This window comes from Indolivaga macrotermitis (assembly GCF_900128985.1).
Lineage (GTDB): Bacteria > Bacteroidota > Bacteroidia > Bacteroidales > Dysgonomonadaceae > Dysgonomonas_A > Dysgonomonas_A macrotermitis.
In genome coordinates, this window is record NZ_FQUC01000002.1 from 346029 (window position 1) to 403699 (window position 57671).

A 57671-nucleotide genomic window follows, 5' to 3' on the forward strand; every position below is an offset into this window, starting at 1 on the left:
ATATTGCATGAATATCACGGTAGCCGATACTCAGGGAAATATTGTCTCCGACAAAAGCACTATGTTTGGATACCGCAATATTGAAGTTCAGGGTAAAGATGTATTACTGAACGGGAAGAAAGTAATGTTCCGCACCGAAAACATAGCATTTGTGAGGGCTCTGAACCGTTGGCAGGATGTAATGTTCGATGAAACCTGGATACGTAAATTCTTACGCATGGCTGTTCAGGATTATAATTTCAATTATCTGCGCATCCACTTAGGGCATGCATATAGCAAGTGGTACGAGATTGCTGATCAGGAAGGTATAATGCTTCAGGACGAATGGCGGTATATGCATGATGATGAGCCTGTAGGGAAGGATCGTGAAGAAGTGGAAATAGAGTTTCGCCGTTGGATAAAGCAGAATGTAAATCATCCGTCAATTGTCACATGGGATCAGGAAAATGAAGGGCATGTAAGGCTCGAAGACCTGAAAACTGAACTCAGAAAATACGACCCTACCCGTCTGTGGGGAGAAGATGACTTCTATGCGAAACATGTCTATGATTATTCGGAGCAAGTTGTACCGGCTCCATACTTCCAACAAGCAACAGATCGTCCTTCGACAATATTAGAGTCGTGTCGCTTATGGACCAATGAATTTGGATTACTTGAACCTCGCGAAGATTATAAAACAAGCCGCACATCAACCGGCTGGGGAGTATTTTATTATGATACCAATATAATAGGTCAGTTACTAGCCGATTTGCATGCCGATATAGGTACCTATTATCGTAAAACCCGTCTTCAGGCTTGGGCTCCATTTGCATTACTCAGTGGATGGGTTAACGGGCAGAATTTTCTGCTGGGAAATATTGCGGATTCTTTGACAGTGCAGCAAAACCTGCAACTATCATTAATCAGGTTAAATGAACCGATAGGAGTATCGGTGGATATGCTTCAGTGTCAGGAATGGTATAACCAGAAAACAATCTATAAGCTGGGAACCAGCTATACAAAAGATGTGGTAGCATGGAACGATTTTGATACAGATGCAGAAGTTCAGGTTATCCTGAAGATTAAATCTCTTGACGGAAAAGTGGTTAGCAGCCAGCAGTCGGCATTATTGATACCAAAATACGAATCTTCGGGTATTCAGATAAAGTTTACAACACCTAATATCAGTGGCTGCTACATATTAGAACCATCCCTTATTCTCGAAGATGGTTCGACTATAACAGGACCTCAACGCAGATTACTGATTTCTAAAAGCTATGATAAAAAACTGGAAGGTTATATGGCTTTCGGAGGCAGGCGTACTCCGATAGAGGGAGGAGAGTCTTGCATCAGGAATTTCCTCAAATACGATCCTCCGGCTAAGGTCGCAGAAACAATCATAAAGGCTGCCGAAGGTAATTTACTCGACAGGCTATCATTTGCTGATAATATATATACTATGCAGTCTACTTCTTATAAAAATATAAATGAATTCACAATCACAACAACTAAAATAGACAATACCGGCAAAATACTTTCTACAGAAAAAGCAAATGCTATGAATTATGTCGATTTGCCAAAGGGAACCCGTGATATTATTGCAGAACTAATAGGCGCAGTACCTGTAGACGAATCCAGAATAATTGTAAGGAAAAATGATGGATACACCAACTATGATGTACGCTTAAATGAAAGCGCAATACGTTGCAAACTCTCTATAAATGATGACGGAACTGTCAGGGATAAAAAAGTAATCAAACAATAGTTCTCTGAACAGGAGCAAAAATAAATTGTCATTTTTTTTTAAAATACAGTATCAACGAAACCTATATTAATCTAATTTTAAAGCACATGAAAATTCTATTAAAAACTGGTGTAATTATAGTAATGTTATTACTTTGCACAACGACTTTCGGATATTCACAGGGTAAAGGTATCCTCACAGGTAAAGTTATAGACAATAACGGTGAGGTGCTTCCCGGAGCCAGTGTGGTGGTCAAAGGAACTACCATCGGTACGGCATCCGATCTCAACGGCTACTATATGGTCAATGGACTTGAGAGCGGGAAGATCACGATTGTTGTAAAATATCTGGGCTTTGACGATGTTGAGCAAACAATCGAAGTAAAAGCAAAAGGAACCGTAAATAAAGACTTTGTAATGATGGAAAATGCAAAGGCTTTGGGAGAAGTTGTGGTTTCGGGAATGGTGGCAGGCCAGCAACGGGCACTCAATCAACAGAAAGCGGCAGATAATATGATGCAGGTAGTATCATCTGACGAAATGGGCCGTTTTCCCGACCTGAATGTTGCTGAAGCTCTGCAACGCCTGAGCGGGGTAACCATCAGCCGTTCGAGAGGGGAAGGATCTGGTGTACAACTACGTGGCACACCAGCCAATTTCGTAAATATACAGGTAAATGGTGAACAGATGATGGGATCGACGGAAGATGGTAGCCGGAATACAACATTAGATGTTATTCCGTCCGATATTTTATCTTCTATGGAAGTGCAGAAGACATTACTGCCTTCAAATGATGGGGATGCTATTGCCGGAGTTATCAATATGCGTACGGGAACAGCCCGCAGCTTGAAGCCGAGAACATCAATCGATCTTAGTTCCGGTTATAACGTTTTGCGCGAAAAGATGCCAGTAAATGTAAAGGCTGGTTTTCAGAAAAGATTTTTTCCTTCGGATAAAAATCCGGACGGCCTTTTTGGTATAGCAGTTAATGCCAGTTATTACAAAACAAATAACGGATACGACCGCCTAGAGGCTGATCGCTGGAGAGCCAATACTCTGTTGGACGAAAAAGGTAATAAGATAGAAGGTACAGAAGGAACATATGTACCTACCGATTTTCGCTACCGTTATCAGGAAGGATCGAGAACCCGTACAGGTGGTACGATCACTCTGGACTATGCTCCGGATGTGAAATCTAAAATTGTATTGAGTTTTATGTATAACAGACGCGACGACAATGATACACGTTACCGCCGCCGTATACGCTATCGTGGAAGCTTCTTTGATATGGGAGACGGAAAGATAGGGACAGATCGCATAACTACAGTAATGCAGGTAACAGATCAGCGAATCAAGCTTGACAACTATAATATAAATCTTGATGGAGAAACAACTCAGGGGAATTGGAAATTAGACGCAGGTACATTCCTGAATATATCCAGAAGGAAAGGAGTAAATCCTCAATTCAACTTCGAAACTCCGGATTGGCGTGCAAACGGTAAAGATATAAAAGGAACAGATGACGGGAATGGTAAGCCAATACAGATCAAGAAGAATACAGTATTGGCACAACTGCCATCTTTTGCGACTAAATATTTAGCTTCCGAAAACTTATATACTCCGGCTGTTGGCGGAGCTATGGACGACCCTTCCCGTTTTTCATTGAAGAATATTGAGAACAATGATAACCAGTTGAACGGACGCAATATAACAGTACGCGGAAACGCAGCTTTAAGCTACCTTATTAATGACGATTTTGCTTCGACTTTCTCTTTTGGAGCAAAAGGTAAATTTATGTTTAATGAAAGATACAGGTTAGCTTCATCCACCGAGTTGACACCTAATGGAGATCCATTATACTTTAGTGACTTTTTATACAAAAACGAGGTTAGCTCAAACTTTCTGAATGGCAATTTGAATTTTGGACCAGCACCGAGCCTAAGCAAGGTGAAAGACTTTTTGAATCAAAATCCTGACAGATTTAATCTGAATGAACATAAAACCAATTACAGAAGGGATGCTCATTTTTATGAAGGAGTCGAAAATGTTGTAGCCGGTTATGTAATGAACAAGAGCCAATTTAACAAACTTATGGTTATTGTTGGTGTCCGTCTCGAAAGCACACATGTGGACTATAAAGCAAACAGAGTATTTCAATATGATGCAAATGCAGATCCTAATGTAAATGGAGGACAGCTACCAGGATCCGATCCGGAAAATTACCAATACACTGCATATACCTCTACTCCGGCCGATTCATCTATGAATTATACAATGGTTTTGCCTAACATCCAGTTCAAATATGATCTGGCTAAGAATACAATCTTACGTTTGGCATGGACAACGGGGTATTCGCGTCCTAACCTTCCTGAGATTGTTCCGTCTATAGACATCAATGATGAAACAAGAAAATTGTTGATGGGTAATCCTGCCTTGAAACCTGCATATGCTCATAATTTAGATTTACTATTTGAACATTACCTGCAGAAAGTAGGCTTGTTGTCCGGGGGTGTATTTTATAAACATATAGACAAATTCCTGTATCGCAGCGAGGGGTTATTGACAGATATCTCTAATCCGTATTACAAGCACGGAGCAGAAGCTGATAACCAGTATATACTGACTCAACCTCAAAACGGAAAAAATGCTTATGTATATGGAGCGGAGTTGACTTTCAATTCAACACTTTATTTTTTACCGGGTTTTCTTAAAAATTTAGTTTTCACAAGTAACTATACATATACGAACTCGAAAGCCACAACAGATGCAAGCCGTGGCAAACTAAGGCTTCCCGGGCAGGCAGAGCATACAGGAAATATTGCATTGAGCTATTCCACCGAAAAACTAACACTGCAAGCATCGGCAAATTATAACGGCGAGTTTACATATGCTTTGGGTAGCAATAGCGAAGAAGATCTTTGGGTTGACAAGCGCTGGCAATTAGATCTGAATGGTTCGTACAGGATAACAAAAGGTCTGACTGTGTATGCAGAAGCAACAAATATACTGAATGCCCCTGCTTTTATATATATGGGTAATAAGTCGCGGGTATACGATTTGGAATATACCGGTGTATTCCTGAGAACAGGATTTTCATATAGATTCTAAGGCTAGTAATAATTTAAGGTACTCTATTTAGTATTACTTTAAAAGAACGGGGTTATTCGTGAAAAAGAATAGCCCTGCTCTTATAAGATGCTTATAGTATGCAAAATGACCGAGGTAGCTCTTTCTTATCTTACACAGACTGATGCACTATGCACCAAAGCTTTGACTAAAAAAAACAATGAAACACAAACATTGTTTGCATTATTTTTAAACACCCGGATAAGTGAACAGATTAAGGATTATACAAATAGTAATGATTTAAGTTATATAACTTTTTACAAAGAAAAATAACTTCGGGATAGGACTAAACTTTAATTATTTTAATTATGAAAAAACATATTGCCTGGGCGTTTTTTTGCCTTATCACAATCGTCTCTTGCAGTGAAGATACTACAAGAAATAAGGAAATAGATTTAATTAATAAAGTAGCAGAATGGCAGATAGTTCATTTTCCCGATACGATGGCACCTGAAGCCGGATGGGTACATGCAGCCTTATACCGTGGACTTATCGAATGGGGCGAATATCAGGAATCCAAGGAAATAGACAGTTTCTTAATCCAAGTAGGAGAAGACCTCAACTGGGGAATGTTAGACCGCGTATATGATGCCGACGATCTGTGTATAGGGCAAACATATATCAGACTATATAAAAGATATAACAGGCCGGAAATGATAAATAAAGTAGTCGATAGGGTTAACTTCATAATGGCCAATCCTATGGATGGATCACTCAGAACAGTTAAAAATAAGCCAAACCGGGACAGATGGGGATGGTGTGATGCTTTATTTATGGCGCCGCCGGTTTATGCCCAATTATATAAACTGAAGTTATATGAAAAATATCTGGATTTTTGTTTCTCCGAATTTCAGGTTACCTGTGATTCATTGTACGATAAGCAGAAACACTTATTTATCCGGGATCTTCGCTTTACGGATGCCAAAGAGGCTAATGGAGAAAAAGTATTTTGGAGTAGAGGAAACGGATGGGTCTATTCGGGTCTGACATTTATGCTGAACGATGTACCGGCATGGCATGTAAGTTATAATTATTACCTTAACCTTTATAAGGAAATGACAGATGCTATTATAGCTTGTCAGGATAAAAATGGTTCATGGCACACCAGCATGTCCGATTTGGAAGCATATCCGCATCCCGAAAACAGTGCATCCGGATTTTTTGTTCATGGTCTTGCATGGGGAATTAATAAAGGCATACTGGACAAGGATAAATATATGCCTTCCGTAGAAAAAGGTTGGTGTGCTTTGAAAAGCTATGTCAAAGAAGATGGTAAATTAGGTTATGTACAACCTATCGGGCATGCTCCTCGAACGATAGATGATGAAATGACTGCCCCTTATGGGGTAGGTGCATTCCTATTGGCAGCTACTGAAGTTATGAAACTTAACCGATAGTTATATTTAATTAATACTTCTGCTTCCGGTATTCTAAGAAATGAAGAATACCGGAAGTTTTTATATATTTCAATCTTCACAAAAAGGCTAAATACAATAGACCTTACATTCAGGTCACAAATCAAATCAATCATTAAAATCCGCTTTGCCTAAAGAAATGATGAATTTTACGGATATTAATTCATATATTCTAGTATTAGAAAATCACATAAACCCGACTTCTCCCGTTGGCAGCTTTAACAACTTGGATTTGAGTAGTAATTCTTTCTTTCATTTCTTCGACATGAGAAATGGCCCCAATCTTTATTCCTTGAGATTGATAATTATCTAGAGCATCCATTGCAACGCATAATGTATCAATATCTAATGCCGCAAAGCCTTCATCTATAAATAGAGATTCTACTTTCATTCGATTAGAAGATAAAGAGGATAATCCTAAAGCTATAGCTAAAAAGACTAAAAAGAATTCTCCATCAGGAAAGAAAATGACCCGTTCGGACTTCACTAAGCATCTCATTATCTATAACCTGTAAACACAATTATTTATTGAGTGATAAATAGCTTTCATTTATACTATACAGGCACTTCGAACTATCAATTTTACTAATTAAATTAAGTTATATGAAAAATTAATAATACACCTCATAATATAAAAAAGCTCCCTTGGTCAAAAGAAAGCTTTTTAGTATTGAGAAATTTAATTTTATCTTAATTATTTTTTATTTAAGATATTCTACAATATAATTATAAGTACCTGAAGGATATACTACGGAAATGCTAGGAGATCCTGTTATTAATGTACCCGTAGCATCTAAAGAATATACCGTATTAGTATATAGATTATATGTTGTATTATAAATTGTTACTTTATATATACCAGTTACTCCTAAAGGAAAATTAGACAAAGGATATTCCGTTTTAATACCGTCAGAATTAAAAGAACCTTTGAAACTATATATTGGCTTACCATTTATAGTTATATTAGTTATGTTTTCTGTATTATCCATAATATTTATAGTAGAACCGCTTCCGGTTTCTAAAGTTTTCCATACCCCAGCTTTTGCATCGTAATAATAAAATCCTTCACCTTTTATATTTACTGTCTTTGCTGTAGTAGTACCTGTAATATCATTTACATAAACGAGCGTTCCATTTTGGTTATTACCATAAGCATTATCTTTGATTTTCAAAATACTTAAGCTGATCCTTGGTATTAAAACACCTTCTGCTATTGTAGCATTTCCCGAAGTACTGCTATTTACAACTACGTCTAATGTTACTGCTGGAGCTTCAGTATTAATTCCTACCTGAGCATTAGCTAAACCGAATATTCCAATCATCATGACTAAAATCATTCCCCTTTTCTTCATAATTTTCATTTTTTACAAATAGAGTTTATTATTAATTATTTTTTTAACGTGAAATGTATATACTTATCAGGTCTGAAGTTTTTATCAGGTAACTTAGGTATAATGAGCTAAATAAACCTGCATTTTTTATTGCAAAACTATTGTATTGCCTTGACAATATGCTTTTTAATTTGCAAAACGATGAGTACACCAGACGCAATCATATATATATCAGTATTTAATTTTTTATAAAGAATAATCCGAATAAATACCTATTCGGATTACTGATTTAAATTGTTGAAAAAGTAGTAATTTAATCAGTCTTCGTTACTTGTATGATTGCCTCTTTAACCATAAACGATGCTGAAGAAGACACAGCGCACTGCACTACTTCTCCCCCTGTAAAAACAGCAGAGTAAGTAACAGATCCTGTCAGATAATTAGCTGTACCTGCAACAAAAGAGGTCATAGCCTTAGAGCTGACAGAAGCGCTGCCTACCATCACCATAATATCTCCTGTACCGGCAGATGAAAGGTTTAAGGTGGAACTGCAGCTAATATTATAAATCCCGCCACCGGAAGGTATGGTATATGAGTTTCCGCTTAAGGTAAGCCCATTACCGATTACAAAGTTTATAGGAAGGATATAAGAAGAAGATGCAACATTATATGAAGTCTGCGGAGAGGAAAGCTTGGCACTTCCTATATAGGAAATACCTTTTTCTGAAAGCTTTGTTTTCAGTACACTTTCGGTAAGCAAAGTATGCCATTGGTTTCCGTACCATATGTTGTATCCATAATAGTCGTTGTTGTCCGGAGAAAAAACGATCAGATATTCTGCAGGAGTAACTCCGTTAACCACCGATGGAGTTGTTGCTCCGCTGATACTGATGTTAGGAAATGATACGCCCAGTTTGTTATTCTCTGCAAAATCCATATCAAGCATTGCTGACGGATGGGCGGGTGAGCCTGTTCCCCCTGCCTTTATGATAGCAACCTGTGCATGTGACAGGGAGCAGGTAAAAAAGAACAGGAAAAAGTACATATATATTTTCATTTTATTCATATTTTATTTGAAGTTTATTTAGCTTCTTCAAACCTCCTTACAATAAGTTCTTCATAGGTTTGTCTATAGCTGTAACCTATAGTAGAGGCAAGCCTTAATCCGGCTGTCAAGTCTCCATTGTACCTCAATCGTCCTTTCCAGGTAATTTTTAGACTTACTTTATTATCCGAAGGATAAGTGATAGTTATCCTTAGTGGGGTCCAAGGCCTCGTTACCGTACCATTAGCGTAGCCAATAACAGCGGTAACCGGCTGATTATGTGAAACAGTACCTTCCCATTTATAGGTAATTTCATATACGTAAGCCAGATTGTTGAGGACTATTATCCTGAAAGGCTCACCTCTTCTTGTAGAACTATAATGAAAAGGTTGAAAAAAATCCCGATTGAATACCTTGATATAGCCACTAGCCCAATTAACCTCCTGGCTATCATTTATTTTCACCGACAATTCCGGCATTTTATTAAGAATAGAGAGTACATCGTTTTGATCGCTACTTGTGGCTGCGGACGAAAAAACCGTAGAATCTGTTCTAACGTAATGAATCAATAAACCAGACATCTCCTGTCCTCCACCTGATAAATGACGAATGTTCAACTGATCTGCATTCCGAATCATCTTCCATTGGTCTCCATCCCAGTACGTAAGTCCACGGGTATCAACAGTACTTTGTGCCGGAATCGACCGGTTATAGCTGTTAACCGTTATCAGATCAGTTTTAGGATCGTTTACCGGGTTAGCCAGAAAAAGGTTGGGTATACCAAATCTGGGAAGCAAAGCCCCCCGGGTATTATTCCCGTCAATATCGAGTAACAGGGATGGCCGGGGAGATGGCGTTCCGATTCCTATCTGTGCTGTTATATCCACAGGTAGAAGAAAATAAACAATGATATAGGTTAGATATATTAACTTTTTCATTTTATTATAAGAATATCTTTATTTAAAATTTTTATCTGATGTAATTGGCATAGAAGTATGTATTTTGTGTTGTGAAATTCCGTCCGGAATCCTGTGTGATATAGCATCTTATTTGTTGGCCTGCATTTAAAGGGCCTATATAAGTATATTCAAGATCTGAATTGAAATCTCTTACAATTTGTATATCTGCACGCGAAGCATCGGTAACTCCATCAATCGTCATATACAAAGCTATAGTTCCCGAACCGCCTGAGGACTGATAAGCCCCGTAAACCCCACAGGTTATTTGGTAATTAGCCGTAGTAGGGGCTATAAAAGTGCCTGTGCCAATATTCATATAAGGTGAGTTGGTGTCACTGGGAAAAGTCTGCCAGTTGGCCATATTGATGCCTCCCGGAGCTTTATTCGAATAGGTTACATAGGTGGGAGAGGCGGATGGTACAGTTATGTTAAATTTACTGTTAGCAGCAATAGTCTCTCTCGGATATCCGGAATTTATAACCACTATATAATTATATTTAACAATACTGTCATTTTCCATATAAGAAATGTCTATATCAGTATTACTGTCCAGTAAACGTTCCCATTGCCCTCCGGCTCCCTGATATGTATTCCAGAAATATATTCCGGTAGCCATACCATTTGTGGTAGATGTATTAAAAACAGTGGTTCCGTCAACCGGATAAGGAACAGTTGTTTTATCCACTGTATCTATCAGGGCAACATGAGGAAACGTAATCCCTTTAGTATCAGAACTCACCTCCAATATAGCTGTTGTATTTGGGCTTGTTGTTCCTATTCCCACCTGAGATAGAAGCTTTAATGATACCATAAAGAAGATCAAAAGAATTGCTCTTGAAATTTTCATATTTATAATAATTGAGATTATGATTAAAAAAAGTGATTACATATATTTAAATATTTCTTATATATATTCTAAACAGAAAAAGCTAAAGATGATTTTTTATGTAAGAATATATATCAGGACCCCGTAGTGCATTTAAGCAATATGTGCTTCTAGATTGTTAATATTTTTGTTATACAATTGATAAATAAATTGTATAACCGTAAGTGCCATCGTCTTAGATAGCATTCAGTTTTTGAATCCATCAAAAGACTTAGCATAGTTTCTGCGAATCATAAATTGATCGCATAGTTAGGTGAACAAAGTTTCAATGCGTTTTATTGATTTACGAAAGATAAATGCCTGAGGCTTATAATCCTTCTGATTTTCACGCATGGGAACCTCCAATCTGATTTGATTAGGTGTGAATAAATTTCTTTGATAACCTTCTTTGTAAATATTACTTCGGGGAACTTCTGCTCAATTTACATACTTCGAATGGCATACTATCCACAATGTAATAATTACCGGAAGGTATATGCTCGGCCAACTTGTTACGTAATAATCCTCTATAATAAAATAGTTTTCTCTTTCTTATATTATAGACGCTACGTTCTATTCTGGCAGATAATTCATAGGGAAGAATTCTAAATAACTGATATTCCGAATCAATATTTATACATTTAGGCACTAAATCAATAATAATCAACCCAATATCTGACAACCTAGGTTTTCGTATTTGATTCAAATAATTCATTTTGCTCTCAACTTTCTGTTATGTTTCTAATTTTTTTTTGTAATCCACATTGAAGTTTATCATGTACCTAACTGACACACAAAGCATTGGACACAATCATTCAACTAATAACTAACAACCTATTTCGTATTTATCTAAATGCACTGCAGGTAATAGGAAATAGCAACTTTAAATAATTACTCTGCAAAAGTATTACGTTACTCTGACAAGTTGATTCTCATCTTGCAAAACCTATAGTATACCAGTTGCAATTACCAGATTTGCAAAATTTTATATTTTTGTAGATTTAAAAAAAAGAGATAAAAACCTATTCCAAAAGATAGATTTTGTATGATAAAAAACAGAATTTTAAGTAGTTTATTTGTTTTTTTATAAATATCCGGTTATTTATCGGTCATTTTTTGTAATATATGATTTCTGAAATCCTGAGGTGTCAATGTATACTTTTGCTTAAATAACCGGTAAAATGTGCTTTTATTAGTAAAGCCGGAAAGTTCATAAATTTTCTGTACAGGAATATTGGTATTATAAGAAAGAAGATGGCGGGCGTGTTCTAACCTTAAGTCATAAATATATTCCATAAATGACTTTTGTACATTATTTTTTATGGCTTTAGTAAGATACTCCCTGTTGGTTTCCAGTTCAGACGATAGAATTTCTCTGGATAATGTAGGGTCAAGAAATTTTTGTGTAGAATAAAGATAGGATTCTATTTTTTCAAAAAGGGAAGTAGTGGGATCTTCTTCTAGAATATTCTTAGAAGGTGTTTGTTCCAGTACCTTTTTCCTGTACTCATCTATTTCATTATATTGACTAAGTATCTGTGAATTTTTTCTCCGTATTTTAATATAATTAATTGTAAATATAATTCCGACATTTATCAAGAGAACAACTACTGTAAGCATAAGTACAATAATGAACAAATTATTTTTTAGTTGATGATTAGACTCTTTTTTTAGTTGATGATTTTTTTCTACTTCATAATTATTATATAAATTATTTAATTCCTGTATTGAGTTTTCCCTGTATAAAGAGTCTTTATAAGAATCTATTGCATTTCTCAATTCATAGGCAGATTTATTCTCTTTCATAGCTTCAAGAATCGCAATCTTTTTCATGAGTGCCTGTTTGTAGTAAAATCTGTATTTTGTTTCTTTAAACTCCTCAATGGATACATTTATGGCGTTTAATGCTTCATCATATTCTTTGCGTTTTAAATAGTAATCTGTAAATACAAACCGGATATAACGGGCAAATTTGTCGTGAGAAATAAAGGCTGGGGTTGAATATTTTTCAATTATCTCATCAGCCTTGTCCATTTGATCTAAATTTACGTAATCAGACAGCCTGATAATATCAACCAAAGTAGTTAGAGTAGCATTATTATTATCAGGATATTTTTTTAAATAATATTTTGCTGAATCACAATATCTGAGGGAAAGATTATATTCACCTGCATTCATAGCTGTTTCAGCCACTTTATGGAATATAAACTTAGACGAGACCCCCAAATCCATATTATGTTTTGCTTTCAATTCTAACATTTTGTTAAAATTCTCCATGGCTTTATAGGGATTATCCAGAATAATATAAATATAAGCTTGCAATCTATGTATTTGAAAATCACTCAGATTGCTATTATGAAATTCTTTGAAAAGGTTATTTACTTCCTCTACTGCTATTTGGGTATTACCGAAATTTGCTTCCCATCGAATTACTTCTATTTTTGCTTCTAATAACAAATCTGGTTCTTTTGCTTTTGAAAAATATTTTATTGCTTCTAATCCATTGTATAAGGCACTGTCTTGATCATTATCATTCAAATAATAAGTAGATAAATAATGGTATGCATATCCGGTATATAAATCATTATTTTGTTCTTTTGCCAGATCTCTTAATAATTGCATTTGTTTTAAACCGGCAGGAGAAAAGAAATCAGAAGAACTAAGTTTTCTGAGAGCTTCTAATTTTTCTATATTATCAGAGGCAGAATTCCGGTTGTTCTTTTTACAAGATATAATTATAAAAGAGCTAATCAATAGCAAAATATTAAAGGAATATAGTATATATACATTTTTTTTCATTCCGCAATTACATTTAATCAGTTTCAATCTCAGATTCTGCTGCTATATCCCTTAGTTCTTTAGGAGTTAAGTTATATTTGTTTTCGAATAGATGAAAATATTTTTTTTTACTGCTAAAACCACACAAGATGTAAATATCATCAATGGACAAGTCTTTAGAGTAGCTTAAAAGATGGCGTGAATATTCCAGTCTCTTGTCATTTATATACTCTTTAAATGTTTTTCCTGTGTATTTGTGTATGGTCTTAATTAAATATTCCCGGTTTGTTCCTAATTCCAGGGCAAGCGCCTCTCTAGTAATTTCCGGATTAAGGAATAATTTGGAAGATTGCAGATACGTTTCTATCTTTTCAAAAAGGATCTGATCGGTACTATTAAGATTCTGGCTGTCATAATTATGCTCAACATCATGAAGTGTTGCTGTATATTTATCTAAATTTTTATACTGTCTGAAAATCTGCTTGTTTTTTGATTTTAATTCTTTAAGGTTGCGATTTATTATATAAAAAGTAAGTAATAGTAATATACCAATAATCGATAAAAGACTTATTATAAAATTAGTATAGTATAATTTCTCTTTGTTATTTTGATTTTCAATAATTAGTTTTTCTATATTTTCTATATTTCTTAAATTATTTATTTGGTCTATAAAATTTATTTTATTTATGGAATCCAAATATTGGTTAAGCTCTTTTTTTGTGGATGTAGCTGCAGCATAATTATTTTGTGCAGCATAAGTATCGGCTTTTAACTCGTAAATATTGATATAATCAACTATATTTAATTGTTTGAACAGATTGTCTGATAAACTGAAATCTAAATATTCCAGGGTTTTGGAATATTTACGAAGTTTAAAATAATATTTGGCATTTAAGAAATTCCAATTGGTTAAATTAATTTCTTTAAGGGCTGGGTATTTATCCTGATATATTTTTAATTGATTGATTAAAATAATCGCGTGATTTAACTTCTCTGTTTCTATCAGATTAATTATCTTTAATTCATCCAGAATGTATTGATAATAAATAACCTGATTGGGATTGGAAGAAATATTTTTTTGAAAAAAACCTTGTAAGGTATCACAATAAGAAAGAGATTTATTATATTCTTTCTTATAGTACAAACTGGAGCCCTTTTCAAAAACTAATTCAAATAAATCAGCATTATATGCATTATAATCAGGTGCTTTTTTCAGAGCTTTATATCCTTCGTCAGCTCTTCGGTAGGCTTCATCCGGATTATTTAATAAAAGATAAATTTTTGATAAAAGTTTATTGATCTGTATTATCATAACCGAATCATTAGAATCTTCAGCACTTTTCAATAACGGCTTTATTAGATTCAGAGTCAATCCTAAATTTCCTTCCCATGTATATATCTTAGCCATCTGATAGTCTGACATCATTTCTCCTTTTTTATCTCCGGCTTTCTTAGAATATTGTTTAGCAAGTAAGAAATAATAAAGAGTACTGTCCTTATTGGCTATATATTCCGGGTAAGTGAATGATAAATCAAGTCCCATATAGTAATAGGAAAGTCCTGTATATTTATCATTTTTTTGTTTTAGAGCTTCATCTCTTAAGTTATAGGCAAGAACTTTGCCTTTTTCAGTAAAACGATCCTTTTGATAAATTTCGTTTAAATTTTCCAGCTTTTTTATCTTAGTATCACTGGTTCCTTCTTTTCTTTTGCCACAGGATAAAAAACAAATAATAATCAGCAGATAATATTTATTTATTATCAATGTATATCCATTTATTTTAATCAACTTCTTCATAGTATATATATTCATAGTATATATGAAAAATAAACTTTAATCCGGCGAAATCTAGTTTTCAGGTTAATTTGTTCTGTCAATTTAGTGTTTTTTTTTACTAAGTTGACAACTTTTTCACTCTTATTAATTATAATTAAACTTGGTAACCTATTGGAGATTAATCTATCATTCAGTATTGTAATTTTGAAATATATTAAAAAAATAAATCGAAAAACAACAGACATTACTTATTGGTAAATCCTATTAAATATCTCTCGCGTTTAGCGGAATCAAAATTAGATTTTGAGGCGGCTCTGGCTCTGAGTGAATTGGAGTTACAATCACTGTTGCAGGACAAGCCGGAGGTTCCGGTAAGTACCAAACAAGAGATTTTAGAGCGTTTGCTTCCCATCTGGATATTCCGATAAAATAGCCCCCCATATTTCTGTTCAAAATGGCCCCCTTTTAATCAGATTTAAGGGGTCACTTTCAGAAGGAATCCCTGACCTATTTAAACCGGCACAAAGGGGGCAGTTTTAGTGGTATTTTTCATATTAGGTAGCATTTGACTATAAAATCAGCTATTTATATACCAAAAATACAGACATAAAAAAGTAGCCACAAATTAGCTGCATATAACCAAATTAGCTGACTATATTTATCAGTTCTAGATTGATGTACAAATATCTTTCATAAAGAAACAAGTAAAATAAAATTCATGAAAATTCATCTCATCCACTTATATAATAATCATTTAACTATTAATAACTTGTAGAAAATGACAAAATAAAGCAATTTACTATTAGTGCTTGAAAATAATTCTACCTTTACACTACACCAGCTTTTTACTGTAAAAGATCACCCTTCTCGACAGTTTTTGAGAAAAAGAACGGATCAGTAGTAGAAAGCTTTAATTAATTATAATACAATGTCAATTACAAATATTCGATTAGAAGTCATGCACTTCTTAGAAAAGAATGTAGATAATTTTATTACTCAGTTTCTGGTTCCAGTTGAAAAAATATGGCAACCTACTGATTATCTTCCTGACTCAGAGAAAGAAACTTTCTTCGAAGATGTAAAAGAATTACGCGAACTGGCCAAAGAGCTTCCTTACGATTTCTGGGTCGTATTGGTCGGGGACACCATCACAGAAGAGGCTTTACCCACTTATGAATCGTGGTTAATGGGCGTAGAAGGTATAGACAATGTAGACGACGAAAAGCGTAACGGTTGGTCAAAATGGATCAGACATTGGACAGGTGAGGAAAACCGTCACGGCGATTTATTAAACAAATATCTTTATTTATCCGGCAGAGTGAATATGAGAGAGATTGAGCAAACTACACAACATCTCATCAATGACGGTTTTGATATTGGTACAGGAAGAGATCCGTACAAAAACTTTGTATACACCAGCTTTCAGGAGTTGGCGACCTTCATTTCACACAATCGTGTAGCAGAAATAGCTAAAAAAATGAGCAACGAAAAATTGTCAAGGATGTGTAAACGTATTGCAAGTGACGAAATGCGGCATCACCATGCTTACAGTGAATTTGTAAGGCGCATATTTGAGGTAGACCCCAGTGAAATGATGCTAGCATTCCAATATATGATGAAACAAAAAATAGTTATGCCCGCTCACTTCCTAAGAGAATCGAAAGAGAAAATAAGCACAGCCTTCGAACAATTTTCAAATGCTGCACAGCGTATAGGGGTATATACCGCGACTGATTATGTGGATATTATGCAAAAACTGATAGACAAATGGCAGATAGATAAAATTACGGGATTAACAGACGAAGCAGAACGTGCCCGTGATTTTTTGATGAAGCTTCCTGTACGTATGACTAAAATATCAGAACGATTGATTATTCCAGTCGATTCTTATATTTTCAAATGGGTACAACCTGCTGTAAAATAATACCATTGACCTCAGTATAATCCATTCTATTAAATATAACTTAATCAATGATATAAATGGAAGGTTGAAGTATTGTCATTATTCATGGCAATACGGATAAAATATAAACTCTTATTTAGCAAGTCATTACAGAAAGTAGAGTTTAAGTTTAATGAATAGAATATGCTAATAGACTAATGTCCTTTCGTGATATATAGCCTGTTTTTCATTTTCTTACTCAATTAACTATTTTATATAATTCGCTACCTTACTTTTATGCTATAAATATTTATAGTATAAAAGTAAAAATAATATAGCCTCAAAGAAAGTACCTATAGTTTACAGGCCGTATCTTCTTAAGATAAAAGATAGAATTGAAACCCAGAAGAGAGAATCTCCTTATATAATTTTCTCCATTATTCAAACAAGAAAGGTTTTGTATCAATAAGTTTATAACGGTCGTCTTCAAAGAAGAATTTTTCTTCACCGAATGCAGGTTTATGCTGATTGAACCAAGTTGCTTTGGGAGCATATTCAGCAAAAAAGGGAATATCTATCCACTTTGGATTACGTCCCTGAATAAAACGAAGTTTAAATATCTTTTCTCGCTTGATTTCCTGCACTCCCAATACCTGTATCTTCCCAGCATGATCACTCATACTCGGCCCTCTTACTGTTTGGTATAGACCACTCGCCTGCAGATATGCCCTTCGAAAGATATTCCAGCATTTCTCCAACGGAAGTTCAAAGTATTGCTTTGAGCCGGTATCCCGTTCGATCAGATAAAATATATTGACTAATCATATCCGGAACAAACACAGGTATAGGTAAAAGGATGCTATTGCGTTTGTATAAATGATTCCGAATTGTAATATTCGGAAAATAATCGGGGTACCAATTGTAAAAATAGAAAACGGGTAAGAAAAGTCTCCTACCCGTTAACTATACTATTTGATTAATAGCGGTTTCTATTATGTCCACCGTTTCCGCCTCGGTTATCGTATCCGCCGCCGCTTCTATCTGTTTTAGGGCGGGCAACATTTACACTGATCGTTTTTCCTTCAAAATCTGTCTCGTTCAATTCAGAGATAGCATTTTGCCCTTCGGTGTCATTTGGCATTTCAACGAAACCGAATCCGCGAGATCTACTGCTTTCCCGGTCTGTGATAATCTTTGCAGATTCAACTTCACCATACGCTGCAAATAATTCCTGTAAACTCTCGCTTGTTGTGCTAAAGTTTAGATTTGATACATAAATGTTCATTCTTTTTCTTAATTAATTATTATTGATTAGTGGCCGTCCTTATTGGCAAGAGTAATCCTTACGGCATTCATGCCTTTTTGACCACGTTCCAACTCGAATGTTACCATATTTCCTTCTGTAATGGAAGCTGGAGCACTACTAACATGGAAAAAATATTTATCCGTACTTCCTGTATGCTTTATGAAACCATATCCCTTATCGGGGTTAAAGTATTCTACACGCCCCTCCAATATAGGATCTTCCATATCTTCTTTTCTCGGTGTAGAAACAGCTATATTCTCTTTCTTTATTTTTCGTTTATTAGTGAGATCGGGAGGAGTACTGGTTATAACACCGTTTTCATCCACATAAGCAATCATATCCTCAAAAGAATCGGCTGGATTATTTTTTCTTTCTTCCCGTTTTTGCTGTTTCTCTTTTCTCTTTTGTTGCTTCTTTTTTTCTATTTCTTTTTTATTAAATGTACTCGCCATATTTATTTTTAAAATCTTTATTTTGAATTAAAGAGTATGTTTATTTTACTTGTCATTCTAAGATTTGGAAAATCAAACCAATTACGAATTCATCGTTTTCCTGGCTTGACCGTATGCATCCTTCAAATATTCAGGACAGATCTATATCTTCGATTTATGCAATTTTATATATTTCTCCACACGGGCATCTATCTCTTCCTGTGATAAATGAGCCGGAAGTTCAATAGTAGTCCTGTCGCTAATTACGACATGGATAACATCTCCGGCACGTTCTTTTGCATTTTTCAACACTGATTCGGCTTGTTGTGTTGCCGATGTTTTTTCAGAACGGGTTATTTCACCTTCTTTTTTATTTGCTGAAGAATTCTGTTTTGCTGCCATATTATTGTGTTTTAGAGAATGTTTATTATTGGCTCGATACTGTTAGACGCTTTCCTGTAAGTTTCTGAATATCCTTGAGCAGACCTTGTTCATCTTGAGCACAGAATGTTAAGGCCATTCCTGTATTCCCAGCTCTACCTGTACGACCGATGCGGTGTACGTAAGTTTCGGCAACGTCCGGCAAGTCATAATTAATGACTAATTCCAGATTACTTATATCAATGCCTCTGGCTGCAATATCCGTTGCGATAAGGGTTTGTATCTTATGAGATTTGAAATCAGATAAGGCTCGTTGCCTTGCATTCTGGGACTTGTTCCCATGAATAGCTGCACTGCCTATTCCCGCTTTATCGAGTATACGTGCAATCTTGTCTGCCCCATGTTTAGTTCGGGAAAATATCAGGGCTGACCTTTTTCTGTCTTTTCTCAACAAGGTTATGAGCAGGTCTTTTTTCTCTTGTTTTTCTACAAAATAAATATATTGGTCTATGGTATCAACAACAGATGATACAGGAGTAACTTCGACTTTCACCGGATTATGTAAGATAGAGCGTGAAAGAGCTGCTATAGAGGAAGGCATAGTAGCCGAAAAGAAAAGTGTTTGCTTTTCTTTAGGAAGCTTAGGTAGTAAACGTTTAATATCATGAATGAATCCCATATCCAGCATGCGGTCAGCTTCATCCAATACAAAATGGCGAATAGAATTTAAGCTGATAATGTTTTGATTCATTAAATCGAGTAGACGCCCCGGAGTCGCAACTAATATATCTATTCCTTCTTTCAGTTGACTCACCTGAACATTTTGTTTCACCCCTCCGTATATCACACAGTGGCGTATACCGGTATAAGAGGTATAGTCATTCAGGCTCTCATTAATTTGAATTGCCAGTTCACGGGTAGGGGTTAATATCAGTGCCCTTATATCCCTTTTTTTGCCATGTACTTTGTTCTGATACAGCTGCTGTATGATGGGTAATGAGAATGCTGCGGTTTTACCTGTTCCTGTTTGTGCCAAGCCCAGTATATCGCGATTATCCAGTGCAGGAGCTATAGCTTGCTGTTGTATCGGAGTCGGATTTATATATCCTTTTTCGTTCAGAGCCTTCAAAACGGGCTCAATAATATTTAATTCTTTAAATGTCATGTTTTTTTCTGCGTTAAAAGCAGCTTTTAATTAATAATGTGTAACTCATCTTTAAAATATGAATTACGTTTATAAAAGGTTACTTCCTATTGCTCAGAGAACATATCCTTATATATTTTAGCAATCCGAAGTAACCGTGATGGCCGGTCATTCTCCGTTATAGCCGGATAATCTTTGAGTATAGTGACAGCCTTCTTTCTAAGTAGTACCAACAACAATAGATCAGAAGAATTTTGATCTATTGTTATGTTTATATTTTTACTTGCTATATATTTCGTAAGTTTGTCATATTCATATTTTGCGACACCAATCAGCGTTTCATCTTTATCGAGAAGTTCTGAAATAATTATTTCTGGAGAATCTAATTTTAGATTTAAAAACTCATCATATAACAGCCCCGCATTATTCGCAAATAATTCTCCTAAATTCAGGAGTTCTCCCATCCTCACTGCAAAATCATGTACATCAACAAACTCTCCTTCCTGAAGTTTCAATCTTTCATTTGTAGCTTCCAATAATCGTTGAATAGTTATATCTCCCGATCTCGTGATGAGTCCTAGCTGATCGATCAAAATTTTTTCATCTTTTGATAAATTCCCTTTCCGGGGCTTATATTGTAAGTCATGTTCTATCTCATTATATACATGCGACAATAAACTGCAAACCTGAATTTCGCATGTTGTATTTCTTAAATTGAAATTGTCTGTCAGATACTCGGAAGGTAAAGCTACCTGACAGTGAGTCGCCTTATAATATTTACCATCATTTCCATTTCTATCTTTAACTTCAATCCTGATTTTATCATTACCCTTTCCTATGAAAATACGTAGGATTTCCTCTACCACTTTTGGTCTGTCTGCTTCCTGATAAGTTATAATACGAACACCAGCAAGGTCACTAATTCCTTCAAAAACACTATTTACTGATTCGTATTTTATGCTTTTCCTTAGTTTTTCGGCTAGGCTTGTCGGACTTTTTACCCGATGTTGAACTGTTGCCCTGACAGTCAGATTCTTTTGAACAATACTCTGACATATACCGGAAACTATATCAGTCAATTTTTTATAACGGTCATATTCCCGGATATATCTTCTTATTGTTTCTTCGATCAGAGTGTCATTCATGTGACAGCCCTATTGTTAATAATGGTCTTTTTTCCGCTAGGGTAAATTCTTCTTTCAGCCTACATACAACTTCTTTTACACTGCTTATTTTCTGTGCCAGATGTGCATTTACTCCGGCAAAAGCATACCCTTTTCTCATATCACCTTTCGCTGCATTAAATAATGCTTTCATAATACAGTAAGGGCTCTTCGTATAGTCACAAGTCTTTATACAATGTACAGGACAGGTTTTAGGTATTTCCAACCCTTCGGAAACACGTTTTAGAAACTCTCCTTTAATAGCACGTCCAGGCATCCCTACAGGGCTGTTAATTATCATTAAGTCGTCTTCTTTAGCTGTAAGATAAACCTGTTTGAAGGTTTCTGAAGCATCGCATTCGTCTGTAGTAACAAATATTGTTCCCATCTGTACAGCTGATGCTCCCATTTCGATAAAACGATATATATCTCCTCCTGAAGATATTCCACCTGCGGCAATAACTGATATCGTTTTTATTTCTTTATATAATGCGACTGTTTCTATAACCTCGGGAATTATCTGTTCAAGAGAATACAGGTTATCATCAATTTGCTCTTTTTTGAATCCTAAATGCCCTCCTGCTTTCGGGCCTTCTACAACGATCGCATCAGGTAGGTAACCGTAATTATTATACCATTTCTCACAAATTATTTTTGAGGCTCGGGCGGAAGAAACGATCGGAACTAACTTGGTTTTACTATCCACAGTTCGATAAGATGGTAGATCCAACGGTAGTCCTGCTCCGGCAAATATGACATCCGCTTTTTCTTCGATGGCTGTACGTGCCATATCGGCAAAATTGGATAAAGCAACCATTATATTGACTCCAATTATACCAGTTGTTTTTTCTCTGGCTAAACGCAACTCTTCTTTTAGCCCCCAAATACTGCTCTTAATAAAATTTCCGTGTCCTTTATGGATAAGTCCCAAACCGGCACACGATATAACTCCTATCCCTCCTTCATTAGCTACTGCTGATGCTAAACCGGACAAAGATACACCTACCCCCATTCCACCTTGGATAACCGGAAGTTTGACTTCCAGACTCCCTATAAAAAATGATTTCATCTTATTTACAAAAATGCGTTACGACAAAAGCATTACACATTCTCGTAACTGATTAATACCAAAAACAAGAAAGTTGATTTTGTTGTCGATTTTGACGATGGGAAGATCCGCTAACCAGCGCGGAGCAAAACATTGAGAAGATAGATACAATAAAAACTAGATTGCTCAAGTTCTAAAGATACGAAAGAAAAACGACTTATTTATTGTTTTACAATATTTTATAATAAAGACATTATAATATTTCTTTATTTAATGTCTCATGAGGATATTGCATCGAGGCAAACAAAACTTTTATAACAACTACATATCTTCCAGAGAAAGCCCCTTCAATTGAACGTTGTATTTTGAAAGTTCTTTTTTTATAGAATCAACCTTTGCCTGAAGATGATTCAAATCAATTTTCTTCGGATTACGTTTTACTTCGGCAATAATAGCTGTTTTATCCAAATCATTCAAAGCTATCAGATCAATTTCATTCAATCCTTTATTGTCCCAATAGCTGCCAATCATGGTAACCCTCTCCTCCTCTACTGTTTTCGCCTGGAAATATTTCTCCAAGATCAGTCCGCTGTATTGCTCGTAATTCTTATCAATATACTCTCGAAGCAATTCGTTCTTTCCCATTTCAATTAACGATTGGTTCGGGAAAATAAATCTGAACCAAAAACGAAGATAATTATCATTCAGACTCCAACGGTTTTTACGGCTCTCCGGTTTCGAAAACATAGGTTTGTTTCTTATAATAAGAGAATACTCCTTCTCAAGATTTACCAGATAGGCGCCTGTATTTTTTTCAATAATAGAATCAATTTCACTTTGGGTAGTCTTTCCTGAAGCTATTAACTGCATAATGGAAAAGTATGTACCATATTCCTTTCCAAATTCAGAGACCAGTAAATCTTTACCTTCACCAAGAAAAGGTGAGTCCGGACTTGTGACCATATCCAGCATCTTATCTTTCGTAACCGCTCCGGCTTCCATTAATAAATCAAGATATTTGGGAACTCCTCCGGTAAGCATATACAGGCACAGAAGATCCTCTGCTGTGTATTTAGGATTATAATCTTTTAATATCTCCTTGATGACACTTACGGCAAAAGGTTTCAATATCATCTTTGATGTAAGACGGCCAAATAAAGGCTCTTTTCTATTCTCAAAAATCTTCATCATCATTGAATAGATAGAACCGGAAGCTATAAAATTGATTTTAGTCTTGTCTTTATACTGATCCCAAAGATTCTGAACATCACTAAATATAGATGAATTTATATTATCAAATTCCTGAAACTCATCAATTATCAGCGTATAATGTTCTTTTGTAGCAAAAATAAGTAATTGCTCAAAGAGGTCTTTAAATTGGGTAATACTTCCGAATATTTGTATGCCCAAAGCTCTTGTTGCATCTTTTTGAAACTGTTCACAAAGAAGCGGCTCACTTTTTCGGGAAACAAACAGATATAGATATTTTTGACCTTTTACAGATTCGAGAAGAAGAGATGTTTTACCGATACGGCGACGTCCCACCATAACCGTAAAACACGAACTTTTTTGAGATTGCTCCAGCATACGGGCTAAAACCTCTAACTCCTGTATTCTATTATAAAATTTCATCTTAAGCAATCATTTAATGGTTGTTATTTTAATGGCCATTACAAAAATAGAATATTTTATTTAATTCCCCATCGACCGACAGAATTATTTTAATGATCATTATCTTAATATATATTACATAAAAGACAAATAGACCTCAGTCAGCCTCCTCGTTTCCACTGATTTCAAATACTGCAACGGTCTCTTGATATTAAAATACAACACTGCAAAAAATAAATTCATAGAAATAGGGTAATACCCTTGCGAAACAAGTTCATCAAGCCAAACTCTTTTAAAATGAAGTTTCTTTAATTTTAGGATATCAGTTTTGTATAATATAATTATTAATTTAGCTTTTTTCCTACACCGATAAACAAAGGCAGAAAAAAGAACAGAGCAATAAAAGATAAAATAAGACCACCGATTGTCCCTGCTGCCAGAGGAAACCAGAATGCCTCTTTATAGTCTCCAATCATAAAAGGGATAAAGCCTAGTATTGTAGAAACAATAGTAAGAAATATAGGCCTAATTTTTCTATCCCAAGCCTGTATATATGCTTTTATGGGAGTGACTCCTGGCCATTTTTTTCTGATATTATTATATTCGTCTAGTATATATATATTTGCATTGACAGATATCCCGGATAAAAGAATAAAGGCAGCAAATCCTCCTTGATCAAAGTTTAATTCAAATAAGTAAAATACTAAGAATACGCCAACAAATGAAATAGGTATAATGAAAATAATAATTAATGGTTGGCTCAATGAATTGAACAAAATACTAGTTGTAAAAAATATAATAGCAATTAATAATAACAATAACCAATATTGACTATTACCTTCTTCATTCCACCAATATCCGAGTAAATCACTTTCGGCTTGATAGCCTAAAGGAACAACCTTATTAAAAGTCGAGATTGTTTTTTCCATAACATATCTGGATTGTTGTGGACTACCAATATATTCATATTGCAGACACAGACGGTATTGCTGATTTTCTTTTGCTATATCTTGTGGTACTTGGCCTTTTTCTATATCTGCTATATCAGTTAACTTATACTCAGTGTTCCTCATTTTTCCCGGGTAATTCTCCATATTCCAAATGTCCAGTTCATCCACTTGTTTCGAATAAAGAAAAATAGGTTCAATCTTCTCATTATTTATCCAATCTCCGACATATATGTTTCTATCAAACATTGGCGTTAAAGAATGGTATAACTCTAGTGGTAAAATATTTCCCTGAGAGAGCCTCTCTTTATTCAAATCAAACGAAAATTCCTCATAGTCATTTTTATACCAGCTAAACCTAGAATCTATTGAAACTTCCTTTATTCGTTGATGTTGAAGTAACGAGTCTTTCATCACTAAAGCCAAAGCATTAAGATCATCGTAACTATATCCTAAAAGTTTAATTCGGCTTGTTCCAGCTTGCTCCTTTACATCATTGTTAAAACCATCACCTAATCCATATACATTCCAGCTTCCTCCTCCTAATTCCAGAGCTTTACTTATAAGTTCTTGTTTTAATATATGGGGAAATTGTCCTCTCTGATATTCTTTTGTAAAAAAAATCCGAATACTAGCTCTTTTACCATTCTCTACAAAGGTCTCGAATTGTTTCACTTCTGGATATCCTATTATATAATTTTCCATCTTTTCTATTAAAGAATTCATTTGGAATATAGTCGAACCATTGGGTAAAGATGCGGTCACATTTAAAGATGTTTCCTCCCTACCTTCTGATAAGTATGACCCATTCTGTACCTTTTGCACGAATAAGCGCATTGTACCTCCCAGAATGATATCAGACACAGGCTTTATTATTTCCTTATAAAATATCGAGCCAAATGTATCATTGTATAAATCGGACCAAAAACCTATTGTTTGTTTCTGTTCGAATTCCTGAGTGATTTTATTTTCCTTCATCTCAATTTTTTCAGGTAAAAGAAAAACGGGTAATCCAAAGGCCAATACAATAATTGAAATGAACCATATTCTTTTGCGATACATAAATAGAATAACGCTTTTATAAACACGGTGAAACGCTATTAATGATTTTTTACCCTTAATGAAACTCGTCAATTTACAATACTCCTCGTTTTGACTTCGTTTTTTTTTGCTAATAATATTTAGTTGTTCTATAAGGGCTGGCACTAAAAGGATTGCAATAAATAATGAAATTATTAGATTTATAATAATAATCCATGCAAAATCTAATAATTTCCCACGAATAGATGCATCCATGAAGAATATAATAACAAGGGCTCCTATTGTTGTTATTGTAGCAGTTAGAATAGCCCAGAAAGATTTTGTATTTCCTCTTTGGACAATTTGATCTGATATAATAATAGTATTATCTATGATCAGAGTTAAAGATATTGTCAACCCTGCTAAAGAAAACATTTGTAATTCGATCTTTAATAAATAATAAAAAATAGCAGCTATAGCTATATTCGTTATTAATGAAATTATAATAAGAAAAGAATATTTTAGATTACGATATATAATAAGAATAAAACATAAAAGGACTAGAATCGTAGTCCCGGAGCGGAAATAGATTTTATTAATCTCTGTTTTTATATATTCGCTAGCATTATATGACAAATGAAATTCATATCCTACAGGCAAAGACGTTTCTATAATCTTCATCAGATCCTGAACCTGATTACTCAGTAACAATTGGTTAGCAGCCTTGTCTGCTGTTATCGATAAATAAATGGAGTTCAGCCCGTTTATCCGGAAATAACTAGAGGCTTCTTCTTCTTCAAAACTAATATACACTAATTGAGATAGACTTATAATTGTACCCTCATTATTCTTTACTTGAATATCTGATGGATCAAATGTCTGATTTTGCATTTCTGAGGTTAGAGCAACACTAATCCATTCCTCTTGTCCATTTTCCCTCTCAATTCTCCCTAATCCCAAAAATTCCTGATTCAGATATAACTGAATAGCTGACTTTATATCGTTCACTGATATTTTGTATCGTTGCAATTGTCCAAAATCATATGTTAGCTTATAAATCATTCTGTATGAACCATTAACTTCAATATGACTAATATCCTTTATTCCCGATAGTTTAGTTTTTATGTTGTTTTCAACATAATCTTGTATTAGTATTGACGAAGTTGGAGCATTTATTATATAACGAATAAAAGGACGATCTGACTCTTCTTCTGTTCCTGACATAGATACGGACGGATAGCTAACTCCTTTCGGTAATAAAGGCCACGTTTGTCGTATAATCGAAGATATTTCAAACCTCACAATATCGGGATTAATATGTTCTGAAAGTCTTATCAATATATATCCCGAGCCATTTGACGAATATGAATTTAGGCTTTGTATACCATCAATCCGGTTTAACATAGCCTCCAATTTAGATGTGACTTCCATCTCTATTACTCTTGCTGACTGCCCCTTCATATTGAAAGATATACTGACCAAAGGTTGCTTTTTCGAAGGATTTAGCTTAACCGGTAATTGGGGAGCCATAAATAAGCCTAATAATAAGAGGCAGACAAATATGATTATTATAGAAAAAGGAGATAGTCTTCTTTTATTTTTTTTCATATATTTCCCATGTATTCAGATACTATTTATTATATAGTTACAACTGTTAAGGACGTACGTTCTCTGTAACATCAAATAGTTCAGTTAATTTTTTTTGTTCAAAAAAATCAAATAAAGTCAACTTTCGAAGTTTATAATAACTTAGCCAATAATCGCGACAAGTCGAAATATAATTCCGTTGAGCTGTATTTTGCCTGTTCAGCGACAATGTCATACTATTAAGATCTGCCTTCCCTATAATAAATCGTTCTTTAGTGGCATTATAAGCCATCGTGGACAATTTTAAGGCTTCCTCAGCGCTACTTATTAGATTTTGCTGAATATTAAAATCATTTACAGTCATTATAATATCCTGCTCAAGACTTAGTGCTTTTTGTTGGATTGATATTTTTGTTACATTCAGATTATTACGAGCCATATTTGCCCTTCCCTTTCTCACTCCCCAGTCTATCAATGGTATAGTAAAACTTACACTTATCAGATCTTGTTGTAATGGATTTTTATATGAATCACCAAAATTTTCAGCAATTTGATTAAATCCGACACTTACAGAAAAACTAGCATCAAAAACTGCACTTTTCTTCGTTCGGTCTACTTCTTTTTCCATATTTAGTTCTTCTTGCATGAATCCCAAGTAGTCCGGATTATTTTCTCTTGCATACAAAAGTGCTGCATCCATAGGTATTGTCAATTCTACCGGTCGGTCAGGCAGTTCCAATTGTATTTGTGTCTCTTTATTCATATTCAGGAATGAAACAAAACTGAACATGGAACGCTTCAACCCCATCTCTGAATTTTTCAAGGTATTGCGAGCATTAACGACATCCAATTTAAGTGTTAGTAGATCTGATTGAGAAATAGACGCTATTTTATGACGCTCTTGTCCCATATTATACAAAGTATCCGAAGAGGCTACATTCTCTATAGCCATATTATATTCCATTTGGGCCATAGCCAGGCTGAAAAAATAAGTAATAACTGATTCGGACACTTCTTCTCTGGAATATAGATATTGCTTTTTAGCCTTCTCATACTTTAACGGTTCTATTTTTTTATCCCACTTAAAGCTATTGAATCCGAATAATGCCTGAGAATAACCTATCCGAATAGGAACAGTACTGAATTGGGAAAATGTATTGTCACCCAAATTACGCATATAGCCTAACTCTGAATCTACAAAAAAAGTCCCTCCTGTGAAATCGAGATTTTGGCTTATCGAAAGATTACCATAAGTATATAATGATTGTTGTTCACGATAAACATCTACATTCCTATCAGAATCATATCGCTTTGTAAAATCTCTCTGATACTGAATTGGCGTAGTTTTTAATGACATGGAAGGCAACCTGCCTGCCTTAAATGCCCTATACTCCCAATAACTTGCCATATACAGATTCTTTGCTCTAAAAGCCTGTAATGAACTATCAGATGCAATAGAAATACTCCGTTTCAAATCGAGTTTTATGATTTGAGATAAGGCTAAATTTGATAAAATGAAAAATAATAGAATTATAGGTATCTTCTTCATAAATATTGTTTTAAAGCATTATTTTTCTTCCTTTCTATATATCCACCAGTAGGCCAATGGTACAACAAACAGACTAATTGGTGTTCCTACAACCATTCCTCCAATAGTGGCTATAGCCAATGGTTTTTCCAAATTGGAACCTAAATCATCGCTAAATAAAAGAGGAACCATACAAACGATAGATGTCATACTAGTCATTAAAATCGCTTTTAAGCGCCTATGCCCTGCTTCATGAATGGCCTCTATAAGAGGTAATCCTTTTTTTCTTAATTGGTTCATCATATCAACCTTCAAAATTGAATCATTAATTATAATACCACAGGTCACAACTATACCAATAGCTGACATCAGATTTAGAGAGTGACCTGTTATAATTAGCAAACCTAAAGCTGCGGCAATGTCTATCGGTATTTCGAGTAACACAATAAGAGGTTGCTTAAGACTTTCAAATTGTGATGCTAATATAAAGTACATAAGTCCTATAGACACTAGTAGGATTATAACCATCTCTTTAATCATTTTTTTATTTAAAAAAAAAGCTCCTGAAAAACCAATCTCCCAGTTTACATCTGTTATTCCTCTTATTTTATCTACTATTTGATCTGTATTTTTTGTTTCAAAAAAGTAAAATGGGACATACTCTCCTGTTTTACCGGATACAATTGTCTTCATGTCTTCAGATGATGTTATTGTCACAAAGGTCGAGAGGGCAAGCTTATTTCTCGAACCATCACTTTTTATCGAGGTTTCTATCAATGTATTATCTATTATATCCTTAATAGACCTTTCTTCATCTACCAATAAAATTGGCAAATATTGCTGTTGAGAACGCAACGTAGCAAATTGGTTTTCTTTAAAAGCAGTTATAAGAGATTTGTAGACCAAATCATAAGGAACATTATATAATAGGAGTTTAGCTTTGTCTATATGGATGTTAATCTGATTCTGAAATGATGTGACAATAGCTATCTCACCTGTTATATGTTCTAGTTTATTTTGAATAGATAAAATCGTTTCCTTGTCGATCTTTTTAGTCTTGTCGTCTATATAGTATTCTATTACAAGATCGGGTTCTCCTATTGTAAATATTTTTTCAAAAATATTCCCTACAGGAGAGAATGTTACCGAAGAATTTGGATATTGATCAACAAAATATTTTCCTATTTCATTTTTCAGGCGATTAATTTCACTTGGAGTTTCAGTCTTTATATATATTTCGGCTTCGGTAGATGTCAAGTTCCAATCTTTATTTAATAAGAACTGTTGCTGCCCTACAAGTCCCGAAGTTTCTTTTGTTTGATGCTTTAATTCTCTGAGAAACGAAATGCAGCGATCATGGTTTTCTTGTATATGAATATTCTCATTCCATTCAATATGAACAATTACCTCATTCTGATTAATATTAGGCATTTTTTCTTTTTTTATTATGACAAATAGCCAAAAACAGATAGGGAAAACAACTAACATAACAGCCAATGTCAACACTTTATGAGAAAAGATCCAGCAAATTCCTTTATGGTACATTTCTTCGACTGGATACTTTTTTCTTTCTTTCTTTTTATTTTTTTTACTGCTTGACCAATGAATATCCGGAATATTTACTGAATATATTAGTTTGTAAAGTATAGGCAGAAGAGTTATACCGGTAAGATATGATGTGAGTAGACCAACAGTCACAGAAAAAGCCTGGTCGAAAAAAACAGCTCCTGCTATTCCACTCATAAAAATAAGAGGAATAAAAACTGCAATGTTTGTTAATGCAGAACTTAGCATAGGAGTACTGACTTCATTCGTTCCAATAACACACGCTTCAGAGAGAGATGATCCTTTTTTTCGGTGTTGCCCAATATTATCAGAAACAATTATTGAATTGTCTATCATATTTCCCGATGCAAGGATTAATCCGGTTAATGATACTACATTAAGTGAAATATGAAACAGGAAAAAGAACAACAAACTTATTACTAGAGAAACAAATAAACCTATACCGATAATAATAGAAGAACGGCCATCTTTTAGAAAAATCACCGAGATTAAGAATACAAAAATGAAAGCTAATATCAGGTTTTCTTGCAAATTAGAGATTGTATAATCTAAAAGTTCAGTTTGATTTTGGGTAATGTGGAATTCTATTTCAGGAAAATCCTTTTGAAACTGCTCTACAACTTCATTTACTGCAAATTGAAGATCATCAAAATTTTCTTCCGATTGTTTTATCACAGAAAGGACTATCGCCCTTTTGCCATTATAGATAGCCATGCCTTGTTCTTTTTGAGGAACAAACTCTATTTTTGCCATATCCTTCAGTTGATATATCCGGTCATTCTTTCGTATGTAGATATTTTCAATATCTTCGAGAGTTCTCAATATGGAAGAAAAACGAATAACATATTCATAATGCCCATCACGAACAGACATGCTACCCGGTTCTACATTATTATCATTCAAAGCCTCTTCTAAATCGGATAGAGTAATTCCACTTACATCTAACATTTCCTGATCCGGAGAAATAACTATTTGTTTTTTTATTAGACCCGATACATCTATCATTGCAATCTGAGGCAATTGCTCGAAGCGGCGTCTTATAACACTTTCGGTAAATTCGCTGAGTTCTATAAATTTATTTATATCCGTATATTCAAAACTACTATCGGAACAGAGTGTCAGGTCTAGATTAAAGACCGGTATATCAGTTGCACTGGCTTTTATTACCCTAGGCCGTTCAATTTCTTTTGGCAAATAATTCATAGCCGCATCGATTTTTTCATTCACTTCGATAAAAGCGAGATGGGTATCGACTCCATATTCAAAGCTCAAGTGCACAACAGCATTCCCATCACAGGTTTCACTCCGTATATCCCTGAGATTTCCAACTTGCATCAGTTGTTGGCGAATCCGGTTCACAACGGTATTCTCTAACTCTCGGGCAGAAGTGTTTTTACCTGATATCTGCACTGAGATTTCAGGAATATCAATATCGGGTAACAATGAAATCGGAATGTTCATATAAGTAATAATACCCAATATGAAAAATGCAATAAAAGCCATTAATACAGATACAGGCTTATCGATAAGATATTTAATCATTTCCCATTTTTAGATTTAAGAATATCAAACTTTACCTCCAATAGTATTACCTAAAGAAAGCTAAACAAAATTCAGACAAGATTATATTGTCATTTTTTTACTATTACCGGAACATCATGAGATAAATTGATGTTTCCTTCATAGATTATACTATCTCCCAAAGCTAATCCTTCTGTTATTACATAGTTCTCTGTATTTTCTTGTGCTGTTTGTACATAGTTCCATTTAGCTTTATTATTCTTAATACTAAATACCACTTTTTTGTTAGCCCGTAAGACTAATGCCGATTTAGGTATACATAACTGTTTTCCAAGAATACGTTGTACACGTACTTTTACATTCATACCCTCATAGAGCCTGTTCTCTTTACTATTCAACATTGCCTTAACCTTAACCATTCCATTCTTGTCTATCAATGGATTTATTTCTGAAATCCGGCCTCGCTCTAAATACTCATGAGATGAAAATGGAGAAACCAACACTTGATCATTAAGATTAATCAAGGATAACTCATTTTCCAGTATATTAAATGTAACCTCTATGTGGTGGTTATCAATAATTGTACAAAAAGGTTCAGACCCCGGAGCATTGAACTCCTTTACTGATAAGTTAGCTACAATACCACTAAACGGAGCATATAGAGTGGTTGCTTTTAAATTATATTCGGCCAATTCATAATTGTTCCGTGATTGTTCATAATTACTTCTTAGTTTGGCAATTTTCATTATGTCTTTGGGGATGTTTACTGAATCGCGTAAAGAATAGCCCTGACCTATCAAAACATCCTGTAAATCTAGTTTTGACTTTTCAAATGCTTCAACCGCCTGCTTCATTGCATTGTCTAATTTAAAATTATCTTGTTCTGCCAATTTTTGTCCTTTATTAACCCTTTCTCCATTCTTGACATGTATTTTGACTATGTTTTCCTGAGATAAAAAACGTATGTCTGCACTACGAGTAGATTCAATGATCCCATTGGATATCAATTCATAATTGAAATCAGTATACGCTAATAAACGAGTTTTTACATCCACAGGCTTACTTTCCGTTATCTCCATCATTTTTTCCTCCTTTTTGAGTTCCTCCTGTTTATCAGACTTACAAGAACAGGAAAACAGAAAGCATACACAATACAGCCATTTTTTTATATATATAATTTTGCTCATTTTTTATTATCTATTATGTTCTTCATCTCTTCTCTCATATTTTCTATAGCATTGGAGGGTACTTTAGGCTTTTTAGTTTGTACAATATGGACCATTTGGAATGTTTTCTCATAATCTCCGGTTTCATAATATAACTTACCTAAAAGATAATAAGGATATATCCTGTTAGGGATAGTATACAATGCTTGTTGGTAACATATTTCAGCTCTCATATTCTCTCCTAAGTTCTGATAATTTTGACCCATTGTTGTAAAAAGCGAAGGATCTCCACTTATTAAAATAGCCTCTTCTATGATCTCATTGCTTTCTTTATAATATTTCAATCTTGCAAAGCAAGAACTGTATTCAAGTAGAAATTTAGTTTGATCTTTCAGGTAAGGCATCAGTTTCTGATACTCCAATAAAGCTTTGTCATAAGAACCTATATCATAAAGCATTTTTGTTTTGTGCCAATATTTATATGCTTTGTAAGTCGGGTATCGGTTATATAGGAATATTCCAACCAGAGTAGAAGCTATAACTGTAATAATAGAAGTCGGTAATCTTTTTACCTCTTTACAAGCCTGAGCACATGAAGCAATCAGAAAACAAAGCAAAATAACAAATGGAAGTACTTTGAGGGGATAAGAAAAAAAAGAAAAGATTAGAAGAGCTACTAATGAACCAAGTTCTGCTACAAACCTCAATTTCAATGCATTTTTCAAAGACATGCAAATTATTGTAACAAAAATGAAAAGAGACAAAACGCCTGTTTCAATACCAATCTGCAAATATTCATTAAATGCATATTCCGGAGCATCAGCTACATATTCTTCTTGTGGGCTTCCCTTTCCTGACCGAAAATAATCGGCTTGAGCTTTTGCATAGGTTCCCGGGAAAAAACCGATACCTACTCCTAACGGATATTCAATAATTATTCCTGTTGATATTTTCCATATAAGAAAACGCCCATCTGCCGAATCCTTTTTTATACTGTAAAGAAATACTCCTCCAAGCAAGATAAATATTAAAAGAGTAGAAGATATGCAAATCGTTCTTTTTCTATACCTTTTCATCCATCTACAGAAGTTAAACTTACTCTTTTTTCTTGCAATCAGAATGCAAATACAACCACCTAGTAAGGCTAACCACGAAGCCCGGCTCATAGTAACCGGAAGAATCAACAGTATACTGATAAAACACACAGAAGATATACCCCATCTTATATATAAGGGTATTAACTTATTGTAAAACTTATATTTCAATATAGAAAAATCTCTTATAGCATAGTAAAATGCCAAAGGAGCTATTACTGAAAGATACCCAGCAAATGGACCCGGATTAAAAAACGGTCCGGTTACAGCAAATCGGTTATGGAATGATGACACAAAGCCGTATAGCTGTAATAGCCCCCATACAGCACAGATTAACCCTGTTAATATAAGCCCTGTCAATAGAATTTGTCTACTGAACTTTACCCCTGACATAATAATCCTCAAGTATAAATACAATATGAATATTAAAATTAGTAATATAAAAGGAGTATTAATTTCTCGTCCATTATACCAGAAAGAGGTTATCCCACTTACACAAAACAGAGTAACTAATATATCTATGATATTCAACGAAAAAGTGTACCTATGTAAAATACAAGAGCATAATACTGTAACAGACAAGATCCCCATAGATGCATAGAACCAAAAATATTTACCACTAACTGTTCTATCTGCAAATTCATTGTGAACGATAAGAACTGTGATAAAAACCAATAGTATTGACAGTATTAAGAGAAAGTGGGTTATTTGTAATAGTTTCATCTAGCTAGATTGTTTTATGAAGCTTGTTTTTGCAGGGGCTGATCAGATTGATTTTCTTTTTTCCAATGCTGTTTGGATATATCTCTCAAATATCTTGCAGTATAGTCTTCAATTTCTTTTGCCGGTAAAAAAACTTGCCTACAGGATAAATCTGTATCAAGAATAAAAAAGAATGGCTTATGCAATATTTCAACAGGTAAATTCAATTTTTGTCCATTTACATTATATGAAATTACTTGTAGATCTAAAGTCCTTTGAAATGCCTGATAATGTCTTTGATTTACATAGTTGGTTAAGATGATTATATTTTGTATTCCAATATCCTTGGTGTAATTTCTTAAACCATCCAAAGCATGCCTGATACAATCTTCACAATTAGACTCAGAAATATACAATACCAGATGTTTCTGTGAGGGCAATTTCTTATCAATAAAAAAAAAATTTGAAGCTGCATCCAACAAAAACAATTGTGGGAGCTGTAAATCTTCAGATTTTTCTTCATACACCTTATTTATCCGGATAATATCTAGTTTCTGGTTCCAATCTTTAGCTTTTTTGAGTTCGTTGTTCATTTCAGTATTATACTCTCTTAGGCTTACTATATTTTTAATTAAAATCAGATTAAGAATAACCAATATAAGGGTAACGGCTAATATCCAGTATGTTGTTTTCATAGAAATAATTTTTTAAGATTAAAAATCAGCCAAAGTAGATTCTATGATAACAGGGTTGTCGAAATCATTAACTTTATTGGCTATTTCAAGAAGTTTAGAATCTTTCAATTCTTCAGCATACCTTTTCAGTGTACTTGGTTCTACTAATGTGTAAAATTTATTCCCTGAAATATATCCATGTCCAAAGTCTAACGGGGCTCCTTGTACAGCTCTAAAACTTCGGCTATTACCGGTCCTCTTCGAAAAAATAGTATGACTATACTCCCCTTGTAAGAGTAATAAAACATATATATAATCACTCGACTCTTTATAACTCATAATCAATCCATATTTTTCGGACATCTTAGATAAGTCCTCTGGCGATTTTAGAGGTTTCATCAAAACTTCTTCATTATACCCCTCATCAATATTATATTTTCCACAATCAATATAATATCTAGGGGTTATCTTATCATTAGACACATAATATACTATATTTGAATGATCCGGGTTTATACTTATTGTATCAGAATAAGGCTTCGAAAAACCTTTTTTAGACTTCCACAAATTAGTAGACTCAAAACTACTATCAAAATATGCTTCAGCATCTAATAACTTATTTTTCTTACCTAATAATATTAAGTTGGGATATGAAGATTCTTTATAAAAATCTTCATGAGGAAGATAATCCAGATAATAAACGATATTTCCCGTTTGAGTCTTTGCTATCAATGAACTGTAGCAATTTATTCTTCTCGTATTTATAAAATTCCCTTCAAAATCATATGTTTGTATTCTTTTGGATTTATCACATAATATCAAAAGATATCTATTCTCTTCATCAATAGTAATAGTTCTGGGAGAGATATATTCTTCCGGTCCAGCACCTTCTCTATCTATTTGAATAAGATTTTCCCCATCTCTTTCTATGATAAATATTGAATGTGACTTTTTTCTATCCAGAATAAAGAATTTATCATTAGAAACAACAAAATCGGTGACTTCTCCGATCAAGATAGAATCCGTTGTTATTGGGATATAGCTAATACTATCAATCATCTCTAATAGATTAATTTCTCCCACCACTTTGTCCGTATTTATTTCAATTTTTTCAATTTTGATATCTATGTTTCTCTTTTCTCTGGTACAAGAGAAAAAAAAAACAAAAACAAAAGAAGCCAAACAATAATATGTAAATACTTTCATGCCTAAAAAAGATTTGTGCGCAAACATCTTTTATCGATGTTTGCGCGAGTTATTTTTATTATTGACAAGTTTTAGAACAAGTGTCAAAATACTTAGCGCTTTCTTCATCACATGTAGAATTGGCATAAGATACTTCACAAGTTACACTAACACATTCTTTTAATCCAACAAATGGGACATGACACCAATCCGCCATAGTTCTAGCATAAGAATAGTCTCCATCATCACTTTCAGAATTACCTCCAGAACCTCCATTATTTCCATTACTACCTGACGAAATAACATTTCCATTAGAGTCGACTATAATTGCATTGACAGTAATTATAGAACAGAACACTAATACAAACCCTAATAAAAAAACTTTCTTTTTCATGGTTTTATTTTTTTGATTATTTAAATAAATTTTTACTGTCTATATCATTTCAACAGCTATAAAAGACTTTCCCTTATTCTATATTATTGAACCACCTCCTTTCCCTTTATATTTTCAATATCTATTATTATGTTTTTAGCAACCTTATTATTATAAAAATCGACAGAAGCCTTACCTTCCATATCTGTCTTTACATTGGGATTCCAATACAGTGTCCGGCGAAAATCCTTTTCATCAGGTAATTTAACTGATGAATAATCAGGCGAAGGAAAATGACTTACATTGCCATATCCTTGAAATGTTGTTTCGCGAATACCTTTCTTATACTTCTTACGCTGCATATCATCGTGAGGAAAGATATCAACATAAACAAAGTTATTTCCCTTTTCATCAAATAGTAAGGGACTAATACTAATCCTTTCTATATTGTCCATCCCAACATAACTAAAAATGTCAGGAACTTTCATGCCTTTTAATCGAAATTCAGTGCTTATCGGTCGATTATTATAGATATAACTAATTGTAACGGTTGAATCTCTCTCTGACTTCCTGAATTGCTGTGGGTAATACCGATCTAAAAAATCAAGAAAATCTCCAGTCTCCATATCAGCCTCATCTCTAACATCATCCAGCTTCTGTTGTACATCCAAGATTTCAATTGCATTCTCTAAGACAGTCTCTTGCAGGCTCTTCTTTTTCTTTTCTACAACAACTGCTTCTTTCAGTATGTGGGACTTTATTGTGATATCACTAGCATATTCGATATCTATTGTATTCTCGAGACTCGGTTCTGTACTGTTTATTATCGCTGCTTCTTTTGATCTTGATAAGACCGGTAAAATGGTCTCCTGATAACTATAATACCGGGATTCCGGAATAAAAAGACGATCTAACAAGATACGGCTGTGTTGTAGTTTGCCTTTCTTGCGTGTTTCAAGGGTTAGATTCTGACGGCCTTTAAAATCGTCCAGCAACAGGTTGAACCGCCCTTGACTATCTGTTATGCAGGTACCTTTCTGGTAGGGTGTAAGTATCCACATCGTTACATCAATACCTTCCTGCTCTTTTTTCCTTACCGAGGATAAGACCCGGCCTTCGATCGTTAATCCTTTTTCTATGCCGTATTTCACTTCAAAGCTTTTCTGTCCCGACATATATTGCCAGTCGTAACGTCTCCAACCCTGTGTCATGAGTAACAGGTCCAGAGATAATTTGCGACGGATATCATCTTCTTCGAAGTAATAAGTCGGATCGTTAATATAGCCTTTCAGGTCTGAGGTTAGTAACAGGTCGGTTTGAAGGTTACCGGTATAATTGGTCGGGATATCGCTGTCGCTATCTCTTACTGATAAGGAGAAGGTGGTCTCTATTGGGTGGTTTTGATGATCTCTGAGTTCCAGTTCGATCTTTACCGGAGAAAGGGGTTTATAATCGGTCTTTATATTGGTATTTGTTGTATAACCGGTTATCCCATGATTGACAAAGGCCAGCCGTTCGGCAAATATCCGGCCTGATGTATTGAACAGAGTTATTTGGATTACTCCGGTCGGCAAGCTTTCTTTCGGGATAGTTAATGAAATGGGCTCGTTACCAGTTGGTTCTAAGATGTCAAAAACATAAGCTTTTCCCCGGCAGGTGAAGGTAATACCTAAAGGCTCACTTTCTGTGGTTTTGGTACGGTCGATTTGGATAGTCAGGTTTTCTACATCCAGGTTGTTTACTTGCATGGCATAGCCTTCGGACTGGCTTACGGGTAAGGTGATTTTATGCTCTTTACCCTGATAGGTGATAACTGCGGTATAGATTCCGGCTTCGGGGTAAAGGACAAAGGATCCCATACCTTCGTGAACGGTTGTGAAAGTGGTTACTTCTTGTCCCCCACTGTTTTGGATTACGCCGGTGGCTTCAACCGGTTCTCCTTGATCTCCGGTTATTCTAAAGGCAACTTTGTTGCTTAAGCCTTGAATCAGGTTACCGCCTTCAGGGTAGAACTCCATATTCAACGCTTTATATTTTGGAGAGGGTTCACGGACACTATTTACTATCCGTTTCCAGGAACGGGCAGTCATTGTTTTTGTTGAATAATCGCCTTCTTGTTTGGGTTTGTCAAATACCGGAAAAACGCGTGAAAAGACGACATCTTCTCCGAAGTTGAGCATACTTTTAGTATAGGCTCTGACTTCGTAATATCCGGCATAGAGGGAATCTTTCAGCATAAAGTCGGCGTGCGCCTGACCGTTTTCCAGCTTTAGCTTTTTGCTTTCCATTATTTGGCCTTCGGGGGTCAGTATTTCGGCATATAGTACTTTGCTCAGGTCAGAGGGCTGCAAGTCGGAAGCGGTTACGACATAGGCTTTGAACCAGATGGTTTCACCTAAGAAGTACCCGGTATTATCGAAGTGCAGATAGGCTTTCTCCTGTGGATAGAGATGGTTGAATGTATTGATATTCTTTACAAAGGAATACAACTTCTGAGTAGTACTGTCCTGTGGGGTTTGTCCATAAATGAGACTACTAAACAGGATACTTAGTATGAGTGTGATTTGTGTCTTCATATCGGGTTAGGGTTTTTACAAACTTTCAATATTAATGTCAAATTCTTTACAATTACTGTTATTATAAAAATTAACCGAAACCTTACCTTCCTTATCTGTCCTTATATTAGGATTCCAATACAATGTCCGGCGAAAATCTTTTTCATCAGGTAGTTGAACCGAGGAATAATTAGGCGAGGAGAATTGTCTTACATTTCCATACCCCTGAAACGAAGTGGAACGTGTTCCTTTCGGTTCTTTTATTGGATTTCCTCCCTTTTTTGTATAAATATATACGACATAACATTCTCTGGGAGCACGCATCATCTCTGTATCCTCTGTAAACAGTCCGGTCAGGGGATCAACTCGTATACGTCCACATTCAGGGCTATAACGTAAAGCCATACTGCCATCTTCAACAAACATTATCTTATCAACCTGATCGATGCTTATATCTGACAGGCTCCTCTTGACATTCATATTGATGGACTTATCTTTATTGAAGTTATTAAAAGGTTCAGCCGATTCTATACCTAACGGGGATATCTTTGCCAACATGTTATCTACAACGAAAATAACTAACCGACCTTTGTAAGTAGTATAATAATCTACATATGTAAACCAAGTATTTTTCTTTTCCAAAAAATCCAGTATATTGTCCCATTCGGAGTCTCCGGCGTCTCGGATATTTTCAATCTCTTCATTTACATTATAGACTACATTTGCCCGGTTCAATCCTTCCTGTTCCTGTGACCATTTTTTCTTCTCCGTTACGGTTACTTCTGATAGTTGATGTGTTTTAACAGTCATATCTGTTACCATATCCACAGATATACTATCTACTGATTCTTCTATCTCTGTTATCTTTATATTATTACCTTCTGTATTTCCACTCTTTGTAGGGATAGCTGTTTGATAATATTCGTAGTATATCGGAGTTGGGCTGAACAGGCGGTCAAGCAGTATCCGGGTATGCTCCGGTTTTCCTTTCACACGGGTTGTTAATTTTAAATCTGCTTTCCCATAATAATCCTGAAGCGCGAAATTGAACTTGCCATTTTCATCCGTAGGACAATCTCCACCCTGAGTTTTACCATCAGGGTAATAGATTTTCAGGCTGACTTCAATATTCTCTTTCTTCTTTTTCTGTACAGCGGATAGTACCTGACCTCCTAATATTAATCCGTTTTCTATACCATGTTTTACATCAAATTTCTCTATCCCTACCATTTGTTTCCATCGGCTTGATCTCCAGCCCTGTGTCAGTAACAATAAGTCAAGCGATAGACTATGACGGGCATCGTCCTGCTCGAAGTAGTATGCCGGGTTATTGATATAGCCTTTCAATTCGGATGACAGTAATAAATCGGTTTGAAGGTTTCCGGTGTAACTTGTCGGAATAAGGCTTTGAGTATCTCTGATGGATAATGAAAAGTTACTTTCGACTGGCTGTCCTTGATTATCTTTTATGACAAAATCGACACGAACGGGAGAGAATGGTTGAAAGTCACTCTGTATTGTTCTTTCGATGGATAGTTCAGGAATCCCATGATTGACAAAAGCCAGACGCTCACCCCAAATACGTCCCTCACTATTGAATAATGTGATTTGGGCTACGCCCGTAGGTAGGCTTTTCTTGGGAATATTCAGTATGAGAGGGTCAGTCTCCTGTAGCTCCAATATATCAAAGACATAGGCTTTGCCTCGGCACACAAAACTAATACCTAAGAGTTCGGGGACGGTACCGGATGCTTTTTGGATTTGTACCGTCAGGTTTTCTGTGTCCAGGTTGTTTATTTGCAGGGCGTAGCCTTCAGTTTGCGTTTCGGGTAATTCGAACTTATACTCTTTGTCTTTTCCTGTTTCTTTTACTACTGCGGTGTATTTATTGCCGTCCGGATAGAGGATAAACGAACCCATGCCTTCATGAAGTGTCGTGAAGTTAGTTATTTCCTGTCCCTGGCTATTTTGTATTATGCCTGTGGTTTCAACCGGGTCTCCTTTATCGCCGGTTATTTTAAAAGCGACTTTATTGCTTAAGCCCTGAACAAGATTTCCTCCTTCGGGATAAAATGCCATATTCAGGGATTTATACTTTGGTGAAGCCTCCCGTAGATCCTCCACCTTTTTGGTACGGGGACGGAGTTTCATTATTTGCAGGGAATAGTCCCCTTCTTTTTGGGGCTTATCGAAAACAGGAAAAACGCGTGAAAATACGACGTCTTCTCCGAAGTTGAGCATGCTTTTAGTATAAGCTCTGACTTCGTAATATCCGGCATAGAGCGAGTCTTTCAGCATAAAGTCGGCATGTGCCTGACCGTTTTCCAGCTTTAGCTTCTTGCTTTCCATTATTTGCCCTTCGGGGGTTAGTATTTCGGCATACAACACTTTGCTCAGATCAGAGGGTTGCAAGTCGGAGGCGGTGACGACATAAGCTTTGAACCAGATGGTTTCACCTAAGAAGTACCCGGTATTATCAAAATGCAGATAGACTTTTTCTTGTGGATAGAGATAGCTGAATGTGTTGATATTCTTTACAAAAGAATACAACTTCTGCGTTGTACTGTCCTGTGGGGTTTGTCCGTAAAGTAAACTACTGAACAGGATACTTAGTATGAGTGTGATTGGTGTCTTCATGTCGGGTTAGGGGTTTACCACCAAATTTGGGTGTTGTTTTCATATGTAAAAATCCGTTCTTCTTTTCCTCGAGTATGATTTCGAAGTAGATACAATGCTCCGGATGGAACATTTTTATAAGTTAAGATATTATACTCCGGAGCGATTTGTGTCCCCATACTTTGCCAAATTTTTCGGTTCCAGTAAAGCAATTCATAGGTATCTCCCTTAAGTATAAAGTTTGTGTCACTTCTTGGACAAAATCTAATCCGGGTTATAATATGTTCGTTCCCTTTTCCTAGATCCAGTCCAACCCATCCCATCGGGCCTTTTGTTTTTTCGAACCAGGTTTCAAGATCTCCATCCATTGCATGTGTATAAGGGTGCATATTATCTTTATTTATAGGAGGAAAACCAATAATTTCCCCTGTTAGTTTTTCTTCTTCGGCCCACTTTTCCGTTTTTCCATAAAATTCAACTTCAGCTAAATTAGCAAGCCTATATGTCGAAGAATTCAGGCGTATATAACGGTATCTCACTGCTGAATCAACCAAACTATCTGCTACATGATATGGGACATCATAGACAGAAAAGAGAACTGTCGAATCTTTGAATTCTCTATGATTTGAGCCCTCGGCGTTCATACGCCGTAATCCCATTGCATGTTCTTCTATACGTTTAAACCGGGGAAATTTTCGTTCTAGATTTAATGTTATTAATTGCTCCTTATTGGGCTGACAATATTTTATTAGCCCATCGGATTGGAGCAAAAAAGGTTCGGTTGCCGGAATTATATGCCCTTCATCAAAGTAAGCACCAATATACAGAACATCTGGTGACATATTCTTAAAATGCATTTTCCCCGATTTGATTTCTCCCCAATATACCGGACGCCATTCCCTATTGTCAAAAACGCATACTATTCCATGTTTTTTAGTCTTATATTCATCAGATTCAATTTGGATAGGAACTGAAACATCATGGGCTGTTACATATTCATGTGTAACATCATATTCATCAAATACAAAAAATGAACCCGGAATATCATTTGGATCTACCCCTTTAAAGGTTTCAAAATTTAGACTAAATGTTCTCCTGAATATTTTTGCGGGTTTATAAGCTAACTCTAATCGTCCTCTCGACAAAGCATCAAATGGTAAATTCTTATGGTCATCCAGTATCAGCACATTCCAGGAATGTCCTTGGCTCCGATTCGCCCAAATAGCCCGATCAATAGTCACAGGAAGTCCACAAGCACGCATCACTAAAGCCCCAAAAGTAGTCATATGCCGACAGGCACCCCTATGCCCTATTTCTATTTTACTAATGGGAAGTTCTACAGGATAGTCCCACAACTTTAGACTAGGTTTAAAATGTCTGGCCCAACTTAGTTCGTAATGAAATCCAAATACAATACTTTCCGGTGACGTTGCTGTGTCAACTATAGATTTTAAATCTTTGTAATATCTCTCCTTGTACTCCTCTACGGGCTCAGTTCCTATCCTATAGGGTAGAATATATTCACAGAATGATTTAAATTCGTTGGGATTATATAATGGAGAGTTTTCCCATGCTTCAAAAGCCAAATCTATATTTTTTATCAGGAATTCTGATGAAATAGTTCGACAATCAAATTTCTTCTTAAGTTTCGGTATTTCTATCTTTCCATATTTCGAGACTAGCGAATCCCATGTCTGATTAATTATTAGAGGATCTCCTATATAAATACTGTCCTTTCTTAACGATTGATATATATAGAGTATCGTGTCATATTTAGCTAAAATATCTCCCTCATACTCATATTTGTATAACATGTTCTGAATAAGAAATTTGGCTGCCTCTAATTTTTGTTCATTCCCTTTTTCTTTATAGTGATTCAAGACAGCTTCAAGTTCAGCCCTGTTATCTCCTGCCGTTTCAAGAGTTTGCTTAATTGGATCTGTGCAAGAAACCATAAAAGCAAGGACAATAAAAAAAAGCCGTGTTACTCTTTTCATAGTTTGTGTTGTTATATTAATCCTGTCTTATCAGTCTAAGGAATATCCTAACATAGGCATGTTAGAATGTTAAGGTTAACGCGCGAAATATTAAAAGATATTAAAGCGATAACAAAGAACAACTTTGAGTTTTGTTCTTCAAATGGAAATTCATTCAAAACAATAGATTATTATTCACCGAGGATTAAATCTACTAAGTTGCATCAACAATAAATATTCAATAGTAAGTGAGCCCAGATATTTAAAATAGATATTTACTTCACAGATCGTTTTTGAAGTTACAATCACAATCAGTCAGGTCCCAGTCTACATATTTTTATAAATGTAGATATGAACTTGCGAAAGTTTTCGAACAAGTTCACACAAACCTCTAATTCTAAAAATTCACAAAGAATATATGTCTCAAAAGTTGGAACATTTTTTTCTATAGTTTTCTTTCGGCTCTGTATTTAAGAGCGTTTTCAGATATTCAATTCTCAGAGACTTAATTTTACTTTTGGTACATTTTAATCTAAAAGAATAATACCATTTATTTTTCAAGTATGATTCTCAAGAGGAAAGATTTTACCCTGCATATTAATTAATATAGATTTTTATTGTGTCCTATAAGTAGATCGGGTTCGCTTGATGTGTCTTTAGGTTCAGGTATAAGCCTGCAAAACCAAGCATACCCTCCGAAAACATGCGCCAGATAATATCGCTACCTAATTGGGCTAATGATGAATTAATAAATAAATTCTGTTTTTTTTAATACTTCCGCCAGTAAGCACGATGGCCCGAATTTTTCCTCATCGATAGTTGAAAAGTCAAACCTTTCTGTTATACTTGGCAAATAGCTAATTGTCCGGAATTTCTTAGATACAGGTTGCTCCAGCTCTGAAACCGTACCTAAAACAACCTGCCCGCAATCTGTGATATTACCGAAACCAAGCCAGTAATACGGATATAAATAAGGCTCAGCTTTCTTATATTTTTTCCCCTGATAATTATATTATACAGTAGCTGAATTGTGATTACAATTACGCTCTGTTTTCAAGAAGAACTCATAGTCATTAATAAACTGGTGATTGACATCATCCAGATACACATCATCCTTTTTATATTGTGACTTGATAAATTGTTCGGTGTGGCGGTACGATGTTTCATAGCGCATTACTGTTGCCGGAGACATATCTTTTCCGGCTAATTTACGACAACGTTCGTTATGCTCTTTAAATACGGCTAATAATGTACGTCTGTTATCATCTTCTACACCGCGATAACGATTTAAGATCATCAAAGGATTAACTTCTAATGCTTCAAATTCCATCTCCCGATAGATTTCCATAATACACAGGCGGACTGTATCAAGACGGCTGTTCAGTTCTGCCGTCTTACGGTCTTTGCCGATTAGCTTCTCAGCATCCTTATTCCACTTATTGATATCTACAGTTAGTGTAAGTGTTGTTTCCAAGCGTTTCCCGTTAACTGTTATACGCATAAACACAGGATACTCACCGTTTCTGGAAACCTTTGACGGTTTCACCGCAAATAAGATTTTGAATGTACTTCTTTTCATACTTTTTCTTTTGTTTTTTGATAATAAAAGTATGAAATCAGCGTGCTTACTGTCGGTTTTAAACTCAGGCAAATTATAGTAAATGAATATCTTGTATTCTAAATCGGGGATTATTTTTCAGGATTTACTTAGTCCCCGAATTCGCCATGGGAAGGTTCCCGAATATCCCCTTTTTTGCCACTTTTGATAAAACAAAAAATCCTGAAACTCATTGAATTTCAGGATTTTGCTTCATTTTTCATCTTATTCAGGCGGAGAGAGAGGCAACAATGCCTTTCTGTAACCGCCTTATAATCAAGGTCTAATTTTTCGCAAATCTTTAGTGTTAGCGATTTTGTATTTTTGGAATTGCTGTGCTTTTCGTTGAAATTCACACCTTATTTAATTCTTCTCTTTTACTCTTTCAATAGCGAGGTATGAGACATATCTCTGACGATAACGCCGTCTTCAAAAACCTCATATGCAAATACCCAATCTTTTTCAAAGACAGCACACCGATACCCAAGTACACACCATTTCTTAAAACGACATAGAGGATAATCCACATTGTTACAAAGATTGCGAACAAATTTACGCATTCGACCACTTCGTCTCAAAGCTGCTTCTTCTGACAATTTCAAATCGTCAACTAAGTACGTCTCAAGGTCGGTTATCCTATCTCTGACTGAATCAGATATTCTTACTTCACGCATTCACAAAACGCTTTTTGATTCTATCGTCCAATTCATCAAAGAATGCATCTACCGATACAGCATTACATTCTGCTGCGGCTTCGCGGAAACTCTTTTTCTTTTCCTCGATAACCGTAGCAAAAGGCAATGTCTTGATATACTCAAGCAGTTGCTTTGCCTGTGGGCTGTTTTCTTCAATAATAATCGTTGTCATATCGTACTATATTAATCTTTTACAAAGATAAGCTATTCTTGGGAATTTTATGTATATATTTTTCCTTTTTAATCTGATAAACACTCCTCTTATGGAAAGAATAAATGAGGCAAGGCTATTTTGGCAAATACTCTTTCGAGGAACGAAGAAAGGAAGATTTGCTAAAATACTCCGTTTAGCCTTGTCGTTTTATTCTTGGAATATAGCTTTGTGTTCAGATAATAGGAATTATCTCCTTTGTATTTGGCAAATTGTTTCAGTGATCTAACCACGCATTACTCCGAAATTCTTGTCATTTAGTGTTAAATCCCACATATTTGTCTGCTTGTGTGATTCATCTTCCCTGAAGATTTTTTCTTCCAATCTTTCATTATTAACTATTTTTTGAAAATAAGTACGACCAAGATAGTGATCAATAATCTTTTTTTCTACAATATGTTCATCATCCAAGTATTTATAGAAACGTGTTTTATATAACACTCCATTTGAATCGAATTCATTTTCTTCCAATGAACGATTAAATATGTCTTTTTCTATAATTTCGATTTTATTTGACAGCTCTTTTATTTCTCCTGCTATGTAATGGAGTTCAGCTCCCGATTGCGTCTGAGGGATTATTAAATCATTAATAGTTCTTTTCCCTTCATCTGAATATTCAACGATGATATTATAGTCAGACATACCTCCTTTATAATAATCTCTATTCCTATCTTTTTTCTCTAAAATTCCAGTCTTATATCCCATAGGAAATACGATTTTTATAATCTCTTTTTCTGCTCCTTCAAAAACAATTGTCAACTTGGGTGCTGTCAAGTCTTGAGTGACTAAATTATCTGAAATTCTTAAAAAACGATTTGAAATATATTCAATTGTTGAGTCTAAATTATTCATATAAATTTATTATTAAAAAGCCTGTTACCCTTTGGGGCTTTCATCCTTACCCGTATTTTGAATGGTTTCTTGCTCTCATTGTGTTGTAATTATGTCTGATACCAACCAGATAATTGCAAATAGCATCGTTCTTCAACGTCTGAATCGTCCGGACTCCACCAATGAGCAAGAGACATTCTTATCAATGTCCCTTGGGGTATGTTGTCAATAGGTTCTGATAGACCTACATATGAAATATTATAACCCCAACGACGACTACCATCGTTATAATTATATCTTATTTTGCCATTATAATCACTTCGATTAATATCTCTATCCGCAATCCAAAAGCATACGCTATTTTGGGGAATGTCATCTCTGTTAATGAAGCCAGCTCCATTTTGCGTATATTGTAATTTCGATTCAAATAAATTAGAAATAGAACCTTGATAGATATTAACATTTCTTCGATTCAGAAAGTCTATCATCGTTATATCTTCATCCAAAATTCCTTTCAACCTCTTGGATATTACGCAAACATCTTCCGAATGAGGTAAGGAGCGTGGATTATTTGGATTTCTGTAAGTAATTTCCCAGACTTGCCTTATTTCATAATTAGTACTATCATCGGGATGATACCCATTCTCATCTAATAGTCTAACAAAATTACCATTCGCAGTAACCCCTCCGACACATATGCCATGTTGCATTTTTGTTTTTGAGACAACTAGTACATCCATGCTACAAGTGTGTTATTTTATACCCCAATTTTTCCAATTCTCTAGCAACAATAGACCTATGACAAGCTTCTGCCTTTTCTTCTACACAGAATAAGACAACATTTTCGGCTCCAGCTCTCTCTAATTCGTCTATGAACAATTCAAAATCAAATTTTCTCAATATTTTATCTTTATATGCTATCGAAAAAACTTTTCCCAATTTATTCCTATCTCTTTTTTGTTCACCTTGTTGAACATCAGCTTCCTTTTGAAGCATTCTTATTTCCGAGGTGGGTGCTAATGCAAAAACATGCCCATATTGAATCCCAAGATTGTTCAATTTTTCCTGTAGCCTATTGCTATTCACAAAGGCATATTCAGCCCCCCTTACCCCTCTGCGTTGTCGAATATCACAAAAAGTATCTATATTGTTATCTGTCAACTTTTTGAAATAGTCATTTTCTGTTGAACCATAAACTCCTATTGTGAAAAATTTCATATCAATATGATTTTCTTGATGTAAATTCTACTTTATTTCCAAATAAATCAACAATACCATTGCCTTTGGTAAGTTCACACATTATTGTTTCTTGCGATTTTGTCCTATTTTCCGAAATAATATGATTCAAAGAAATATTGTTTATTCTAAGCTCCTCTCCTATCAATTTACTTCTATGGCATTCTTCGGGTTTAGATTCGCTACACATAATAGCCAATTTAATTGCTTTCTCATTGGCAGTTATCAACCTTTTTAACCCCTGTAAAAAGAAATCTTTTCCTTTTATTACATCGTATAAAATTTTGCCATTGCTATCATAGCAACTTCTATCCTCTGGGAGTCCGCCTAAAGAATCTCCAACAAATACATACGTTATTCCACACTTCTCAAGCTCCAGTTTTAATGAAGCTTGGTTAAATTGAGGATTCCATTTGGAAAATGGCTTAGAGCGAATATCTAACAAGTACTCAATGTTAAAAGAATAAAGTTCTCTTATGAAAACATCAATACTTTTGTTTCCATGTCCAGTCGAATATATTGTTGACTTTTCCATATCTTAAACATACAGATCCTCATTGTCTTATAAGGATACGATAACAATAGCAAAATTACCAAATATTCTTGATATGACCTAATTTTCACCTTTAAACATAACCCTTTGTTTTTGGTTAGGGAGTTATATTCCTCGTCCATTCTTTTGCTTAGGTGACGTAGGCTTTATGTGTGGTTTTACCGTTTGTTTCAGTTCTTGATATTTCTGTTTAAACCAATCAATAATATTTTTGCCATTGATAGATAATTGGAGTTTTGCGGTATTTTTATCTTGGAAAATTTGCAATTATTTTAATTTCTATATTGCTCCTGTATCATAAGTCCACGCTACACTGTCACAAATAAAATGTAAATCCGTCCGTTCCTCTCGTATTTGTTTCAATTCTCTCTCAGTGTATTTTTCAAAGATATAATATTGAAGTCATTCCTGTAAAAACTCTCTTATATCCAATTTTCATAGGATTTCCATTGTAAATAGAGATACAATCCGTTTTATCAAGCTTTTCTTTTAGAGTTTCAAATTTTTGTTTATCCCAATGTATAGCTAATAAGATTGAATCAGGAATATTATCAATATTAACATTCCATTCGTAATACAATGGTCTCGAACCAGAATAAACAATTGTATCATTTTTTTTAACTTGAAAGATATCAGTTACCTGAAAGAGAAATAGATGATTATTGTTTTCAAATTCAATTTGTATTTTTTTGTCTTTGGGAACAATTTGATGAAAATATGTAATTAACTCATTAAAGTCAGTTTGATGACTTTGAAAATGTCGTTGCTCGTTTCGACATGAAATATTCGATATCAGAATGATGCAAGCTAGAAGCATATATTGCAAAACATATTTCATATTATTTTCTTTCTGTTTTCTCAGCATTGAGTATATGTTAATATCAGCGAGTTTTTATAATTAGAGTAAATTTAGTCAATACTTAGGAAATACATTGATTTACATCTTAATTCCTTTACTTTTATTTTCAGCTGGTTTAATATGTGGTCTTACCACTTGTTTCAATTCCTGATATTTCTGTTTGAACCAGTCGATGATATTTTGTCCGTTGAGTGATAATTTCAGCTTAGCAGTATTTTTATCTTGGAAAATTTGTAGTTTAGCATCCTGTACACTGAATGACTGGTTGTGTTCGGGTGAATGGAGCTTGCCATTAACTATTGCCGCTTCGCCCTTAAAAAGCTGCTTAATGGTGTCTATCGTTAATCCGATGCCTCTGCACAGCTGCGCTATCCGCAAACGTTCGCTTAAATGTGGGAATACACTAAGCAACAGGTTGACATCGTCCTGAGCCTTGTAAGGCTCGTAATCCTGCTTTAGTTGCTCTATACGGGATTCAAGGTCGGATATTTCCGTTTCTTTCTGTTGGGTATATTCGTGCATATTCAGGAACTTCTCCCGTGCCTCGTCCTTTCGGTCGTATAAATCCCTTGTTTTATCATAAACTTCTTGCTGTTCTTCCCTCAGGACGACAATGTTTTCTTTCAGTTCCTCGTTCTGTGCGTGTAAATCCCGATAGTATTGAGGTGTAGAGATATGCCGGGCATCAGAGCCTTTGATTCCTCGCTCTAATCCATATTTCTGCATCTTCTCGGCATATGTATCCTGGAAACGTTCCAGATTATCACGTGTCATCACGTCATCAGCACAAAGTCGAATGGTATCTTTTGGCTTTTTATGGTATTTCTTCTTGCCGTTATCCTCTTCGAATTTTGTTTTTCTTCTTTCACCGGTAACAATTGGGACAATAGTAGCGTGGATATGTGGTGTCTTTTCGTCCAGATGCAAAACGGCAGACACAACATTCTCTTTTCCGAATGTATCCTGTAGCCACTTTATATTATCCTTGCACCATTCATCCAATTTTCCTGCTGTCTGTATGCGTTGCATATCTTCGTGTGTTCCCGAAAGCATCACTTGTAATGCCCGTACCTGATTGTTGCTTATTTTTCGTTTTATTCCTGCGGTTTCTATGCGATGTTGAATCGCCTGTGTTCGGTTTTCTACTCCGTCGGGGTAGTCAATCAGGTTTTCATTCAGGTGGGTGCGGGTCTGGTCTGCATTGGCAGGATTGACTGTTCGCTCAATATGTGCCGAAGTTCGTGCATCGTTTCCTTTCGGCTTTTGTATATGTAATACGGCAAATCCCATATTCTTTAACTTTAAAAATTGATATTGATTTTATAAAAGTCGCTTAGAGCGACTGCGGTCATCAGACCGCTAAGGGGTGTCCAGAGGGGCGAAGCCCATCGGCTTATTGGGGCATTTTTAGTGTAGATTTATCGAAGCGTAAAGAAAATGCCCTAATAAGCTACGGCTATTGTTAAATAGCCCATTTGGTAGCTGCGGTTGAATGTTATAGACAGTGTTGATACTTTTTTATCAACTATACCCGCTACATAAGTATAGCGGGTGCAGTGTACAGACTAGTCAAAGAATTTACTGTCGACTTGTGCCATATCCCGCTTGATACTCTTGTCTAAAACTCGGGCATAATGGCGGGTCATTTTTGTATCGGAATGTCCGAGCATCTTGGCTACATTTTCTATCGAAACACCGTTAGCGAGGGCTACCGAAGTCGCAAATGAGTGCCTCCCGGTATGCGTGCAGATTTCCTTATTAATTCCGCAGATTGTTGCCAATTCTTTCAGGTACATATTCATCTTCTGATTGCAGAGAGTTGGCAACAATACGCCTTTAGTTACGCACTCGGGGTTGTTTTTATATCGTTCCAATATTTGGCGAGCTGGATTAAGCAATGGAATATTACACATATTCTTTGTTTTCTGCCGAGCTTTACGAATCCATAGGTCTCCATTATTATCCCGCACAAGATGTTCTTGTTTCAATCCTTTCAAATCCGAAAAGGCAAGTCCTGTAAAAACCGCAAAGATGAAAACATCTCGTACCTGTGCTAATCGTTGAATAGGAATATCCTTATCTATAATTGCTTTGATTTCATGGTCTTCAAGAAATTCACGTTCAACAATATCCAGTTTGAACTTAATATTTACGAATGGGTCTTTGCTGATATAGTCATTTGCAAGGGCTATACGAATAATTTTCTTGAAATTTTTAAGGTATTTGGTAGCCGAATTATGATTGCACTTACGTTCGGTGCGTAACCAGAACTGATAATCTGTGATAAATTTATGGTCTACATCAGCAATAGGGATATCCTTTACTCTGTAAACAGACTCAATAAATGCTGCTGTGTGTTTATAGGAAGTTTCATAACGCACGACGGTTGCCGAAGCCATACCATTGCCCGCCAGCTTGTGGCATCGGTCGTTATGCTCCCGAAATACATCGAGTAACATTATTTCGGGCTTACTATCCCGACCGAGATATTTATCCACAATACTTTGTGCCGTAATAGTCTCACGGTCGAACTCCATTTCACGATAAATTTGCATTATTCGCAAACGGATGGTGTCGAGGCGTGCATTAACCTCGTCATCTTTTCGGGTGTTAGCGATTGACTTACCCGCAACAGCGTTCCAATTTTTGGGATTTACTTTGAGATTTACGGATGTAACGGAGCGTTGTCCATTAATGGTAACTCGCAATAAAATAGGCACTTGCCCATCTTTCGCTACTCTTGACTTCTGAATGTAAAAACAGATTTTGAAGGTTGTTCGTTTCATACTTTTTTCTTTTAAATTATTGATTCAAAAGTATGAACTTCGAACAAAAATACAGCTATGTAAAATGCTGCAAATCAACGAATAAAAATCAAATCGCTAACATTTTTTTCTTTCAAATTCTGTTAGCGATTTTGTAGGTTTTAACTACCCAAATTCGCTTTTTTTTGCTACCTCCCTAAAAACAAAAATCACCGTAATCGTTTGATTTACGGTGATTTACTTGATTTTGCTTATTGGCTTTGCGGAGAGAGAGGGATTCGAACCCCCGGAACCTCGCAGTTCAACGGTTTTCAAGACCGCCGCAATCGACCACTCTGCCATCTCTCCAGTGCTCATTAGCACAGAGCTTTCTTTCAAAAGCGTTGCAAAGATAAGGACTTTTTCTAAATCACAAAATATTTATGTCCGATTTTTTCTTTACTTCTTACATATGCCCGTAAAGGCACACCACTCACAAGCCTTACCTGTAGGAGTCTGGTAAAACTGTACCTGTTCGTCGAAAATTTCCTCCAGACACTTATCAAACTGATCTTTAAAATCTTGTCTGAACTCAAAGAAATCTGACACCTGCTTCTTCTCTGTTCTATCAAGTCTATATTCGACTAAAGGATTAAAATTTGAATCGAACAGGTTTCTCAAATAATATATACCCGATTCAAGTATCACATTCGGGAATTCGTTCAAATAAAGATGCGCATACATAAATACCTGCATCACAGCCTTCGGTCGGTCTTTCATCTCTTTATCAAATAAGTCTGCCATATTTTTGAACTGGAGGACTCCCCTACCCGTTTTATAATCGATGATCCGGGTATGCCCTCTCACCTCATCAATACGGTCTATAAAGCCTTTCAGCGAAACGTCTCTCCCCGAAGGTAGTTTATATAGTTCGGTGATACGTTTTTCGGAATCGACATATATAAAAGGAGCGAGTTTTGCATCGGTAGACAATACCTTTTTAACATAGCGTTTCAAGACTTCTCCTGTAAGATAATTCTGCCCTGTGAGTTTTCTTACACGTTCTATTTTAAAATAGTTATCGGCAAAAGATCTTTCAATAAGTCCGGTGAGATAAGCGTCATCTTTCCCTATTTTCTGCAAGATATCGGCAGTCAGCATCCGCCCTTTATAAGGCTCATAGACCCATTCCATTACCGAGTGGAATATACTCCCGAAAGTATTTGCTTCTATCGTTTCGGCAACCTCATCTTCATCTTCCATTTTTTCGACTACCGAAAAATAGAATTGCAACGGACAATCGAGGTATGTATTTATAGAACTAGCCGACAAACTCCTCTCCCCTGTTTGAAAAGCACGGAGTTTTGTTATCACCTGCGGAGTTTTCGTAACTGCGATAGAAACACTTTCACTCGAAGATACTTCATATACAGCCAACCGCTCACAGATATCGAACACATCCGAATACAGATGCTTCAACTGATAGAAATAACGGCTCACTTCTCCTCCCTGCAATCCCTCGGTACGAGTGTCATACAGCATATAAATATGTTTTGCCCGGTTGATTAAACGGTAAAAATGATAAGCAAATATACTATCCTGATGCTCATAAGCAGGAAGTCCGAATCCGCGCCTCAGATTATATGGGATAAAAGAATTAGCAGCCTTTTTCATAGGGAATATTCCCTCATTCATGGATAACATAATAAGATTCTCGAAATCGAGAGCCCTCGTTTCCAGAATACCCATTATCTGCAAACCCGACAGAGGTTCTCCGCTAAAAGGGACGCTTATACCTGCTATCAACTTCTTTAAAAGCTTTACATATGTCTCTACCTTCATTTCTGCCTCAACGTTTTTCAAGGCATCTTCCATCTTATTAATGGTTTTGTAATACTCTATGATAAACTCACACTCCATATCAATAGAGCGGGTACTTGTATCATCCTCATCACGGTCTTTTCGTGTCTGGGAAAGAGACGACTCCAACCGGGCTAAAATTTCCCTCAGGTATGGAGCAAACCCGGCCCAGTCTTCCACCGGACTGAATATAAGAGCTAAAAGCGGATGTACGGCAAATTCTTCGACCGATACCTGTATTTTATTATATTGAATTATTTGCTGACGTAAATTGCGGGCTGCATCACCTACGATAGACAAGACATAACGATGGTTGAGAATAGGCAATACAAAGCGAAAATAATAGAACTTACCTCCTCCCGACACTCTGATATTCCGTTGCAGTTCGAAGATATGATCCATTAATCCGGATATAGAAGAATTGATGAGCCCGTAACCCATAGTTACGTTAATCTTATCTATCTCTTTAGGAATCGAATACAAGGTTGGAAGCAACAGGTTCTCGTCCGACAACACAACCGCTGTATTTAATGCCTGATCTGCCGAACCGATCTGCTTTTCCTCCATCAGGGAGCGGATAATAGAATGTACAAACTTAGCTTGCCCTACAGATGAAGGAATACCGATAACTTCGAGGATAGGTTTTTCAAAAGAAACATCTTCGGCCTCCAGTGTTAGTTTCGAAGGGAATAGCATTCTGTTCTTGGCTATAAAAGCCGAAGCCTTATTATCCGGATCTTTGACCAATGAGGAAGAATAATCCCAGTAAAAATCAGCAACTCCTCTACGGTACAGATACCTCAATAACTGCTCCTCCGAAAGACTATGCGCATTCAGCCCGACAAAAACGATATGTTCCGATGGTAAATCGAAATCTGCATCAGCCTTAGCAAGGTCTGCAACTTCCCTGAATATCATTCCTTCGTAGGCCAGTCCCCGGATTCGCAATTCTTCGCGCAAGGCAGAGTAGAGTTCGAACAGCACCTGCCACATTTCGAGGAACTCTTTCTTCTTGTCATTATCACCGACAGGTATAAAGCTCGACCAAAAGCGGCGTATAGCAATAATCTGCTCCTCGGTCAGATAACTGAATCCGGCGTCGATCTCTTTCAGGTCCTGAATATTGGAAAACAGCTGCTTCGCCTCCACCATGTATTTGTCTACATCGTCAAAATCATTAAGCAGCATTTCGCCCCAGAATAAGAATTCATCGAAAGTCTCCTCTGTTCCACTTAATCGTTTATAAGCACTATAAAGGATAAAGAGCTGTTCAATACGATCGGCAGTAGCCAATCCGCTCAAACGGGTAAACAGCTCCGATATAGTAAGTATTTGTGGCGAAAACAGGGGGCGTTTAGCTATTTCCGAAAGGTATTTCTGAAAGAACAGCCCTGCACGACGGTTTGGGAAAACAAAAGCAAAATTACTTACTTCGTTTCCGTACTGCCTGAAAAAAGCTTGTGCGACATTATATAAAAAAGGAATCATTCTCGTAATAAAATATTAGTCGTATAAAGATACATTCTTTGAATGAAAAACCGACAGCGTTACATTAAGGAAACGAACTATACACATAAAGTGACACCTGTGTCACGTTTGTCACCTTTTCAGACAACTAATAATCAACCATTTGAATCCAATAAAGTGACATTTAGCACAAACGTGACAGATATTTTTATTTTTGGTTCCTGTCTTCATAGATGTTTTAGTAAAGATAAAAAAGAACAGAAATATATAGCAAAAAAAGCTGCTAAGGTCTTATCCTTAACAGCTAATCTCGATTTGAAAACGGTTTTATTATTTAACTACAAATACAATATTCATATACGAATCGTAATTCGCTTTACGCAAAACGGTATAGTTCATTACACCACCATTACTTATACTGTTTATCCGGATCAATGTAGGATCATGATAAGTAATATAATAATACAGGTCGGTAGCTGCTAAATATTTAGGAATCGACGCCGGAGCTCCCAAACTTGCAGAAGCAGGGCTGGCATACTGGCTTTGGTAAATATCAAACAAGTCAATCGTTGTTGCTACACCCTTAGTTACAGTCGGGATATTAATGGAGGGCATATAAAAGAAATAATGTCCAAAGCCTGTCAGGCATTTCCATTCAGGAACTGTCTCTGTACCTACATTCTGCGAAATACAATTCTGATCAGTATCATATACCAGTAAACTGTGTGCGGGAGCAGAAATAGCCTGTTTCTGGGTGGTCGTCAAACGGGGTATCATTACACCCCGGTCAGTAGATTTAATATCGAGGGTCGAACTGGCATCAGGCGCTTCATTATAGACACCTATCTGAGAAAAAACAGAAAGGCTCAAAAACAACATACAGAGTGTACTAAGAGTTTTATATATATTTTTCATACAATCATTCATAACATTACCGGTTAATTGTTTTTGTTACGGAATTCTGAAGATCCTGACGGATCATCCTGTTCGTCCTTATCTCACAATCCTTCACATCCATCTCTATTTCTGTTTTAGCAAGTTCAGTCCCATCTGCTTTGTAAGGTGTTATCACGATTGTATAAGCACCTATAGCATCATAGGTATGATATTGCGAGAAAGTAACA

General features: G+C 35.5%; 43 protein-coding genes, 1 tRNA gene and 2 pseudogenes (2 of these 46 cut by a window edge). 5 read left to right on the forward strand and 41 right to left on the reverse strand.

From position 1 onward, the window contains the following. From BUC12_RS04400 to BUC12_RS04415, 3 genes are all read left to right on the forward strand, one after another. Positions 1-1744, forward strand: partial view of a glycosyl hydrolase family 28 protein gene (locus tag BUC12_RS04400; RefSeq protein WP_062176433.1) — the end only. The gene continues 2087 nt to the left of window position 1, outside the view; 1744 of the gene's 3831 nt are visible here — the last part of the coding sequence; its start codon lies off the left edge, out of view; the stop codon is at positions 1742-1744. Positions 1745-1830: 86 nt separating this feature from the next. Then, positions 1831-4830, forward strand: coding sequence for a TonB-dependent receptor (locus BUC12_RS04405; RefSeq protein WP_062176430.1), 3000 nt, complete (start codon positions 1831-1833; stop codon positions 4828-4830). Between the two features lie 326 nt (positions 4831-5156). Then, positions 5157-6245: a glycoside hydrolase family 88/105 protein gene (locus BUC12_RS04415; protein WP_062176424.1), complete on the forward strand. Its 1089-nt coding sequence runs from the start codon at positions 5157-5159 to the stop codon at positions 6243-6245. A gap of 196 nt (positions 6246-6441) precedes the next feature. Here the strand turns inward: BUC12_RS04415 and BUC12_RS04420 are convergent. The 8 genes and pseudogenes from BUC12_RS04420 to BUC12_RS04455 all read right to left on the reverse strand — a co-directional run. Continuing rightward, positions 6442-6784: pseudogene (locus BUC12_RS04420) on the reverse strand (hypothetical protein); the annotation flags it as partial. Between the two features lie 180 nt (positions 6785-6964). Continuing rightward, positions 6965-7615, reverse strand: a complete 651-nt coding sequence (locus tag BUC12_RS04425; protein WP_139261999.1) for a hypothetical protein — start codon at positions 7613-7615, stop codon at positions 6965-6967. Between the two features lie 292 nt (positions 7616-7907). After that, the gene (locus BUC12_RS04430) at positions 7908-8660 is read right to left on the reverse strand and encodes a hypothetical protein (protein ID WP_062176416.1); all 753 of its coding nucleotides are present in this window, start codon (positions 8658-8660) and stop codon (positions 7908-7910) included. A 14-nt stretch (positions 8661-8674) separates the two neighbouring features. Then, positions 8675-9577 carry a hypothetical protein gene (locus BUC12_RS04435; RefSeq protein ID WP_062176413.1) on the reverse strand — a complete coding sequence of 301 codons (903 nt, stop codon included), beginning with the start codon at positions 9575-9577 and terminating at the stop codon, positions 8675-8677. Positions 9578-9608: 31 nt separating this feature from the next. Next, positions 9609-10445, reverse strand: coding sequence for a hypothetical protein (locus BUC12_RS04440; protein WP_062176410.1), 837 nt, complete (start codon positions 10443-10445; stop codon positions 9609-9611). 132 nt (positions 10446-10577) lie between these two features. Further along, positions 10578-11241, reverse strand: a pseudogene (locus BUC12_RS20505) (hypothetical protein). 320 nt (positions 11242-11561) lie between these two features. Further along, a complete protein-coding gene (locus tag BUC12_RS04450) occupies positions 11562-13262 on the reverse strand; it encodes a helix-turn-helix domain-containing protein (protein ID WP_139262000.1) in 1701 nt (566 codons plus the stop codon). A 13-nt stretch (positions 13263-13275) separates the two neighbouring features. Further along, the gene (locus BUC12_RS04455; protein ID WP_157257487.1) at positions 13276-15039 is read right to left on the reverse strand and encodes a helix-turn-helix domain-containing protein; all 1764 of its coding nucleotides are present in this window, start codon (positions 15037-15039) and stop codon (positions 13276-13278) included. A 230-nt stretch (positions 15040-15269) separates the two neighbouring features. On the opposite strand from BUC12_RS04455, the gene BUC12_RS19990 reads away from it, so the two are divergent. Together BUC12_RS19990 and BUC12_RS04460 are read left to right on the forward strand one after the other, a co-directional pair. Beyond that, positions 15270-15446, forward strand: a complete 177-nt coding sequence (locus BUC12_RS19990; protein ID WP_157257485.1) for a hypothetical protein — start codon at positions 15270-15272, stop codon at positions 15444-15446. Between the two features lie 500 nt (positions 15447-15946). Next, complete coding sequence (locus BUC12_RS04460) at positions 15947-16942, forward strand: acyl-ACP desaturase (protein ID WP_062176399.1); 996 nt, start codon at positions 15947-15949, stop codon at positions 16940-16942. Positions 16943-17337: 395 nt separating this feature from the next. Here the strand turns inward: BUC12_RS04460 and BUC12_RS04465 are convergent, their stop codons facing one another. The 33 genes from BUC12_RS04465 to BUC12_RS04630 all read right to left on the reverse strand — a co-directional run. Next, a complete protein-coding gene (locus BUC12_RS04465) occupies positions 17338-17580 on the reverse strand; it encodes a hypothetical protein (RefSeq protein WP_062176396.1) in 243 nt (80 codons plus the stop codon). 296 nt (positions 17581-17876) lie between these two features. Next, positions 17877-18185 (reverse strand): RNA recognition motif domain-containing protein, encoded by a 309-nt coding sequence (locus tag BUC12_RS04470; RefSeq protein ID WP_062176393.1) that lies wholly within the window; start codon positions 18183-18185, stop codon positions 17877-17879. A gap of 26 nt (positions 18186-18211) precedes the next feature. After that, a complete protein-coding gene (locus tag BUC12_RS04475; RefSeq protein ID WP_062176390.1) occupies positions 18212-18658 on the reverse strand; it encodes a cold-shock protein in 447 nt (148 codons plus the stop codon). A 141-nt stretch (positions 18659-18799) separates the two neighbouring features. After that, positions 18800-19039: a hypothetical protein gene (locus tag BUC12_RS04480; protein WP_062176388.1), complete on the reverse strand. Its 240-nt coding sequence runs from the start codon at positions 19037-19039 to the stop codon at positions 18800-18802. A 25-nt stretch (positions 19040-19064) separates the two neighbouring features. After that, positions 19065-20183, reverse strand: a complete 1119-nt coding sequence (locus BUC12_RS04485; protein ID WP_062176384.1) for a DEAD/DEAH box helicase — start codon at positions 20181-20183, stop codon at positions 19065-19067. An 86-nt stretch (positions 20184-20269) separates the two neighbouring features. Next, complete coding sequence (locus BUC12_RS04490; RefSeq protein WP_062176381.1) at positions 20270-21307, reverse strand: GTP pyrophosphokinase; 1038 nt, start codon at positions 21305-21307, stop codon at positions 20270-20272. Then, the gene (locus tag BUC12_RS04495) at positions 21300-22394 is read right to left on the reverse strand and encodes an NAD(P)H-dependent flavin oxidoreductase (RefSeq protein ID WP_062176378.1); all 1095 of its coding nucleotides are present in this window, start codon (positions 22392-22394) and stop codon (positions 21300-21302) included. The genes BUC12_RS04490 and BUC12_RS04495 overlap by 8 nt, the downstream gene beginning before the upstream one ends. Before the next feature lie 300 nt (positions 22395-22694). Then, positions 22695-24005 carry an ATP-binding protein gene (locus tag BUC12_RS04500; protein WP_062176375.1) on the reverse strand — a complete coding sequence of 437 codons (1311 nt, stop codon included), beginning with the start codon at positions 24003-24005 and terminating at the stop codon, positions 22695-22697. Between the two features lie 323 nt (positions 24006-24328). Next, positions 24329-27559: an efflux RND transporter permease subunit gene (locus BUC12_RS04505; RefSeq protein WP_062176371.1), complete on the reverse strand. Its 3231-nt coding sequence runs from the start codon at positions 27557-27559 to the stop codon at positions 24329-24331. A 46-nt stretch (positions 27560-27605) separates the two neighbouring features. Next, the gene (locus BUC12_RS04510; protein WP_062176368.1) at positions 27606-29087 is read right to left on the reverse strand and encodes a TolC family protein; all 1482 of its coding nucleotides are present in this window, start codon (positions 29085-29087) and stop codon (positions 27606-27608) included. 18 nt (positions 29088-29105) lie between these two features. Next, positions 29106-32174, reverse strand: a complete 3069-nt coding sequence (locus BUC12_RS04515; RefSeq protein ID WP_062176365.1) for an efflux RND transporter permease subunit — start codon at positions 32172-32174, stop codon at positions 29106-29108. 89 nt (positions 32175-32263) lie between these two features. Beyond that, entirely contained in the window at positions 32264-33235 is a 972-nt protein-coding gene (locus BUC12_RS04520; protein WP_157257483.1) for an efflux RND transporter periplasmic adaptor subunit, read from the reverse strand. Between the two features lie 101 nt (positions 33236-33336). Next, positions 33337-34806, reverse strand: a complete 1470-nt coding sequence (locus BUC12_RS04525) for an O-antigen ligase family protein (protein ID WP_062176362.1) — start codon at positions 34804-34806, stop codon at positions 33337-33339. 344 nt (positions 34807-35150) lie between these two features. Further along, the gene (locus BUC12_RS20510; RefSeq protein WP_062176357.1) at positions 35151-35810 is read right to left on the reverse strand and encodes a hypothetical protein; all 660 of its coding nucleotides are present in this window, start codon (positions 35808-35810) and stop codon (positions 35151-35153) included. 18 nt (positions 35811-35828) lie between these two features. Further along, positions 35829-36995, reverse strand: coding sequence for a 6-bladed beta-propeller (locus BUC12_RS04540; RefSeq protein ID WP_157257481.1), 1167 nt, complete (start codon positions 36993-36995; stop codon positions 35829-35831). 58 nt (positions 36996-37053) lie between these two features. After that, positions 37054-37368: a hypothetical protein gene (locus BUC12_RS04545; protein ID WP_062176352.1), complete on the reverse strand. Its 315-nt coding sequence runs from the start codon at positions 37366-37368 to the stop codon at positions 37054-37056. 83 nt (positions 37369-37451) lie between these two features. Further along, positions 37452-39923, reverse strand: a complete 2472-nt coding sequence (locus BUC12_RS04550; protein ID WP_062176349.1) for a hypothetical protein — start codon at positions 39921-39923, stop codon at positions 37452-37454. A 15-nt stretch (positions 39924-39938) separates the two neighbouring features. Further along, entirely contained in the window at positions 39939-42539 is a 2601-nt protein-coding gene (locus tag BUC12_RS04555) for a hypothetical protein (RefSeq protein ID WP_062176346.1), read from the reverse strand. Positions 42540-42553: 14 nt separating this feature from the next. Further along, on the reverse strand, positions 42554-44515 hold the full coding sequence (locus tag BUC12_RS04560; RefSeq protein WP_062176343.1) for a hypothetical protein: 1962 nt from the start codon (positions 44513-44515) through the stop codon (positions 42554-42556). A gap of 991 nt (positions 44516-45506) precedes the next feature. Next, the gene (locus BUC12_RS04565) at positions 45507-46073 is read right to left on the reverse strand and encodes a phage integrase SAM-like domain and Arm DNA-binding domain-containing protein (RefSeq protein ID WP_062176340.1); all 567 of its coding nucleotides are present in this window, start codon (positions 46071-46073) and stop codon (positions 45507-45509) included. Positions 46074-46468: 395 nt separating this feature from the next. Beyond that, positions 46469-46765, reverse strand: coding sequence for a hypothetical protein (locus BUC12_RS04570; protein ID WP_062176337.1), 297 nt, complete (start codon positions 46763-46765; stop codon positions 46469-46471). Next, a complete protein-coding gene (locus tag BUC12_RS04575) occupies positions 46758-46958 on the reverse strand; it encodes a hypothetical protein (protein WP_062176334.1) in 201 nt (66 codons plus the stop codon). Before BUC12_RS04575 ends, BUC12_RS04570 begins: the two co-directional genes overlap by 8 nt. A gap of 264 nt (positions 46959-47222) precedes the next feature. After that, the gene (locus BUC12_RS04580; RefSeq protein ID WP_062176331.1) at positions 47223-47849 is read right to left on the reverse strand and encodes a hypothetical protein; all 627 of its coding nucleotides are present in this window, start codon (positions 47847-47849) and stop codon (positions 47223-47225) included. A gap of 89 nt (positions 47850-47938) precedes the next feature. Continuing rightward, on the reverse strand, positions 47939-48568 hold the full coding sequence (locus BUC12_RS04585; protein WP_062176329.1) for a dual OB domain-containing protein: 630 nt from the start codon (positions 48566-48568) through the stop codon (positions 47939-47941). A 1-nt stretch (position 48569) separates the two neighbouring features. Beyond that, positions 48570-49046, reverse strand: coding sequence for a DUF488 domain-containing protein (locus BUC12_RS04590; RefSeq protein WP_062176326.1), 477 nt, complete (start codon positions 49044-49046; stop codon positions 48570-48572). A gap of 1 nt (position 49047) precedes the next feature. Continuing rightward, positions 49048-49599: a DUF488 domain-containing protein gene (locus BUC12_RS04595; RefSeq protein ID WP_062176322.1), complete on the reverse strand. Its 552-nt coding sequence runs from the start codon at positions 49597-49599 to the stop codon at positions 49048-49050. A 400-nt stretch (positions 49600-49999) separates the two neighbouring features. Next, positions 50000-50455 carry a hypothetical protein gene (locus BUC12_RS04600; RefSeq protein ID WP_139262001.1) on the reverse strand — a complete coding sequence of 152 codons (456 nt, stop codon included), beginning with the start codon at positions 50453-50455 and terminating at the stop codon, positions 50000-50002. A gap of 99 nt (positions 50456-50554) precedes the next feature. Next, on the reverse strand, positions 50555-51766 hold the full coding sequence (gene mobV / locus BUC12_RS04605; RefSeq protein ID WP_062176317.1) for a MobV family relaxase: 1212 nt from the start codon (positions 51764-51766) through the stop codon (positions 50555-50557). A gap of 275 nt (positions 51767-52041) precedes the next feature. After that, on the reverse strand, positions 52042-53262 hold the full coding sequence (locus tag BUC12_RS04610) for a site-specific integrase (RefSeq protein WP_062176314.1): 1221 nt from the start codon (positions 53260-53262) through the stop codon (positions 52042-52044). Between the two features lie 242 nt (positions 53263-53504). After that, positions 53505-53589: transfer RNA gene (locus tag BUC12_RS04615), tRNA-Ser, on the reverse strand. Positions 53590-53679: 90 nt separating this feature from the next. Continuing rightward, a complete protein-coding gene (locus BUC12_RS04620) occupies positions 53680-56568 on the reverse strand; it encodes a PD-(D/E)XK nuclease family protein (RefSeq protein WP_062176311.1) in 2889 nt (962 codons plus the stop codon). A 309-nt stretch (positions 56569-56877) separates the two neighbouring features. Beyond that, positions 56878-57462, reverse strand: coding sequence for a hypothetical protein (locus tag BUC12_RS04625; protein WP_070808554.1), 585 nt, complete (start codon positions 57460-57462; stop codon positions 56878-56880). Between the two features lie 16 nt (positions 57463-57478). Then, a protein-coding gene (locus tag BUC12_RS04630; protein WP_062176305.1) for a hypothetical protein crosses the window boundary here: on the reverse strand, positions 57479-57671 show its 3' end. The gene runs 1325 nt beyond the window's last position; only the last 193 of its 1518 coding nucleotides appear in the window; its start codon lies beyond the right edge, outside the window — the gene reads right to left on this strand; it ends in the stop codon at positions 57479-57481.

Excerpts from the sequence above, each read along its gene's own strand:
- BUC12_RS04405 (WP_062176430.1), top strand. The coding sequence starts at position 1,831 with ATGAAAATTCTATTAAAAACTGGTGTAATTATAGTAATGTTATTACTT.
- BUC12_RS04415 (WP_062176424.1), top strand. The coding sequence starts at position 5,157 with ATGAAAAAACATATTGCCTGGGCGTTTTTTTGCCTTATCACAATCGTC.
- BUC12_RS04425 (WP_139261999.1), bottom strand. The coding sequence starts at position 7,615 with ATGAAGAAAAGGGGAATGATTTTAGTCATGATGATTGGAATATTCGGT.
- BUC12_RS04430 (WP_062176416.1), bottom strand. The coding sequence starts at position 8,660 with ATGAATAAAATGAAAATATATATGTACTTTTTCCTGTTCTTTTTTACC.
- BUC12_RS04435 (WP_062176413.1), bottom strand. The coding sequence starts at position 9,577 with ATGAAAAAGTTAATATATCTAACCTATATCATTGTTTATTTTCTTCTA.
- BUC12_RS04440 (WP_062176410.1), bottom strand. The coding sequence starts at position 10,445 with ATGAAAATTTCAAGAGCAATTCTTTTGATCTTCTTTATGGTATCATTA.
- BUC12_RS04450 (WP_139262000.1), bottom strand. The coding sequence starts at position 13,262 with ATGAAAAAAAATGTATATATACTATATTCCTTTAATATTTTGCTATTG.
- BUC12_RS04455 (WP_157257487.1), bottom strand. The coding sequence starts at position 15,039 with ATGAAGAAGTTGATTAAAATAAATGGATATACATTGATAATAAATAAA.
- BUC12_RS04460 (WP_062176399.1), top strand. The coding sequence starts at position 15,947 with ATGTCAATTACAAATATTCGATTAGAAGTCATGCACTTCTTAGAAAAG.
- BUC12_RS04465 (WP_062176396.1), bottom strand. The coding sequence starts at position 17,580 with ATGAGTGATCATGCTGGGAAGATACAGGTATTGGGAGTGCAGGAAATC.
- BUC12_RS04470 (WP_062176393.1), bottom strand. The coding sequence starts at position 18,185 with ATGAACATTTATGTATCAAATCTAAACTTTAGCACAACAAGCGAGAGT.
- BUC12_RS04475 (WP_062176390.1), bottom strand. The coding sequence starts at position 18,658 with ATGGCGAGTACATTTAATAAAAAAGAAATAGAAAAAAAGAAGCAACAA.
- BUC12_RS04480 (WP_062176388.1), bottom strand. The coding sequence starts at position 19,039 with ATGGCAGCAAAACAGAATTCTTCAGCAAATAAAAAAGAAGGTGAAATA.
- BUC12_RS04485 (WP_062176384.1), bottom strand. The coding sequence starts at position 20,183 with ATGACATTTAAAGAATTAAATATTATTGAGCCCGTTTTGAAGGCTCTG.
- BUC12_RS04490 (WP_062176381.1), bottom strand. The coding sequence starts at position 21,307 with ATGAATGACACTCTGATCGAAGAAACAATAAGAAGATATATCCGGGAA.
- BUC12_RS04495 (WP_062176378.1), bottom strand. The coding sequence starts at position 22,394 with ATGAAATCATTTTTTATAGGGAGTCTGGAAGTCAAACTTCCGGTTATC.
- BUC12_RS04500 (WP_062176375.1), bottom strand. The coding sequence starts at position 24,005 with ATGAAATTTTATAATAGAATACAGGAGTTAGAGGTTTTAGCCCGTATG.
- BUC12_RS04505 (WP_062176371.1), bottom strand. The coding sequence starts at position 27,559 with ATGAAAAAAAATAAAAGAAGACTATCTCCTTTTTCTATAATAATCATA.
- BUC12_RS04510 (WP_062176368.1), bottom strand. The coding sequence starts at position 29,087 with ATGAAGAAGATACCTATAATTCTATTATTTTTCATTTTATCAAATTTA.
- BUC12_RS04515 (WP_062176365.1), bottom strand. The coding sequence starts at position 32,174 with ATGATTAAATATCTTATCGATAAGCCTGTATCTGTATTAATGGCTTTT.
- BUC12_RS04520 (WP_157257483.1), bottom strand. The coding sequence starts at position 33,235 with ATGATGGAGATAACGGAAAGTAAGCCTGTGGATGTAAAAACTCGTTTA.
- BUC12_RS04525 (WP_062176362.1), bottom strand. The coding sequence starts at position 34,806 with ATGTCAGGGGTAAAGTTCAGTAGACAAATTCTATTGACAGGGCTTATA.
- BUC12_RS20510 (WP_062176357.1), bottom strand. The coding sequence starts at position 35,810 with ATGAAAACAACATACTGGATATTAGCCGTTACCCTTATATTGGTTATT.
- BUC12_RS04540 (WP_157257481.1), bottom strand. The coding sequence starts at position 36,995 with ATGAAAGTATTTACATATTATTGTTTGGCTTCTTTTGTTTTTGTTTTT.
- BUC12_RS04545 (WP_062176352.1), bottom strand. The coding sequence starts at position 37,368 with ATGAAAAAGAAAGTTTTTTTATTAGGGTTTGTATTAGTGTTCTGTTCT.
- BUC12_RS04550 (WP_062176349.1), bottom strand. The coding sequence starts at position 39,923 with ATGAAGACACAAATCACACTCATACTAAGTATCCTGTTTAGTAGTCTC.
- BUC12_RS04555 (WP_062176346.1), bottom strand. The coding sequence starts at position 42,539 with ATGAAGACACCAATCACACTCATACTAAGTATCCTGTTCAGTAGTTTA.
- BUC12_RS04560 (WP_062176343.1), bottom strand. The coding sequence starts at position 44,515 with ATGAAAAGAGTAACACGGCTTTTTTTTATTGTCCTTGCTTTTATGGTT.
- BUC12_RS04565 (WP_062176340.1), bottom strand. The coding sequence starts at position 46,073 with ATGAAAAGAAGTACATTCAAAATCTTATTTGCGGTGAAACCGTCAAAG.
- BUC12_RS04570 (WP_062176337.1), bottom strand. The coding sequence starts at position 46,765 with ATGCGTGAAGTAAGAATATCTGATTCAGTCAGAGATAGGATAACCGAC.
- BUC12_RS04575 (WP_062176334.1), bottom strand. The coding sequence starts at position 46,958 with ATGACAACGATTATTATTGAAGAAAACAGCCCACAGGCAAAGCAACTG.
- BUC12_RS04580 (WP_062176331.1), bottom strand. The coding sequence starts at position 47,849 with ATGAATAATTTAGACTCAACAATTGAATATATTTCAAATCGTTTTTTA.
- BUC12_RS04585 (WP_062176329.1), bottom strand. The coding sequence starts at position 48,568 with ATGGATGTACTAGTTGTCTCAAAAACAAAAATGCAACATGGCATATGT.
- BUC12_RS04590 (WP_062176326.1), bottom strand. The coding sequence starts at position 49,046 with ATGAAATTTTTCACAATAGGAGTTTATGGTTCAACAGAAAATGACTAT.
- BUC12_RS04595 (WP_062176322.1), bottom strand. The coding sequence starts at position 49,599 with ATGGAAAAGTCAACAATATATTCGACTGGACATGGAAACAAAAGTATT.
- BUC12_RS04600 (WP_139262001.1), bottom strand. The coding sequence starts at position 50,455 with ATGAAATATGTTTTGCAATATATGCTTCTAGCTTGCATCATTCTGATA.
- mobV (WP_062176317.1), bottom strand. The coding sequence starts at position 51,766 with ATGGGATTTGCCGTATTACATATACAAAAGCCGAAAGGAAACGATGCA.
- BUC12_RS04610 (WP_062176314.1), bottom strand. The coding sequence starts at position 53,262 with ATGAAACGAACAACCTTCAAAATCTGTTTTTACATTCAGAAGTCAAGA.
- BUC12_RS04620 (WP_062176311.1), bottom strand. The coding sequence starts at position 56,568 with ATGATTCCTTTTTTATATAATGTCGCACAAGCTTTTTTCAGGCAGTAC.
- BUC12_RS04625 (WP_070808554.1), bottom strand. The coding sequence starts at position 57,462 with ATGAAAAATATATATAAAACTCTTAGTACACTCTGTATGTTGTTTTTG.